The sequence below is a fragment of the Paenibacillus sp. JT22N15 genome, assembly GCF_059383755.1.
This window is the reverse complement of record NZ_JBXENV010000015.1, coordinates 57,672-115,342: the sequence shown is the minus strand read 5'-3', so window position 1 is coordinate 115,342 and position 57,671 is coordinate 57,672. Positions and strand designations below refer to the sequence as shown.

Sequence of the window (57,671 nt, the reverse complement as noted above, 5' to 3'; positions counted from 1 at the left end):
CAAACCAGCTTCCTGCTATGGGCGGTCACTGGCGCCGGCAAAACAGAAATGACCTTTCCTCTTGTGGAGTCGATTCTACTCCGCGGGGGCAAAGCATTAATAGCTACGCCGCGAAGGGATGTTGTGCTGGAGCTGAGTCCGCGCATTAGGAGGGCATTTCCGGAACACAATGTGGTCACGCTGTATGGCGGTAGCGAGCAGCGGTGGGAGCAAGGAGATATTACGCTTGCGACGACGCATCAGCTGCTGAGATTTAACCAAGCATTCGACTTAGTAATTTTAGACGAACTGGATGCTTTTCCATACCACAATGATCCCCAGCTTCATTATGCTGCGGATAAAAGCTGCTCCCCAACAGGAAGAAGAGTGTTACTTTCCGCAACACCTCCGACCGAGCTGCAGCAGCTTGCACGGCGGGGCAGGCTTGCTCATGCGAGAGTACCTGTACGATTTCATCGTCACCCGCTCCCCGTTCCGAGGCTGCTTCGAACACCTAGCGTGGGGCAAATGCTGGTAAAGCTCCAGCTAACGAGGCGGCTTAAAGAAGCGATGCTGTATTCCTTGAAACGCGGTGCCCAGCTATTTGTTTTTGTACAGCGTATTTCGCAGGTCGAACGTATGGCTCAGCTGCTGCAGACGGTGCTTAAGCAGCTCGAAGTAGCGGGCACCTCTTCGCAGGATACGGAGCGAACTGACAAGGTGCAGCGTTTCCGAGCCGGCGAAATTCGTATTCTGGTGACGACTACGATTTTGGAGCGTGGGGTAACCATTCCAAGAAGCGATGTTTTTATTTTGGATGCAGATGGACAGCTGTTTGATGAAGCTTCGCTTGTGCAGATGGCGGGGAGAGCAGGAAGATCCAGTGACGACCCGCATGGCAATGTTATTTTTTGCGCCAAAGAACGCACCCGCTCCCAGATGATGGCTGTCCATCATATTAAAAAGATGAATCGTATTGCGCGAGCTAAAGGTTATCTCAGTTAGGCAATTGAGTATGAAGGGAAAGTTATGAAAAGGAGGCGTACGTTGAGATGAACAGTATCACAATATACCGTTTAGGGCAGAAGCTTGTCAATTATATGGGGAATACTTTGGGTTTGCTCGGCCCATCCGCTCAGCTTTGTCCATTATGCGGCAAAATCGCAAAGATGCTGCAGCGTGGGGGATTTTCAAAAGATCTAGCGAAAAGGAGCATAATGTCAACATCCTTTGCAAAGCTGCTCTGTAGGAATTGTTTGCAGACATTTCCTTGGATACGAAGCCTAAGTTGCAGAATATGTGGACGGGCTGTGGAGTGCCCTGACTGCATAAGGCGCAGTAATGCTGCCTTTGTTCTCAACAGGAGTGCGGTACAATATAGCGAGCAGATGCGGGAGCTTTTAGCTAAGTATAAATATCGGGGAAATGAAACGCTGGAGCCTTTTTTAGGAGAAATGCTGCTATTCCCTCTCACCGAGATGACTCGTGAGCTGACAGGAAGGCTTGGTATCCGGGCGGGAAGTCCATGGTCTCATATTTGGCACGCCATTACTTACGTGCCTGTTAGCGTTGAGAGGGCTGAGGAACGCGGTTTTAACCAGGCGGAAAGGCTGGCAGCATGGGTTTCCCAAAGCTGTGGAATCCCGCTAGTGAACTTATTGGCACGCCAAAAGCATTCAGCCAAGCAAAGCTTTAAAACGCGCTCGGAGAGAATGCGAGATATGCAAAATATTTTTGATGTTGAACGGGGAGGGCTGGAAGGCTTGGTTCAATCCTTGTCCAAGTCTGTCTCACAAGACGCACCGATGAGGTTGTTGCTTGTAGATGATATCTATACGACAGGAAGCACCATTCAAGCTTGCTCGGAGGCCATTCTTAGAAGGGTATCCTGCCCTTTAGAAATATACGCTCTAACTTGGGCGCGTTCCTGAAGCCTATTAGAAACGTATTCTAAGCCAATCTAATCCAATGTAAACAGCGTGTACCTTTGTTTTTCAATACACGCTGTAAAGCCCTTTTTGCTGTACAAATTACCTTATTGATATCGCATTATTTCTCAGACTCAGCTTTAGGAGGCTGTGAAATACGCTCTTCTTCCGTTCCTTCTTCGGTATACAAATAATCCGTGAAATCCTTCAAATGAATTTGCACATGATCTAAAAAACAATCCTGATCTGCCTGGATTTCATTTTCTAAAGCTTTCAGCTTGATTAGCAGTTGTTTGCTGATTGGAGGTTTAAACAATTCTTCTCCTTCATCGTAGCGTGACCACCATTTTTCGAATGTCTGAATCGTAAATGACTGATTAATAAAATGGCCGCAATGGTTGCACCATAACATCAATGCTTTATCACATTCAGCTTCTTCCGGTGTGAATGAAGACTTGTATCCGCAGTGGGGACATTTGTTCATGAATCCTACCATTTTATCACCTTATTTCCTTAGTTCTGCTTTGAAAAAGTTGAAGTAATCTTTCTGAGCACTGATTGGTTCGTACTGGATGCCATTATCAGCGGGATGGGGCTGAGTGTGAATAGCTTTAAGCTCTTGAATATCTTTGGGTATTCCGCTTGGGAAAGCGGCGCATGATGTTGTTGAACGATCATCTCTATTAAAATGTTTGCAAAACACGCAAGGAATCGTTATATCCATAAGGGCCTCCTACCAGCCGGAACATTTATATCCGCCATATTGTTCATACCATTCCCATATTCTCGGATCTACAGGAACTCCGGTCATTTTTGCTGAAAACGTTTCTGCTATTAATTCAATGGGAAACCATTGTGTAGCATAGTTGCTTAAATTATTCGCGATATAGGAGGCCTCTCTATTGGATAAAATCGTCTGAGCGCCATAATTATCGGGGTCCAGCATAGCTATACGGTAAAAGTCCGCTTCCCCTACATTTTGAAAGTGCAGCCAGTGGCCCATTTCGTGCATAATGGTTCTTAGCCGAAAGGGCGAAGACTTTTGGCCTGCTTCATATTCTGCCTGTGTAATGGTAGCTGCATTAGTAAAGTCATAGGTATTACTAATGACAACTTCGCCAGTGGAAGAATTAAAATAGCCATTGGCACCTCTGCCGCTTTTAATATTTACGGTAAGCGGAAATCTTTTGATCATGGAAGCAAATTCTCCACATTGATTTAACAGCATGGCCAGAGCTTCTGTTACGTAATTGGCCGCATCAAGCTTGCGAGCAAAGTTGGTTTCAATGCCAAGATTCCGTGCCCACTCCTCGGCAGCAGCGACCGATGTAAAGGGCTGCCAGGTGACGGGAAGCTGTATCTCTCCTCCTAGAGGCTCAGGGTGCTCCGGTGTTTCTGGATGGGGGTCAGGATAGCCGCCTAAATCTGTTGTGCCAGTTAGCACCAGGTTTACATGCTCGTCAGTAAGAAGGTGAAACATAATATCCAACGTATTTGACTTGCCTAGTGCTGTATGATATTCAAAAGCGAAAGCAGTGCCTGCCGCAACGGGGTATGCTACTTGAAGATAGAGGCCTTCTTCATAGCTTTTACAGTAAATACGTTGGGCTATCGTTTTCCCGCCTAGTGTAAGATTCCAGTAATCCTTCGGGTCAGCATTTGATGCGCGAATAGAAATCGCATAAAATTCAAGGTCGTTGGAAAAATGGAAGGTATCCTTAATCACTCTAGCGCCATTTTGCTTTGACGGAATGTTTATGGTTCTACCAATGAAGTTTGATGAAGGCTTGGTTGGATGAAAGGGTGGATCCAGCCTTCCGCCGACTATATATTGAGCGAACATGGTAATTCCCCCTCTGTAATAGTGATGATACGTTTGATAAAGCCCAGCCAAAGCCGAAAGTTGCAACAACCCTTGACCTGTGGTAACATAATGATTATAGTTAACAAAGCTATGTGTGTTGTGGGTAAATATTAAAGTTTTTTAAGCCATCCTTATGGTGATTTATGCTATAATGACCTAGAATAGCTTTCTGAAAAAGTTAGGCATACTCCTGGCATATCTTCTTAAGTTTGTTCATCGCACGAGAAGCATGGGACTTGTTCAAATCTAATAGATTAGAAATTTCAGTCGGCTTCATGTCCATACCCTCTTCGGTAAATAGCATATATTCAATAATTTTGCGTTCTTGTGCAGTGAAGAGAACCTTGTTATTGAAATAATCATTTTTCACATCTGATAAGTCATAACCCACTTCTTCTGTTTTATATGAAAAGCTATCAACCGAAGTATTGTTTTCTTCATGCGCACCATCACAGAAGTTAACTAAAGTGCTATGTTTGACGATCATTCTATTATTTTTGCGATAGTAGTCAAATACCGTTCTTTGAACAACTGTGTGAGCAAAAGTGAATAGATTTTTGTTTATTTTGCCTGTATGGATTGCATTCAATATACGCACGATAGATTCGCTTTTAACATCAGCTCTGTCTTCGTAGCGTACATTTTTTAGAATATGGTTAAAAATAGGTGTGAGAGCGTTAATATCGAAGTTTTGTATGCTTATCATGTTCATTAATAGTTCCTCCAGCTATTCGTATTTGTGTATTCGAGCGCAGCAAAGCTAGGGATGACAGTTCTGGTGTGTGCAGCACCATAACTGATCCTTGAAATTTAGATATTTTTATTTTGGATAAATCCTTCTATAGGTATAAAGATATACGCAGCAGAATGAGGGCTGTGTTTTTTGCGTTTTCCTCCCTTTTTCTCCTTACTATTAGTTGTCGGAGATAGTTATATAATAGTTGCGTCTGATTTTTATTTATTTTTCCAAATAAGTAGATTTGCAACTTATAAATATGAATAAATATTATCTTTAATTTCCCCTCTTTTTTTCTTAAATATAGGATGTGCTATGTGAAGAGTACTTTTAATATCTAAACCTAAATTGTTAGGTAATTTAAATACCTTATTATTTAAAAAAAAGAGAAAAGGTAAGTCTTAGTATCTAGGTAAAGTGAAATATTGATGCTAAGGTCATGCTTTTACTATTTTATATATCGGAAGACCTGTTTGAAAATTGTATATGATGCCGAAAAAATATATTTAAATAAAAATGGATTTTATCAGACTTATAAGGAAATTGAAATAACTCAATTTGGAAACAAATGTTCTTATTTTAATTTTAACATAGGAACGTTTGTTCGGTCAATAGAGTGATTGTACTTCTATTTTGTTCGGATGGGAGCTATTTTCCCTATATTGAAAGAAGGGGGGATTGTAATGAAATGCATATGTGGTCGATTTATTACGCAGCAGGCACGAGTATTGGCACGAGTGTATCAGACTCCGCCGGAGAAATGCATTCATTGTTTATCGGAGGTGCTGTATATCCCTTATGAGGAGCTGTTAAATCAATATATGGGAATATACGATTGCAGATCTTGTGCTCAAGACAAGAAGAAGGAAGAGCTGCGCAGAAAGCTGCTAGGTTTAGGGTGAGTGTAATGGGAATGAAGAGGTGTTCTTATGAACTTGTACGTCAAATGCATAAAATGCGAATTTCGCTACGTGACTGATAAGGCGAGGGAAAGCTTTGTAGCTGAGGGATTGCAAGGAGATGCGCTTCTATGTCTGCACTGTATCGGGGAGTTAACCGGTAAACTGATGAATGCTATGGGAAATCTCGTGAGATCGGAGGATATGCAGAATCAGCATGCGAGAACACAGGTTATGCCTAGAACGATGACGGGGTGTCGGCCATGCATGAAGCGTAGGGGCGGATAAATGCGTTTGCAGAGAGGAGGGAAACAATGGCTGATTTTAATTATACGCTAGGAGTGGTTGTGAGTGATGTGGACCGAATCGTAAATGCGGTTAAGCGTATTGAAAAGGCGATGCATCATGCTTCTCCTGCCAGTATTGATGTTCTTCGCAGAAATAAAGAACAGCTTGAACGCTTGTTAGCATTTATTATGGGGCAAACGGTCGATTCGCAGCTCAGCTTACATGGTCTCATACAGGCGCATCGACAGTGTTTGCAAAGCTGTATAGATGCCGCTTATAACGATAAAAAAGACTATATAGGGAGGACTAGAATTGTATGACGATGACTTTTGGAGACATCTATCATGTACTGAAAGAAATGCAGCAGGGTGTAAGTGATATGGATGTAGATTTGGAGCGAGTATTTCAGGATGAAGGCAAAGGAATCATTTCAGATGAGCTTGCCGCCATGCGACAAAGCTACTTGAACCTTTACAATGCAGACGTTCGCTTACCTATAAATCTGAATAGTGTTCGCAAACAAGTAGATGTTTGTATGAAAAATATGGATGTATTTTAGCAGCCTGCAATGGAGGAGGTAGTATGATGGCAACGAACAGCATTATTAATATGAATGAGTTGGACGGCGAAGTAGTTGCAGAGTTTACTCAGCAGTTGATGGGATCAGGTATTTTTATCTATAATGCTCATCATCCAAACGCCAGCCTTATTGTCGAGAATTTGGGTTTTGGTGATGTGTATGTAAGTGACAGAGAAGTTGTCAGTGTTGGAGCCGATTCGCTTCGTTTGCTTTTTAAAGAACAGCTTGCGATTAGAGCGAACAAGTTATTTTTTATGTCCAACAGCCAGCCTGTTGTTTCTATTATTGAAGTAATGTAACACTAATATAAAAAAATAATCATATTTAGTCAATTTGTACGCATGACGGTTATAAAGAAGCCTGCAACAGCTTATATTGTTTCACGAAGCATCACGAAACAGGATGTGACACCCCAATAGCATGATCTATTGAGGGAGAAAATAGAAGGAGGTTTTTTTAAATGGGAATTACGAAAAACAAGAAGATGTTGATTAAAGGTGCCGGCAAGTTTATGGCGAAAATTCCGAATTGCGATGATCTCGTTACAATCGGTACACTTAATAATATGAAGCTGGACATCCAGCTTGATATGCAGGATATTGAAGGTGGAGATTCGAGTGTAGCGCTCGATACCCTGCTTCGGAAGAAAACGATTGATATTACAGCCGAGTCTGCTAAATTCGATCTAAACCTTGTTCGCCTCGTTCTTGGTTCCAAGCTGCGCGAAGGTGTGACAGGTTCAGCATATAGCATGGTAACAGAAACAATTACGGTTCCATCGTCTGCGCCATATACAGCGCAGCTGTCTCAAGTCGCAGTAGCATCCCCTGCTCCTAAAGCCTACGAAACCGTTGTAAACGGCCGTGATCTATCGATTGACGTTACGGTATCGGGCAAAGATGTTGATTTCGATATGGCGCTTGCTGGCAAAGTTGTTGTCATTGTATATGCAACTGCACTGCCAGGCACGACACATGATGCAGATGGCTTCATCTGGGTTCTGGAAGAAAAACATACCGTGAAGCAAAATGGCAGCAGCTTTGAGGCTGATCTGGTATTCGGTTCCTCCCTCAATGTGGATCCGCAAATTTCGGTTCGTACTTTGGCAGGCAATAAGCTGCTGAAGAAAACAACGAATGCCTCCCCTGGCGAATACGAGTATAAAGTATCTGGCGGCAAGCTGTCGTTTAACTCGGCATTGAAAGATGTAGATATTTATGTCAACTACAAACGCAATGAAGTTGTCGATATTTTGGATATTACTACGAAGGACATGCCGTTGACGGTTCATGTTGTACATGATGGCCAATTTGAGCAAAAGGATGGTTCGATTCAAGGTTTCCAAACCGAATTGTTCCAATGCCGCGTAAAATCCAACTTTACCCTTGATGCACAGCGTCAACAAGCTTCCACTCATAGTGTAACACTGACCGTTATCGATCCTGAACGTACGGACGGCAAGCTGGGAAGTATTAAACGTTACGAAGTAGGCTCTGTACAAGGTATTGACTGCTAATAAATAGAAGGCCCTCCTCGGAGGGTCTTTTTTTACAATCAGATTGTTAAACTCGCATTTCATTTACTTAGAATGATGGATGAGGTGACTGCAAGGACCTCTCCCTCCTTGCAGGTCATCTACCTTTTATCAAACGTGGGAGAAATTAAAGGGGGCGTTTTGAATGAGTGAACGTGAAACAGTAATTCCAAGAGCAAATGAAGAGGCAGAAGCAGTGGCGAAGGCCACTGAGCAAGCACAAGAGGTTGAAGCGGAAGCAAAAGAAGAAGTGGCGAAAAAGCCAATTACGCAAGAGGAAGCAGATATTCGCGAGAAAGTCTTTTTTGAGGAGGACGAGAAGGTTCGGCTGCGTGATGGCAAAACCTATTCAATTCCACCACTCGGACTTAAAGATGCACGCAAGCTGATGAAAAAGCTGAATACGATTGAATCAGGTGTGATCATTGCAAATCTGATTCCGGATGGCGATGATGACGAGGATCGTTATGATGAGCTTTTGAATGTTCTGCTAATGGCTTTTAAGCCTTACTACAGTTCAATGACTGTGGAGCATTTGGAAGAATACGTTGATCTAGATAATGCGAAAAAGATTATCGACTGTATGATTGGTCTGAATGGGTTAAAAAAGTCCATGTAACTACTGAAGTAGAGGAAGAAGAGTACGACAATAAGCCGCCAGTGAATTGGGCGAATATCTTCTTCAAGCTTGCACACTATTGCCAGTTGGATAAATACGATGTGTGGAAGCTGACCCTACCACAGCTGGGTTACTACCTTGAGCAATGCAATGAACACATACAGTTCACCATCAAAGTATCGACGATGTCCCTTGGCGGACTGTTCGGCGGGGGAGGTTCCTCTGATAGCGACGAGCAGGGGGAAGTAGTCAAAAAAGATGGCACTTATGTAGAGGGTTATAAAGTTGCTGACGCAGAAGATATGAATTTTCTTGCCCAGCTGCTATAAGCACGATTAGTCTCCTGTCTGCTCCTTCATGGAGGGGCGGGAGTTTTATTTTATAAAGGTGGTGAAAGCCAGTGGAAAATAGCCAATTAAATATAGTTTCAGAGTTGAACAAGTCTATCAATCATATGATGCGGTTTGGGCAGGAGCTGGAATCGCTAGATTCAAGATTTGGTCGGGTGGAAAGACGAATTGAGTCGCTGCTGACATCTGCTAAATCGTTGAATAGTCAGGTCAATCAACAATCAGGCAGCAGCTTGCGCGAGCAGTTGGACAATGAAATGACTGCCCTAGTGTCGAATCATGTATCCGCCATAAAACAGAGTGGAAACACTCCTGTCAGCTTGAGCCAGGATAAAGTTCGTCAGGCGTTCAACAAAGTGGAAAAAGAGCTGAATAGTGAGCTTCAGAAGCTTATGCGCAATATTCAGATCGAAATGGATCCTGGCTATGCCATGGGGCAACGGATGTCATTTAGTAGTAATGACTTTGATGAAGTGAGTAAAGAGCTAGCCAAATTGATGAAGCGGCAGCTTGCTGCTTTAGCAGCCACGATTGATAAAAACAAAGAAAATTTGATTTCAGCACCAGCATTAGATGGTTTGGAGATGGAAATCAGTCAAGAGACCTTGCGTGTAGTTGTAGGGAAAATTAAACAGCAAATTCTTGGTATGATTAGCAACCCTGTGTTAGCTGGAACAAGCGCGCGTATTACCATATCTGCTGCTGATATGAATAAGGTTATCGTGAAGGCTGCCGAGAGATTAAAGCGGGCTTTCAATACAGTAGAAATAGAGGATCAATCTCTGGATACAGATGAAATAAAAGAACAGCTATCAAAGATCCCGCAGGAGATTGAGCTGGGATTAGAGGAATATGTCGATGAAATTATTCTTGGCATAAATGAGGTATTTAAAGAGGGGAAAGATCTATTTGCTGGCCAGCTAGGCAAGCGGCTGCAATCCATTTTAAACAGAGAGATTAGCTCGACTTTTAGCCAAATTAATCAATATGAAGCAGCCGGCAATGGAGGAAACACAAGGTTTGCACTCAGAGCCTATTTGGATCGAGTGACCCAAGCACTTGACCGCAAGCTGCTGCAAATAGTAGGAGAAGGCATTGAGGGTATTATTGGATATACAGAGGAAGCGAAGATAGAGCCATCTTTGCAGCTAAAGCGTTATCTGACCGCGCAAATGAACAGGCTGAATATGAGCCTTGTTCGAAAGATTCGCGAGCAGTTCGATGATCAGGTTAATTCTATTATTCGAGAGATAGAGACATCTTCAGGTAAAAATCAGCCGCTTAATATGAACCCAACAGGGAATGCAAATCCTTCAACTAGTCAGCCTGCTGCTACTCCTGCAGCAACGACAACAACAGCTGCTCCTGTGGCGGTAGCTTCACCAGCTCCGAGTAGTCCTGTGAGGAATGCTACAGACTTCTTAACATTAGCGAATCTAAAAGACCCGATGAAAATATTCAACCAGTCTATAGAAACCTATAAAACCTTACAAGTAGATCAAATGAAACTAAGGCAGAGCTTCATGCTTAAAGATAATTTTCGGGTAGATGATAACGGAAATCCATCTAGTTCGGCAAACCAGGCATTAATAAATAATGTAATGAAAGAGATGAATAATTTTATTAATGCTGCCGCAGTTAGGTACGGTATTAGTCGTGAAAACGTGAGCCAAACGGTTGGTGCTGCTGCTAGTTATTATTCTGATCCAGCAGAAATCAAGAAAATGAGCCAAATAGCTTGGGACATGCAAAGTATTGCAGGTGGAACTGGAAAGACTAATGTGGCGGGAATGGAATCACTTCTCCAGCAATTCGGCTTGGAGGTTGCAGATGCACAGAAGCAAATTGCTGAGCCGGCTGTAGTGATTTCAAACAAAACTAATATTCCTATTGACCAATTGCTGGATATCACCAAGCGTTCGAGGATTAACAAAGATAATTCGGATATTAGCCCTGCACTGGCTTTATTAATGACAGGTGCAGCATTGGAACCCAACCTGGTTAAAGGGCTTAACACTGGTTATAATTCTAATTTACTTGCGAGTAACAATAAGAATAATGTATACACCACGATTTTCAATGAGCTGCAATCAGATAAGGCGAAGTTCAAGCTGGAAGAGCTAGGAGTTAGAACGAGTGTTAAGGATGTAAAGTCGGGAGAGATAATAAACAAAACGAGCGAGGAAATTTTTGAAGAACTCGTTGAAGCATTGCGTAATCAGGGGGATACTGTGAGGAATGAAACCCTGGATACTATTCTTGGTAAGACAGGCAGCTCCTCAGATGCTGATATGATGCGTGAGGTTATGAATCGTTTGCTTGAACTTGATGAAACAACGCAGCAATTTATCAGTGATCCAGATAGTAAAGCATATAACCAAATGCTGCAGCAATCTTTAGATAATCCATTAGTAAATGCAAATCGAGCGATGGAAAGTATATCTATAGCTTTTGGTACGGTGATTGATGGAATGGCACCGAGTATAAAAAAGTTATCAACGGTTATTACGAATTTAGCCAATAATGTTTCTAAAAATGCAGAACTGTTTCATAAGTTTGGCGATGTACTTTCTAGTGTTTTGTTGGGAATGCTGTTGATTAAAGGATTAAAATGGGGCGCTAGTAAATCTGGCATAGGCGAGGAAATGAACGTTCAGAAACGAAAAGGAAGTATGGCCTACATGCTGAAAGATTTGAATGCCAGTGGGCTTATAAGTGACGATTTGAAAAAAACGAGTCTTAAAAATATAGGGTTAATGCAAAAAAGCCCAGAATTAGATGCTTACATTCGAAGTGTTCGAGATATGACAGTTAGCCAAAAACAGCACTTTAAAAATTATCTTACGGAAATGAAAATAGATGTAAAAGATATTCCAACACTCTTTACGGCGATGGATGAAGCGAAAAATTGGAAGGCCAACACTCCACTAACGGATGATGAAAAGTTCGAGCGTCAGAGACAGATTAATAATCGCATTAAAAATAGCCCGGAGCTATCCGGCCAATTTAATTCAAACTTCCTAAATCAATTGAACGCTAGTACCAGCGATCAGAATCGCTATAATAGTACGAGAATTTGGTCACCTGATTTTGAAAGAGCCACTAACCGAATGACATCTATGTCACCAACACAATATAAATCGTTTGAGAGCCATCTTAGCGAGAGAAGTCGAAATGGATTGCCCCAAATTAACAATTATAGTGAATTGACTCAAGTGTTGGGTGAGTTTGATCAGCAGCAGCGTCAAGTAGAAGCTACTGCAAGACAGTCGAGCACCGCTTTTGGCAGTTTATCTCATGCATTGCGCGGCTTAAATCTTGAAATGACGAAATCACAGCGCATGGGTAATGGGCTTAAAAACTTTCTGAAAGATATTCCAAGTTTGGCTAAGGGTGCAGGTAAATCTATTGCAGGTTTAGCTGCGAATATTGCGGGTATGGGGTTAGAAATGCTTGCCGCCGTCGTGTTTGGAGAAGGCTTGAAGGCAGTAGCCTGGGAGGCTACTGCAACCACTCGGGAGAAACAACAGGCTATTATTGATACTCGCAATGGTAACGAACAGGCATTAATTAATACTATTTATGCTACTGAGGAAGGCAATGATAGTATGAAAGCTAGGGGAGTCGCTGCTGCACTTAGAATAGAGGATTTTTTAAACACGATTGATAAAATGTTTGGGGCAACTCCTTCTCACAGTGGATTTAAGGGTGACGATGGTGTTGATAGCAATATGAAGAGTATAACTGATTACTATAAAAATAAAGGAGCGCAATTTAGCGGCATTGAAGGTTTTTTTGACTATCTAAAACAAGAAGGTAGAACAGTTGAAGATGCGGTTGCAGAGTGGAATGTAAACACAGGGAGAAAGGATGAAACCGATAAAATTCGTCAAGCTGCATCTAATTTAGATTACAAGAATAACCTAGTAAGTCAGACAGAAGAAGAGAGTTTGCAAAGAAAAAATAAGGAGATTTACGAAGCTGAACTAATAAATGGTACTGCTGATATAGCGACCATCAGTGAAGAAAGTGTAGCAAGAAGAATAGAAGAAGGTCTACAGGAAAAGAAAAATCTTAATGCAATTGAAACAATAGATGAGTTACCGGAACTCAAAACAACAAAATTTGATAGCTATCTATATAAGAAGGGAGCCCAAGCTAGAAGACTTGAAAATGTATATAAAAAAGAATTGGATATTCTTGATGAAAGTATTGAATCAGCTCAAAAAATATTAGACAGCACGAATGAAAATTCATTTGAGTATCAAGAGGCTCTGAAAAATAAAAATAATTTAGAAGAAATTAAAGTGGCTATAGAGGCGAAATTTGAACCGATTATAAAAACTGAACTGAAAAATCAGGAGCAAGAAATCGTTCGTGAGAAGATGGGCAAAGTAAACCGAAATGTCCAGGAAATTGGTCTGAAAGCTCAGGCAAAAGAGTTAGAAGCTGCTTTTCAAATGGATACCGAATCACAAAGCTATTTGAATAAAATGAAGGAAATCACTTCAAATAAAATAGCCTCTTTAAAAGTAGAATTGGCTAAGCTAAAAGCAATTACAGCAACGGGTGACCAGTCTGAGGAACTGGCCTCCAGTATTTTGCAAATGCAAAACTCGATTAGCGGTGAGCAAGTCAAACTTAAAGAATATGCGCTCGCCTCTATCGGCATTGGCAGAGAAAATATTAACGACAACAGCTCGCAGAGAGAAAATGACTTGCTTGCGCTTAAAGTTAAGCTAGGAAATCCAGCGGATGATTCTGCCCTATTGCGCAATAAGCGCATTGCTAATGCAAAAACTGAGATTTCAGAAATCTCGAATGTAATTACGGATCTCAAGGGCAGGCTGCCAAGTGCTAGTGTAGGAGAAGCAGTTGAAATCAATGCTGAGATTCGCGATTTGCAAAAACAATCTTTGCAAGCGCAGCTCGGAATATTGGATGAAATGAAATCCTCGGCGGGCACGTTCAACATGCCAAATGGTGTTCAAGCCATGTCACGATATGACTATCTCACCAGAGGTAATACGCATAATTCCACGACAATCGGAACGGGAGATGTCACGGTTAACATTACACTTCCGAATATAACAAACGGTACGACGGCAAGTCAGCTTCAGGCAATTGGGCAATCATTAGGCCAAGGTTTGTCTGTAGGACGCGTTGGTAATTTGCGCAATCAGATGGCGATGAATCCTGGCAACTACCGATTGCTATAAATCACGGCAGCTACCGTTAGAACAAGCGCTCCCCGCCTTATAATGAGGTGGGGAGATTTATTTAAGGAGGCAGAGAAATGACACAACAGAATAACCTCTTATCAGAGGATTCCATATATAAGAAAAAGCTGTTTTACGATAATGGCATTCGTTTTACAGAGGTTAAAGCCAAGCTTATTACGGAGTATAAGCCGCCAACGCCTGTTCTGAAAACACAGGTGAATCAGACGCTTGCATCTTCATCCGGGCTTGTTCAAAATGGCACCTCCCATTATAGTGCATCGCTGACCCTCTTATTTTATTCCAAAAAAGAATATGCGGATTGGATTCAATATGTAGGTACGCAGCATAAGTATTACGATGAAAAAGGTACTATTTATGTAGGCATTGTAACTGGAGAACCGGATGTCAAAACAGCCGAGATGGAAAGCAAGTACATTGTAACTGTAGCGCTTTCTCTCATACGCAAGCAGGAGTTCGAATACCGTTACCAGACCCAATTCATTGATACGGACCGCCACTGGGCCAAGGATTATATTGATGAAATGCAGCAGATGGGACTGATCTCCACGAATTGGGAAAGCGATGGCGAAGCCGTTGCTTATTTCCGGCCTAACGACCCTGCCACTAGAGCAGAGGCGGTTTCCCTGCTCATGCGAACTTACAGCTACGTAGATAAATTGCTGAGGGGGTACTAGGGATGAAACGATGGATAGATGTAGATCCGCTTGATTGGTTTTACAGGGATACGCTAGTGGCTACCCGGCTGAAGACAGATGCTACAGGGGAAGTCGATGTGTTGGCAGGGATGACCTATAACAAGTTTGTGGATGGCTATGAAAGAATGATCAAACGTTTCGTGACCGTGGATGGACAGCAGGAGTTTCTTGTACCCGATTATAAATACCATGTTGATAATCCTTTATTTGTGCTGGTAGGTGGCGTCGAAGTTATGCCTGAGAAGGTGGAAACAGGCAAGGTTACGATGACCAATCCAATGACTGCAGGAATAGAAGTGTTATGTGTCGCTTATGGTAGACCAGAGATGAAAAGAATAGGTTGCTTGGATACACCGTACACAGGATGTTCGGATTTTAGGCTGCCTTCTGCGGAGCTGAAGCATAAGTCGACCTATTTTTTTAGCATGAACTATAAGCCTGAAACCTGTACGGTGATGGGCATTAAGCTGAAGCGCAAAATCATTACGATACAAGCTGGCGAGGATGCGGATCTAAAAATAAGAAATGCCGTTAATTTTAAACGGGATGTATTTGTTATTCACAAGGGCAAAGTTTATTTGCCTTATATGTATAACGGTTTCCCGGCTGTTGTTGGCTATAATGCCAAAATAAACGGGGCTAATCGGCGGACTGTTGAGACGGTTATGGTAGATTCAAGCTGTATAGCATTGAATGACCGTTTTTTTCCTGGCGTACGGATCCGTAGAGGAGATTTCTTCGCGCTTATGGGGCGCCTTTATGAGAATCTTCATAATCGCTACACAGATCGGACTTTTTCATACAATACTTCCCTTGATCGTGTCATTGTGGATCGGGCGGACATTGAAGCGAACTGGTACAAAAATGATGTTTTGACGCTGCTGAATGAGCGTTTTCATGATGGCTGCTTTGTTTTCCCCTTGTATGCGGATGATAAGTTTGAACCCGAAGCATGCATAACCAGGGCCGAGGCAGTGACCTACTTGAATCGTTTCATTGAGTGGATAACAGAGAAATATAGATAAAGGCAGGTGATAAATTTGACTAAAGTATCTAATATGCAATATCCTACGGATCAACTGATGCGCGATATGATGGAGAAGGTTAATGCGCTTGGCAACGAACCAAGGGTCATTGTCGAGCTTGATAAAATGACCTATGTGCCAGGGCTGCGCAGGAAATATGATGCTGTGCAATATGTCGTCGAGAGTGCTGTATCCGAGCTTATATCTATTGATTCTGCAAAGCAATTAACCAGTTACGTAGATGGTCAGCCAATCGACATTCCAACCGAGCTAAGAAATACAAATATGTCGATGCCCATTTTGCAAAGCTCCACGATGAGAGGCCGTACAACGGATAATAATACGATTCAAGGGATGGTCATTACTTCGAGACATAGATCAGCCAATCCTAAAAGACGCGATCATCAAGGTGTCGATTTTGACTTAGCGATGAATGACAATGTTTATGCAGTTTGGGGAGGGAAGGTAACTAAATCAAGTATAAATGGAGGTTATGGGAAAGTAGTATACGTTGATCATGGTAATGGCTGGCAAACAAGATATGCTCATTTAAACAAGCTTGTCGCAAGTGTAGGGCAAAGAGTAGGGGCAGGCGAACTGATTGGACTAGGAGGAAACACAGGAACCTCTAGGTCAAATGGCGGAGATGGTACGCATCTACATTTTGAAATCAGGCTTAACAACAATGATTTAAACCCGGAGCCTTTCTTACGTGGAACGCAAACCATTCAGATTCCCTCAAAGGCAGAATCTGTTCCGGTAGGAGACTTTTCAGCAACGGATACTCCTCTGCTACAGGAGGCCGGAGCGGCCATTCAGGAATATCATATGAATGCGACAGCTTACATTGCAAAATGCTACAAATGCTCCGGAATTACGAAGAGCGGCACCGATGTGCGGGTATGGAAGGATTGGAAAATTATCGCCGTCGATCCTTCCGTTATTCCTCTAAAAAGTATGGTGGAACTCGTTGTAGATGGCGTGAGCTGGGGCGAATATTTAGCAGATGATACAGGTGGTGCCATTAAAGGCAATCGTATAGATATATTAATGGAGACCGAGCAGCAAGCGTTAAATTTTGGTCGGAAACAGGTTGTAGTCCGGGTCAAAGGTTATGGGGATGGCAAGCCGAGAACCGCCAATCAGGAATTGAGCAAGGAAATGGTCACCTATCAGGTTAATAAAACAACGTCGAAGCAAACGTATTATAAAGATTTCACTTCCAAGAGAACGAATCTTGACGTGAAAAAATACACCGATTTAACTGGTGCGGAGCAGTTTATGGCGATTGATGACGGTACGCAGTTCAATGTGCTTGGTTTTAAAGGGACAAGCCGGGCTGGAGCTGTCAAAACGATTGTTTTTGAACATGATTGGGTAAAAGCAGGGAATTTGGCTTGGGCATACATGGCCGATTTGGAGCTGGAGGATATTGTTACCGTAAAGGTCGATGATTATTTAATCACTCAAATAAAGGGCATCAGCGCCAAAAACGGCATTGCTTATCCGGCATCCATTCCGATTCCTAAAGGCCATCATAAAGTAGAGATTTCTTTCGCTAATCCGTCGAAAGCTTCGGTTGGTAAGTTCGGCCTGCTCTGGATTAGAGCAAAGGAGTTCGACGTGGAAACCATTGAGCGCAAGCAAATGTGGGATTTCGAAGATGGCATGAATAGCGCCAACAACTGGACGCCTAATGGAACGGTCAAGCAGACCGATAAAGGCGATCATCAAGCAATCTCCACAGCGGGCGGAGAAGCGGGCATTGAACGATTGGGCAAGGTGAAGAAATTTCCGTTTACGATTAACTTTAATGTGAAAGTCGAGCCGGGAACAACGGGACGTTTATATTTGGGCAACGGCACGAAAGCGTTTCTAATCCGCCTAAATGACAGCAGCGTGTCAGCTCAAGGTGGAGGAAGCTACAATGTTGATAATAAAAGCGATTTTGTTGAATATACCGTTGTCTGCCATGATGAAACAGATGTCGATGTTTATGTGAAGATCGATGATGTATGGAAAAACACAGGTGTACGCGGCACAGCGATGAGCTACACGGCGAATCGAATTTTGTTCGCTGTAGGTGCTGGCACGATGTTCCTGGATCAGGTGAATTATTCAGCTAATGACTATGCTATCGAACAATTTGCGACTCATATTGCCGATGCCTATAAGGAAAAGTGGTACGAAGTAGGCGAATTTGTGTTTGAAGAAATGTTCACTGTGGATGCAGATGTTATGCAATGGGAAGTTAATTCGCATATGGATATGTCATCTCGAACAGCCAAGGTGACGCTCAATAATGCTTCCGGTATTTATTCGCCAACGTGGGAGAGGAAGCCGGAATTTCCTGATTCCTACCGATTGAATGAGTCTCCTATGACTTATTATGAAGAGGGCGAAATTAGACATGTCATTAGTGAAGGAACGCCGATCCGTATCTACGCCGGCTATGGAGATGAAGTTGTGCGTGTATTTACGGGCATGATTAAAGGGGAAATTCAAGAGAACTCGGAAAATAAGACGATTTCATTCAGCTGCGTAGACCGGTTTGATATGCTAGAGGAATTCGTATTCTATAAGCCCATGCAGTATCCTCCGGAGGAGGCTTTTGCTGCGGAAAGTGGCGCTTTTTCATGGATTAAATCAAGCATTGTGGAGGATATCGTCGTTGCCTCGGGCATGACTGGCTGGAAAACACATCCTGAAGACCTTCGTCACGCGGATTATGAGATTGAGGATACGGTGTATATTGATGTGAATAAAGGCAAACACACATTCATGAAGTTCAATCAGGAAACAGGGGAGCTGGAGGCTGTCTCCCAGGAATCCATTATGACAGTTGGCGGCTGGCAAAATCCTTTTGTCGCTTCCGTCTCTTTCCCAATTGGTACAAGGGCAACAGATGCTCTCCAATCCCTTATTCAAGATATTCCTTATCGTGTGTACTGTGATCGTTACGGCACTTTCAAGATGGAACGAATGGATTTTCTCGATTCTCCCGATTGGATGGTCGTTTCAGGAATGAAGTGGGAGTTTATTGATGGAGATAATTTGCTAGGTGTCACTTCTTCAACTGATTATTCCCGTGTTCGCAACCATTTAATGATATCTGGCTCTACAGGAATGGTGGAGCATTTCTTTGATAAGTCGCTGCTTGTAGCTACTAAAGGGAATATTCGTACGGCAGGCTCGCAGCTCGAGTGGATTGAAGAAGTAGACGGAGCTACGATGCGGGGATTAAAAGAAGAGGTAGCGAATAAAATATTTTTTGATCTCAAGCGCCAGGCTCGGACGAAAAATGTAGTAGTGAAAGGGAATCCGTTAATTGAGATTTTGGATGCTGTATATGTATATGATGCAAAAACATTTACCGCCAATTATTATTTGGTCAAAGGTAATCGTCTGGTAGGCAACAACCAAGGTATTATTAATAATTTGGAGCTGACCTGGCAGACGCTCTCAAATGTCGGTTCTTAACACAAGGTAAAGGGAACAGTTACGTCACAGACGTTAATTGTTCCCTTTTTTTCTTATAATGCAAGCGAGAGTGAGGTGTTATTTTGAATAATTTTATTAATGCGAATGAGATATTTCCGATTCTCGATCTTATCCGTAGAGAAATAAAGAAAACGGGCTTATACAAGGGTGGAGACGACCTAAGTATCGTTGACCATGCTGCCGAAGAACCCCTTGTTTTAAGTGTAGATGTGCTTAGGGAGATGGCTGGTTATCCCGCTTTAGTGACTTCCGTCGTTTACACCTATGATAATGGGACGGTTGAGATTTTGACGCTGGAGCGAAATGAGCAGCTAATTGTGGTAGCTTTCCAAATTGAAATTGCAACGGCTGCTGTTTTAAACGAGGAATTAGAGTCGGAAACGAATATCGCAACTTTTAGTACGGTTAGAGGCACTATTACTAGAGAGAACGGTATATTCAAGAATCTGAAGCTTGATTATATAAAGGCGGTGTAATAGATGTCCAGCGGTGCTAATTTTGCTAGTTATGTCGTTGGGGGGCGGCTAGATCCTCCCTTTATGCCAACTAAAACCAACCCTTATATTGAGGGAATTATGTTGGAATCACAGTCTGCTGGAAAAGTAGAAAACAAGCTGCAGCTTACAGAGGATTGTGAATTGCTTTCAGTAGCAGTTGGGGTATCCCATTACGAAGCCAAAGATTATTGGAATCTCTATGTTGGAGAGAAGCTCGTTTGTAGAAATATTTATACAAAGGACATTCCGGAAGGCATGTATTTAACGGCAATTATCCCTTGTCCAAGCGGGACTCAGCTGCACTTTGAATTTTTTAATGAGGGCGGAAAGCCCAAGTATGTGTGGGTCAATTATCAGACTCTCAAATAGAAAGAAGGTGAACATATGGCCGATACAGCCTACCAGCCGACACCTTGGCTGGATACGATGCTCAATGAAGAGCATCTGCTGGAAGGACTTGTAGGCATTTGTGAAAATAACGGCTGGACGAAGATTCGGGAATTTACGAAGGTCGCTTATTCCAATAAGCTCACCAAACCTACGATTAGGCGACTCTATTTGCCTCTGGCGAACCCGGTAGTCGATTTGCCGAAGCTTTTAAATAATGACTATTTCATTTATTTGGACGGCAGGATTATGCCGATCTCCTATTATACCGAAAGCGAGAATGCAAACGGAACGACACGGATTACTTTTGAGCCGGGGGTTGCAGGTCAATGTGCCATTTACTACAGCTCTGTTCAGGCTGATGATACGTATGATTTTTATGTAGCTAAACACCATATTTTGATGAATGCATCAGGCAATATTTTTGGTATGGCGATGCTTGCGAAGGTAACAGAGCAGATTGGAAATACGGAGTGCCGCGTCCCTTTCGCTATTTACGAGCCGTTGGCCGATTTTGGAACGGAGCTTACACCGCAGAGCACTGGAATATTCTCATGGGCTATTCAAAAAGCGGAGGAGGATCGTTTGTATGAGACGCATACCCTCTATTTTTACCAGCTTGATAAATTTATAGGTACGGGAAAAATGCTTGTGGGATGGGATGATCCAACGGAACTAAAACGTCTTGCATTGGATGCCGAAATTCAGACCTCAATGTGGGGCCTCAACAGTCAGACCAAAGCGTTACAGTTTAAAATCACACATAAATTTCCACAGCTTTATCAATCGCCGATTACTGTTGCTCGAACGCGTATACCGCAGCTGGAGCATACAGAGAAATTTGCTTTTGCCGATGTGAAATATACAAATTGGTGGGAAGACAGCAAGGTTTTCTTAAAGGGTTTTATAGATGGCAAATCACTTATGTTTATTATTCATGCGGACACGGCTCCAATATGGGATAGCAACGCAGTGCCTTCTATACCTTTGTATATGGGTGATTTTGATATGGGTGACTCAGTGGACGAGGTTGTAAATAGGGAAATCAAGTTTGATTTTTCAGGTGCAACAACGCGGAGCTCTACCATTATTTCGAACAAGCCAATGGTGAATTACCGCTCTAAAGTGAAGGTATGGCTTATGGGAGATGCGGATGGAGGAAGATCCGACGAGTTTGTGCGCCTTACGATAGCGGGGCAAGTAATAGGTCACTTTACGACTACAGCAACAGTAGAGCCAACCAATAATCGTGAAGACGCAGAGTATATGGGCGAATTTGATATCACGAATATTCAAGGGAAAAGCGCAGTTACAATTGAAGCGGTTAGCGGCGATGGTGTAAGCGTGTATTATCCTGTTGCGGCTCGTATGTGGCTTGAATTTACGCTTCAAACGGAAACATCTGACGATATGGCTCCTGCTGCTTTATTCGCTGGAACTGCTTATTACAAGGAAGGAGCAGCTCTGGAAGCGTCATTAAAGAGATCGGCAGAGCTAGACTATGACGATGTGGAGCTTAAGCAAGAAATTCTCCAGCCCATGATGAAAGACTACCCCAGTTATCCGAGCAACGGTATTGATTCGGTTATGGTCAAACGAACAAAATATGGAGCAAGATATCAGGCGCATTATCTTTCCTGGAATATTCCATCGAACGTGATGCCGCCGACTCGGGAAGAGAAGGATGGGAAGAAGCATCCTCGTGCCTGGAATAACTATGAAACGGATGTTTACAAATATCAATTTAATCCGTCTAGGTACAGTGATAAAGCCCATTCATCCCGAGCTTTATTAATCCATCCCGAGGATGGCACATATGGTACGCTGCGCAACGTTATTCTCGTCTCTCCCTTAACTATAATGAATGGTGACGAGCTGAAGGCTGTCAAAAACCACTGTGATGCGGAAAACAAGTACGAGGTATACGCTTACTATTTAGTCGAAGGTATTTCACCATTGACGAAAAGGCCAGCTACCGGATTTAGACCGGCAGGCCTTGGCATTTTAAAAGGTGGCTATACGTTGCCCGAGATTCCACCGCCACCACCTGCGCCGCCTGCCTTTACTGCCACCATTAATCCGGGAATATCCGTTATTGAAGAAGGAGATTCGCTTAAAATTTCTTCGTTATACAGCAGGCATTCACCAATTGCGTACTATCAATGGACGGTTTCCAGTGATGTGCATAAAGGAGATTATACCGTTAATGATGCTGAGTACACCTTCCATCATGCCGGACAGTATTCTGTAACCTTTAAGATTTGGAATGAACGGGAGCAGCATGCTGCTGTCACGGCAACGGTTCTGGTCAAAGCGAAGCCGGTTCCGCCACCACCGCCGCCACCGCCTCCTTCAGGCACCATGCAGTGTGGTCATATGAATGATAGTGGCGGAGGGGTTTTGACAGAGAAGTATCATGAATTGGGAGCAAGAGCGGGTAATGTGAGAATTGATTATTCAATGGAGGTTGTGCCTGATCGGATCGATGTTTATTACCGGGATCAGCTAGTAGCTTCTTCTAATAATTATGTTTCCGGCAGCGGCTCATTGCATTTTGCTTACAGCCCTGTGGCTGGAATTACGCAGATCAAGGTAGTCATGAAATCACAATCAGAGGGCACCTCCTGGAGTTATACCGTTCACTGCCCTGTTTAGAAGGGAAATCAATGATTGAACAATTAAAGAATTGAGCAAAGGAGTGTTAAATAAATGGCATTTATCGATACAACGCCTGCTTCCTTCACCTATAAGGTAACGGAAGAGAACCTGCAGTGGAGACTGGGTGAATTGCTTGCCACAGCAGGCTGGAAAGTCGCTGCTAATTTTAAAAAGATTATCTATGATGCAATCTGGACAAGGCCATCTGGACCATCCAATGAGAAAACAATGGTGCGAAATACAGTTGCAGAGCACTACATTTATGAAAATGCAGAAGGCAAAATGTTTGGCGTAGCTATTGTGGGAAGTTGGGAACTGTCTGTAGGAGCCATGAGGGAACTGAAAATGGATCCGAAGGTTGCGATTAAGGATAAGTTTCATGAATGGGCAAGTAATGAATTTAGAAATTATCGAGCACCGCATACTCTTTATATGTACATGTTAGAGAAGTTATCTGGATTAGGTCCGAATACACCTGATATTGTATTTCCTTGGGATGGCAGTGATGCAAGTGAGCAATTGCGTGCAGCAGTAGATATTGAAGCGCAAGAGAGTAAGTGGAGCTTAGAAACAAATTCCAATGGTACCTATACGATTTCAAGAGCGTTTCTAGATCGAATGCAGTCTCCTATTATGACGACTGGCTTGCGAACCAATCTTTTAGACAGCTATTATGCTTCATCTTACAGTGCACCTGCCCAGTATACGAACTGGTGGACTGACTCGGAAATTTCGATTAAAGGCCATTTGAGTCCTACAAATTTGTTCCTCATTATTCAGTCCGACAATGTGCCAGCACCAGAAGGAAACTTAGTCCCATCCATTCCGCTTTATTTTGGGAAAATTGACCCGATTGAAGAAGGTGACGAAGCTTATGCGATGTTTGTAGGTTCCGTTCCGAGAGAGAATACAATCGATAAAATTGCGAAATATGATTTCGATAATACGACAAGGATGCCGAGCATTCTTCCGTTGTTGAAAAGCTATCCGAAATACCCAGCCAATGGGTTGGATAATGTCATGATGAGCCGTTCCAAGTTGGGTGCCCGCTATCAAGCGTATTACTTGTCATGGAACGCGCCGCCAAACGCGATTCCGCCACAACGCGCCTCAGATGGCAAGGACTATCCAAGAGCATGGAATAATGCAGAAAATCCATTGTACAAATACTCATTTAATCCTTCACGTTATAGCCAGAAGGTGCATACTTCCAAAGTGTATTTAATCCATCCTGAGGAAGGTGTCCGGGGTTCACTTAAAGATACCATTGCTTTGTCTGCGTTGTCGTTTAATGCGAATAAGCTTCGTGTGCGTAAGGCGCTTTGCCCAAATGAGTATGATGTTTTCCGCTACTTCATGGTAGAAGGAATTTCACCTTTCACGAAAAAGCCCGGCACGCAATATCGTCCGGCAGGTATAGGTTTGTATGTCAACTCAGTAGATGAAGAAGGAAATGAGATTACGTAATAAAGGCTTCGGCTGCCCTAACCAAGCAGCCGGCCTATTTAAACGAGAGGTGGTCACATTATGTGGTTTGATAAAGACTCTAATATTCAACAGCTGCCATTAGACATGGAAAAGCTGTTTAACAACAATGGCTGGAATACGTTCATCAAGTACCGTTCTGTCTACAAAAATACGAAATTTGCCGATGTCCGTTTGTTCCGTTCGCGAGGCAGCGACGGGCAAGTCAGAAATTTCGGTATGGTTTACGGCTATGGTACTAAAAACACCGCGACGCTGGGTGAAGCAGATTTTATTTCTCAAAACTCTATTCTAGGGCAATTAGTACGTATTCCGGACACTGACAGGGGTTTTCAATTTAAAGTATATCCTATCGTTAAGGATACGGTCATTATCTATAGAAACGGTGTTGAGGTACCTAAAACAGACTATACGCTCGATGATTTTAAAGGACAAGTCCTTATGGGGGAGGCACCGGTAGAGGGAGATAAGTATACAGTATCTTACGAGCCTGCCCAGATTGCTCCTAGACCGCCTAAACGCATGTATTTCTTTACTTTTGATGATGTGCGCGGGGAAAAAATTGTACAAGCTATGAGTGATGCTGTATACATTGGAGATCCGGAATCGATTCTTCCAGACGGCGATGGCTCGCGCAAATCGTTTCCTATTCCTACAACGGCGACACTTAAAGCGGGTACTGTGACTTTTTATAAAAATAAAGTTGAGGTATCGCCTGACTTATATACAGTCAATTATGCTAGCAATACGATTACAATGACAGGTGCTGCTCCAGAGTCTGGCGCAGAGATGAACGTTTCTTACATTAAGGTATTGAACGGAAATGGCACAGATACGCTCGACTACGGCGATATTCCGGTAAAAAGCTTCGATCCAGATAAAGGGGATCAGCTGCTTAATGCAGCATATACCGCTATTTATTATCTGTATCCGTCACTCCCAACCGCAATGTCCTTTACACCGATGGATGATTTTTCACGCGGCTGGCAGCGGGACTCGACCATTTATTATTGGGGCAATATTACCAAAGACCGCATTGTTATGTTTCTCCGCCCAGACCCGACACCAGGGCCGGAAAATACGTATTATGCACCGCTCTATATTGGTCGCTTGACGACTTTGGGCAAAGCGCCGCGGAAGAACCATGTTATTATGTCTGGCTGCCGCGCAGCCGATGAAGTGAAATGGAAAGCGAATATGAAGCTCGGTGCACTATTCGTTGACTATGGAAACAATACTTCAAATGGCAATAGCTCTGTACAATTGCAGCAGTCGATTGGCGGCACCTATTACCAGCATCATTATCTTGCTTTTATCTCCCATGACAAGCAGGTGGACGAGGGCGAAGCGAGATTCAATCCATCTGTATACAGCGGAAAATACCATATTTCTCCAATGTATATTGTGCATCCAAATGACGGTTTTGTCGGTAAATTGGATGAATGCTACGCTGTACACCCGAAAAATATTTCCCAGCTTGATGAGCTGGAGGTTGTGGAAACGGCTGAAAATGAAGATTTGGGCAAAGGCGACGGCACGAGAGCGGTATTCCATCTGTCACATCGTCCGTCGCTGAAAAATGACGGTACGCCCTTCAACATTAAAATTAAAGTGGATTGCGTCGAAATGGAATATGGTACGGATTATACGATTGAAATGGAGACGAAAGCCATTACTTTTGCTGCGGGCTATATTCCAGGAGATGGAGAAGAGGTTATTGCGACCTATGATTATAAACAGCTATATCGGTATACGCTGGCTGATACTCCTGTAAGTCCGCTTACACTGGCCAATATGTCGCCATTTGCTCCAATCGGTCTTGGCATTTTGAAAGAAACGTTAATCAAGAATCAGGGGTAATAGCTTAATTTAATAAGCAAGGGAGGTAGGCGGTGAAATGCTGAACGGTAAAAAATCTTACCTGCTCAGTTTCACCGCCCTTTTTTCAAAAAAGGGCTATGAACTGACGTTCGGTTTGGACTACTTGGTCGATGTGCATAACCAATATCATCTGACTGCTCCAGTGAGCAGCACGTATCAGGCATTAATTGAAGACAAGATGAAGGAGGCGGGAAAAACACCGAATGTGGCAACCGGGGCATTCGGAAAAAGCTATAAAGCCAGCTATGTGTCTGAACCGGAAGGGAAAGAGATGGAAACCGTTCTGGCCAGCATAGTCAACTACCTAAACCGGGTTCATGAGTATTTAAGCGCTGATTATAGTGTCATAAGATCACCGCTGGTTCAAATGGATGAAGCGGAGGCTTCTAATCATACGGACGTATTAGAAGCAGCCTTGAGTGAAGGGAATGAAGCCACTTTTCGAACCATCCCTGAAGTGGGTGAAGTAGTAGGGAGCATGTCCGCCACCCAAACGGATGCCGATCTATTGGCCGAACAGTTCAAATTAGGGGAACAACGATCACCATGGGCTGAAAATCAATCTGACGTTCAATCACGTTATGTATTCGATGTTGTGAATGCAAGTAGGGCAACTAGGCTCTCTGATGTTGAGCAGGTTATTCCCGAATCGACGCAGCCTGTTCAGGCCGTTTCCTTTTATGAAAATGAGAGACAACATATAGTAGACCAGCCAACTGGATTTAGTCCTGCTATTAATCAATCTAAGGATTTTGATATTGAAATGGAAGCTTTTCATGCGGTTCAAAAAAATAATCACTTTTTATACGGAACGACCGGACAGTCCTTCTCCCATACAATAAGGCAAAACGAAGAGGCGGATGGGGAGATTGAAGCTTTCTCCAACACTACAAATGTTACAGACGGCACACATGAAGCTTATACAGCCCGCTATTATAACGCCGGTTCCGCAAGCAAAGATGAGGTTGTACAAGTCGAGCTGGAGAGTGCCTACTCAGGAAATAAGGAAGAAGGAACTGCGGAGATGCTCGCAGAGGCGGTCGACGGCAGCCGCAGGGAAGCAGACGTTGCATGGTCTACGTATAGTAGTGTAGATAATGTGAATGCAGATGCCCAAATCAATTTACTCGCAGCTTCTTCCAGCCATTCTGGAGTTGAAGGAGAAATAGCTGCGGACACCCTCTCAGACCATATAAAGCAAATTTTATCCAGTGATCCGCATGTAAGCAAAGTAGCCAGACTTATGGAAATTATGTATGGATCGGCTGCGTTTGAGATGATTGAATCGGGGATGGAACAAATAGGAACTCGTGCTTTGTCTGAAAAGCTTTCAGAGGCTGATGCTCAGGCTGCTGCAGATGCGATCATCGACTCACTGGAACAGATGTTTACTGAAGCTCGGGCAGATGGATTCATGCATGTTACGGAGACCGCTGGGGGAAGCGGCAATCTGCTTTCTTTTACAAGCGAAACCGAACTTGCGGAGGCCAGCGGCAATAAAGCGGGTATTGCGGAAATTCCGGAACATGCTTATACTCGCTCACCCTATAGCGGCCTAATGGATGAAATGACTCTAATCAATCAGTCGGGTTGGGGCCAGGAAGCATTGCTGCATCATATTGGACAAGCCATGACTGATGCTAACAGCAAGCTTGCGGAAAGACCTGATTTTGATTATGCCAATAAAGCAGGGCAGGCAGAAGGCGTACAGGATATAACTCAGACAGCCGCCAATGGGCTTGGACTTGAGGATACGAATCTGCAGCTGTCAGAAACGGCCCAGTATGTGGATAGGATGAAGGATTATGTGATGCAGGAGACGGAGCAAGCGCAGTACAAAGATTATCTCACTTATCAGAGTGAAAATGACCGTACGGAGGCGAGCTATGTCACGGAGTTTGAAGGAACGGCTCAACCTATGGAAACGTCGATGTTTAAAGATAAGGATACACAATTGCTGATATCGGATCCCGCAATGGGCGAGTCTGCTTCCGACTATAACTCCATTCTTCACCAGCCGGACAAAGCCGCAATTGCAGCTTCTAACGAAGATGCCTTCTATGAAAATGTGGAAGGGGCTGATTTGTTCGCGTCTGACTATTTCAATATTCTTCATCAGGATGAGAGAGCTGAATCTATAAATAGCAATGAGGTCATCATGGAGTTGGATGGAGTAGGGAGAGGGGAAACCGTGCTTGATGCGATCAGGCATGAAGAAGGCTCCACTCATTTTGGTGATGTCATTATGCCGGCTATTTTGGATGAAACGGCTGCTGGCCAAAGTGAAACCGTGCTTAATGCTGTTACACAGCTAAGCCATTCGGCAGAAAATAAGCTTTCTATAAATGGTGGTAATGAGGAAGAAATCATTTCAGCTGATAATGTACTGTCGATTAATGGTGGTGATGTAGCGGAAGCGAATGAAGCAATTCGCAAACGGCGGCTCACGGAAACGAATATTCAGGAGCATGAACAATCAAGCCGCAAGCATGCACCGCTGGAAGTGGATATTGAAAGCTCCGAGCATGCTGAACGGAAACGCATTATACATCAAACAGAGCCGATATCCCCATCGGCAGGAGAACGTCGCAAAGCTATCTTGGAGACTGATATTGCTCAGCCAATCGGCGGGAAACGTCATAAAACGATTGAAGTTTCAATTGATGAAGCTGAACAAGGACGGATGACTACGCATCCTGAACAGAAGAAACCAAGAATTTGGCTCATTATTGGAAAGATAGCATCGTGGAGCATATGGAACTGGAAGAAAACAAGGTAGGTGATAAAATTGGGTATTTATAGAAAAACGAGTGGGCTCCTGTTTGATGATGGATTTGAATACGAGAATCTTCATGCTCGCTATACACTCTCTCCTCTTCATGCGGGAGATTTGGACCATTCGCTTCAACAGTTTGTTTTAAATCATTCGGAAGAAGACAATGTGCTGCTATTTGATATTCCAGAATCAGAACACAGTCTGCTCTTCGAGGTAACAGCAGATTATGTCCCAACAGAGCATAAGGACGAGGGGGGAATTTTTGTCTGGAAGGATGGCGAGTCCCGTATTGAATTTTTGGAAAGTCTGGATACAGCTGTACGGGAGTACAGCAAATGGCGAGCGCTCAGAACAGGGAACCGATGGACGTTTTATGCAGATCGCGGTAGTGGGTGGGAGCTTTTTGATACCGATATTTTGGCCGCGAATAAACTTGGAGTTGCACTAAAGAGCAGAGACAGCAACGGTTTTGTTCCCCTGAAATTGGATCGACTAGTGCTTTGCAAAAGCGATAAAATAACAGTCGGTAATTTAGCTGAAGGCTGCACGGTATATTTATGTGATGAATTCGGCAACTCCATTGCATCGTCAACGGTGGAAAGAACCTGGACAGGTGTGGATATCCAGGTTCCCACAGCTCCTTATTATGGAATGATCAAGGTTTATGACAGCAATGGGATTCTTCTTTCGAGCTTAAATGCCTTTAATATTTATGGAGGGGATACCTTCCTATTTGGTACCGAACTGCAAGTACATTGGCAAGGCAAGGAGCTTAACGTAACAAAAGATACGTATTTGGGAACGATGTATGACAATATGACGGTCGTTCAAATGGAGCTAGTCAATCCCTCGTCTAATAAGACAGCTAAAAATGTTAAATTGGGTATTCTCCAGTACCTCGATAAGTTTGGCTACGAGTGGGTCGATTTGTGTCATGACAATGTGGACCAGCCAGCAATGGATTTTTCCCCGACGCTTGAGCTGCCGGAAGTTTCTCCCTTAGACCGTATAAAGTTTTGGATGAAGGTTGAACGGAAAAATGAACATTTTGATATCAAACCGTTGAATTTTATTTTGGATATTAATCATGTGTAGGGAGGTGGAACGATGGCCGGAACTAAAATGACATTGAAGCGTTATGGCAAGAAGGAGACTTTTTACTGGGACAGCCTCGAGCTTATTGTGGATCAAGCTTATTTGGACAGCGGCAAAGGTTTATTTATTGTGCTTGACCCATACACCTACATTCCAGATATTGGGCAAATTGAAGTTCATTTTAATGGGCAGCAATTGCTATCGGGTGGCGGCTATGAGGAAGTGGATAAACGGACAATCCGTTTGGATTTGGGCAGTTATCCTCTGGATTATGGGGATTCCGCTTTAGCCGGCCAACCGGTCGCCTTGAAACTAGGTGACGAAATTCATATTCGAATTTGGAAGCTTGAGTATTTTGAGAAAGGCACGACTATTGGCTGGGAGCAGGATGCAGAGCTTCTTAGGAAGCTTGAGCAGGAGATCATTAAGGCTAGAAAATATAAGGAGCAGGATGCGCCGCATCTGGATCTTGATGCTCGCCTGGATTCCATTGAGCGCCGGGCTGAAAGCAAGACGATGGTTTTTGTGCTTAATAAGGTCAAAAATGGTGTCGCTAAAATGGATATTCGCTTTCCATATGAAGGGATTATTACGGAGGTGTATGCTTCCTGCTCTACAACAGGCAGCGAAGCTACCTTAATGGATATAGAGAAGTGCTCGCAGGAACAATTGGATACAAGCCCTAGCTGGACGAGTATTCTGCACTCAGGTTTGACCATTGATGAAGGTGCACACTCCAGCAAGGCGAGTACAAGCCCTTACGATTTGCAAATCGCTGACGTTCATGCAAATGATCATTTTCGAATCCACATCATTCAAGCAGGAGCGGGCATTGAAGGCTTAACCGTCGAACTGGTCATTCAGACAGTTTAAATATTACGCTTTGCTGTGAGAATAAAGCGGGATCTCCTTATAATGAAGGCGGAAAGAGAAAGGAGAGATGAGTAAATATGGCAGGTACGAGAGGGATTGCTAGATTCCGTGGAGAGCAGTTTAACAACAAAATTATGCGGAATCAGCATTTTGATGAGGCGAACAAAATCAGTGAAAACTATATTGATATTGATTTTTCAGCTCATCGGGATGTATTGGAAGACACGAAATTGGATGTGTTTGTTCAAGTTAACGATAAGGTGGTAGCGGGTTTTAACCAGTTGACGGTAACGAACCTTATAGGCTCCCGGCCGGTAGCCACTTCAGTTGCAGTTGAAGGAGTGGTTTTAGAAGAAAAAGTACAAGTTCGTCTTGCCGGTACGGATTCTCCTATTGGAGATGAGGATTCAGACGTTGTATATGGCCGTCTGGAAGAAAATTCAGGGGAGTTTGTTCTCAAATTTTATAGCATAGTGAACGACGCTGAAGAACCATATACGTTCCCCGCAGCTTCGGAAAATGTCGATTTTCGCTATGTAGTACGGACAAACCTTTCGGTTATTCCGGTAGATGCCATTATTAAAGGCGGAGCCGGTTTTGTTGAAGGGGCGACCGATGCTAAAGCGTATATGAATCTTATTCAGCTGATGAAGGATTTGTACGGTGGGGCAGGTTCGCTGGATAATGATGGCGCAGCTAACTTAGCTACGCCGATTGTCCAGCAAATCGCTAGTGAATCGACTGCTCGCGCCAATGCTGATACAGCTATTCTAAGCGATTTTGTATCCACTGCAGCTGGCAAAGGAGCTCAACTGGTAGGGGTAATTACTGACCCAAACTACGCTGGACTTCATGTGCAGGCTGTACTTAGCAACTTGGCAGGACGGCTCGCAGCAGCTGAACAAAGCCTCGGTAAAGTAGAGGAGGAGTCCACCCGCGAAATTTATGAAGCGGTTGGTGGAGAAACTTTATATACACTAGCCAAAGGCAGCGCACGTAAAGATACTCTATTCGTCTATATTAATGGACAATTGCAGTCACCGGGTATTCATTATGTGAACATTGAGAATGGCCAGGGTGATTATACAGGCATTAATTTTGCACCTGATACGCTGCAAATTGTTGAGGGTGTACCGGATGTGCTGGATGTTAGTTATAAAAAAGTACTCTAAAAGGACTATTCGTATAAAAGCCTAATTCATATTCTATTCGTATTCTTTAAACCCGATGCTGCTACAGCATTGGGTGTTTTTTTACCAAAATTCCGGTTAAACAAAGGATCATGCTGCTTATATTGAGGATAGTAACAAAACAAGGAGGGATTTGTAATGGCAAGCCCGGTAGTACAGTGGTTTGATTTAACGAATACACAGCAGAAGACAGACTGGCAAATTGGTGTAGTCGATGCAGGTGACAAGTCGGATATAACGACATTTCTCATTTGGAATAATAAAGGTGGATCAGGGATCCTATCCGATATGACCAATTGTACCATAACAACCAAAGACGTACTTGGCAGCAACACAGGTGAGGTTGTCACTAATAAGTGGATTGAAGCCCGAGTGGATTCTTTAAACGAGAGTGATTTTATGTCCATTGGCGGAACAACCACGAAAATTATTCAGGCTGGAGGAGCTGCAGGAGCTGGACGTATTAAAGGTACAGCAAATGATGGTTCCGTTAGTGCTGTTACTAATTTTTCGAAAGTATCTCTTCGGGCAAATGTTCCTGCAACAGCGACGGCGGGGAATTTTTCATTCCTGACTCGAGTAGCTTATCAGTACACATAATTAGAAGCAGGAGCCCCACTTCTCAGTGGGGCTTCTTATCAACCAATACAATGGGGGAAAGAATGATGATAGGAAATAAGAGATTAGTCTCACCTGTGGGGCAACCGTTTATTTGGGTTGCTGAATATGCCGACGGTACTTGTACAACGGAATTCGATTTTGAAACCAAAGAAGAAAATAGTTTTTATAGTATTAAAAAAGATCAGCTTCTTCACTTTGGTCTTATTGGTAATGGAGCTTCCATGTATTTCGAGAGTTATAGCGGTATTTTTAAAATAATAGGTCAGACGATTGAGATTAATTATGTCACTGAAGAAACCACCTATCATCTTAACGGAAGATCAATGATGTATACCGACATTATTACATTTAAAGATGCAGAATTTTTATTTAATCCGACACAAGCAGGTTCTGGCCGTTCTTCCATAACTCAGTTTAACTTTGGTTATAAAGCAAGCTTCAATGATCGAGGGAAAGATTTTCATTTCCAAGCTATTTGTCAGATACCTTTAAATCAGCCTGCTCGGCTGGATTTGAAAGTCGTTTCTAGCGAGAATCTAAACGGGAATTTGGAAATAAAAAGGAATGGGGAAATAGTAAGTTTAATTGAGGCGCCTCTTATTAATGGTGTCGGGGGAAACATAGTCTGGGAGCTTAGATAAGGAGGAGACTTTATGAGAGAGGTTTTAGAAAAGAGGGGTCCTTATACTAAACACTATGACCAAGGTGACGGTACATTTAAAGTAGACTATTATTTACACCCTGTTCATTACAAGGATGTGAATGAAAACTGGCATGATATTGATACAAGGATTGTACCCTTGCAAAATTGGGAATTTAGAAAAGGCGTAACAAGAAATTTCTTTAAGGTGTTCTTTGATGATGCGAGCTCTTCAAACAAGCATTTAATGGGAGTGAGTTATCCAGGAGCAGTTTACGAGAGATGGACAAATTTTAAGCTTAAAGGAGCATCACCGACAACTACCCGAACAGTTGAGTCCAAACATGTATTTGTCGATTGCTTTAACAATATTGATGTTGAGTATATGGTCAGCAGCACAGGTATAAAAGAAAATATTATTTTAAATCAAAGAACAGAACATAGGCAATTCACTTATACCATAAAGAGCGAAAATGTGAATGTTATAGAATGTGGAGATGGATTTGCTGTAATAGATGCTGTCACGACAGCGCAATTGTGCCTAATTGAAAAGCCTTATATGGAGGATTCAGACGGACAAATTAGTTACGGAGTCAAATATGTATTGGACCATGATGGAATATTTCGAACACTGTCTGTAGTGGTTGAAGATGAGGAGTTTCTGGAGAGAGCCACCTATCCCGTTCTAATTGACCCTACATTAATTTCTACTAACGAAACTCCGCTACTTAAATACGATATGGGCTACACCGTAAGCACAGCTACTTCTTTTATAGCTCAGGCAAGCAGCACGGTACTAACATTAAGAAATTCTACAAACAGCCCCAACAATGCTCTGGCTAGAGCTATATTTAGGCTTGATATACCGGAAGATATGGTTCCCGTTGATGTTAAACTTTCGGTCTATGTGGTGTCAAACTCCATTCAGAACTTTTCGGGACAGATTAATTTATACAGGGTAACATCTGATTGGAATACAAGCGTAAACACTCAGCCGTTACTGGAAAGCTTGGGCAGACAGCGAGCTGCTAGTAGTGGGGCGGCTGGAGTTTGGTACAACATTGATATAACAAGAGCCTATAGAGGTATTTCGGAACCATTCGGGGTTGCGTGGGAATTGGTTACTGATTCTGGATTCAATGGAGGTGCACATACGGCTACCTTCGCCAGTAGCCGTAATACCAATCTTGCTATCAGGCCAAAAGTAACCATGGTGTACATTCAGAAGCCATTGCTAGTGTTTCATAATGGGAGCATCAATATGGATGGTTACTATAACGGAAATGGGGAAGAGATTTTTAAATTATTAGATATTGGTATTTTGATAGCGGGTCAAACTTCAGAGCCTCAGCGCATCTATCTGAAAAATTTATCGGGTTTTAAAGTTACTAATTTAAAAGCTTATATTAAATCTTCGGAATTTCCCGAAAAACTTATAATTGAAATTAGTAAATATAATAGTCCGTTCATTGCAGAAGAGACACTAATATTTAATGGCACATTTAATGATGGGGATGAAGTACCTTTGTTTATGAGAGTTGTTACAGTGGAGGATACAATGTCTGGTGGAGATTTTTACATTTATGCTAAGGCTGATCCTGTATAAAACTATTCATTATTTATTCGAATGTTTAAGAAATTGATAATTAAGGAAGGTGAAGGGTTATGTCAATTCCACTCACTGGAGGGACTTTATGTTCAAATATTAGCACGATGAAAATAGGTGATTTTATTCGCTGTGGTTACACTGCGGCGTCTGGAGCAGCTGGATATTTTCATAGCTTTGGTGACCAGGGAGAGGGGGGGGGCTTACCCGAGCAGGGGACAAGCATACCTTCCGGCTTCTTTTATTTTATTAAAGTAAGAGAGGGTCTCCTCATCGCGGATCGACTTGTACAAACGAATGTAGCCTGGTCCGTTTTAAATATGGCAGGCTATACCCAGGGTACAAGCTTTAACGATACGCTTATTCCAAAAATGACATCTAATATAGCTCCGTCAGGTAAAGTCACGGCTAGCACAGTTTACAATACCACCACCTACGATTCGTGGTTTGCTTTTGATAAAACAGATAATAGTTATGGATGGCTTACAGCTAATGGTACAAAGACAGGATGGCTCGCCTATGAATTTCCAGCGGATGTGTTGATTAACAAATACAGTATTAAGGCATCTATTACTGCACCTACAGCGGCACCTCGACAATGGGTTTTAGAAGCTTTTAATGGGGAGGCGTGGGTTCCGCTCCACATTGGGGAATATTCTGGATGGACAGCAAATGAGGAAAAAGTATTTTTTCTAAACAATCAGATTAGCTATAGCAAATATCGATTAAATATTACGCAAAATGATGGGCATGCTTCATACACCGGAATTAATGAGCTAACTTTATCAGCTGAAGCGGTGTACAGTAAGGTTCGATCCATTACTGGAGGTATAGCCTATTTATCTGAATCAGGAAATCCATCTAACATTGACTATAGATTAGGAGCTTATCCGGAAAATAATGAATGGGATACTTACATGACATTCGGTCGTTATACCGTACCTGAAACGAATGATGGTAATGATGTTTGGCACTTTAACTATGGAACGGATGGTCCTTGTACCTGGGCATTAGATACGGTCTTTTCGGGTTTTCCCGCTGCTGCAGGTTTTGAAACAAGCGCATCAGGAAGAACAGTGCGGGGTAGAAATGGAGACTTAAAGGGCTACTGGAGTACTGCAGCAACGTATACAACGCCTATAAAAATAGGCTTCAGGCCCGTTATTGAATATTCCTTCTAGTCCAAATACTCAATACAATGAGGGCAGGTGTGAAAATGCTTTATCAGTTAAATCTTAGCGGGGGCTCTGGAGGCCTATCAGGACAGACTGTTTATACAGTCCCGAACGGTATTACAGTAACAAGCAGTAGAGTTGTATATACAAATAGCAATTATTATTACATGAGGTATCTGTTTGATGGCATAACGAATTCAAGCGCGGCTACCTCCTATTGGTTGACAAATGGTGGGCCAGCTACGCTCGATTTTGATTTTAATGCCATTCTAGGAGCAATTAATAGCATAGACCGCTTTATCATTTATCCAAGATGTCGGGATGATTCCATTTCCGATTATCGCATCCTAGTATCAAATAATAAAACGACTTGGACCGAAGTCGTGAGCAGAGTATCGAATACTTATGCCAACTGTCCTTACGGAACCATAAGGGAACATGGTATTAAGGGTCATTTCAGATATGTTAGGATTGAACTGTATCAATCAGGTAACTGGGGAGTGCTCCTCAATGAGATCAAAGTAGTGGTCGATGTGGACGAAGGCTATAATGATTTCTCATTAGGTACACAGAAATTAAGTGTAGAGCCAGGTTGGAAGAGAAATGATGACTCTGAGGTTTCCTACCCTAATGGATATATTCCATATAATGGTAATGAAATCTCTTCTATGTATGGTGGTTCTTCCAGAATAATTAGAAAGAGCGAATCAGTATCCAGTGGAACTTTCGATACGATTGCCTTTCAATTTTATGGCTCTAAGCTTCGGCTGCTCGCTTGTACGAACCCAGATCGGCAGCAGAAGATGCGTATTGAGATAGATGGGATTCATTTAGATCATTTTACTTCCAGATATCCAAATGCAAATATAGGACAAATATTAGTATATGAGAAACACTTACCTACAAAAGCCATTCATGATGTTCAGATAACAATAGATCAATCAGCAGAAGATGGTGATTTTTACCTTGATGCCATTGATATAGATGAGGATGGCTATATTTTAGGTGAATTAAATGCCGTGTTGCCTATACCGGATAAGGGTTGGAAACGAATTGATGACAACCATTCTGCTATTCAATATTCTCCCATGAGCGGCTGGACCTCATCTGTATTGGCAGACCATTATGGTGGAAGTGCAACGGGCTCGGTTACAATCGTTGCAGGAAATAAGTTTGCTTTTGACTTTATAGGCACGAAATTCAGATTGATTACCTCTAAAGCGATCACGTATAGTGATAAAATAAAAGTAACGATAGATGGAACAATCGTAGAGTACTTCAGTGCACTTGATAGCTATTATTATCATAAAGTTATTTCTTATGAAAAAACGGGTCTTTTTTTCGGGAGGCACCGTGTTCAAGTTGAAATTATCAATAAACCAGCGAGCTCAGCAGGCTATGACATTAGATTGGATGCCATCGACATCGATGCTGAGGGGCGTATTTTACACCCACAAGAAGTTTTAGATGCAGGCGAGCTTGAAATTGGAAAACGCATACGCTGTAATTATAAAGCTCTACCTGATGAATTTGGTTATTTTAGTGGTTTAGGGGAAGAGAACAAGGAGTTTCTCCCTCAGATCCCTATTGCTAGTCCCGACGGAGATTTTTATTTGATTGCTGTAGATGATGATAATTCAGGCAATATGATGCTGCTGGCTGACCGTAATATTCAAGGCGGCGTTTTATGGACAACATTAAATAATGCAGGACTTTCGACCGGTCTTGTATTGGATAAACAGAAAATACCGACCATTCCTATACTGACATCCAATACGTCAACTGATGGTAGTGTTATCGTTTCAGTAAGTTCAAGAAGTAGTGCAAATTCCGATGCTTGGAAGGTATTTAACGGGTATAAGTCGACAGGAGATACTCAGCGTTGGGTATCTATTAATCCTTCGCCGGCTTGGTTGAATGTATCATTCTCGGAAGCCAAAATTATTAAACATTATGCTCTGCGTTCTAATACCTATAATGCTGCAGCTCCAAAGGATTGGACTATACAGGCGAGCAATGACGGTCTGAATTGGACCACATTAGATAGAAAGTTGAATCAGTCGGGGCTTCTGACTAGATTATTGTTTTCTTTTGATAATGATACGCCCTATTTTCATTATAGGCTTCACGTCACAGCGACAAATGGATATACGGGGTATTTTGTTAGTTTAGATGAAATGCAGCTATATGAGGAAGAACGTTCGTTTTCCAATGCAACAATTAAACTTCCAACAGGCGGCGTTTCGGCAAATGATAAGTCAAATGATTGGGACAAATATGTTGCGGGCAACTCCTTGGAGGAAAGGATCGAGGCGGGAGATAATAGAGTCTGGAATTGGTCCGGTGTTTGGTCTCACACGGCAAATACGATATCTACTATAGCGAGCCGCACGGTTAGGGGAAATACAGTCAATGGTTTCAGTAGTGTAGCTGTAACCTCATCAACCCTTACTAGCACAGGGTTTAGGCCAATGTTTTCTTTGTTAAGCAAATCAACTAACTTAATGGATCTAACTTCGAGCATCTACGTTAGGACAATAAATGATGTAGAAGCTAGTATGCACGTCTATAAAGATCATTTTGAAATTCCGGGCTCCTCCATGACTGATGTTACGTTGCCGGTAACAGCAACGGACTGGAAGGGGTATAACATAGAGTCTTCTGGTAATTATAATACCAATTATCAAGAATGGAGAGCCTTTGATAACTCAATGACGGCCACATACTCGTGGGCAGCTCCTTCTGGTCATCAAAATGCATGGCTGATTTTCACATTCAACGCTCCTTTAGCGATTGCGGGTTATGGAGTCGGTGCTAGACCAACTGATCAAGCGCAGACTCCAAGAGATTGGATATTTTACGGCAGTAATGACAAAGCCAATTGGACGCTTCTAGATGCTAAAGGCAGTGAGCCAAATTGGGCCAGTGGTGAACTACGTAAATATATGCTGTCCGAGGATCGCAGAGGACAGGAATACAGCTTTTTCAAGTGGGAAATAAGTAACTCTTCCAGTATAACTCAGCTTAGCATACAGGAATTTGAGCTTTATTCAGCCGACCAAATGGAAGGTATTGACCAGAGAAGAAGCTTTATTAACATTCCATTTAGAGAAGATTTAACGTCTTTCGTTACGGTCAAACCCCATGGAAGAATGGCGTCAACCGTAAAGGTTGTACCAGTATATATTGACCAACTTTCTTCCTCGATACAAGTTAAAAATACTAATCCCCTCATAAGCAGCATAGCAATACCATCAAGAGGGAAAATGCGTGGCACAGTTTCGGTCATCCCGCCTACAAAGACAGAGCTAGTATTAACTTCTGTTCAGGATGCATTTGTAAGGTCTTCTGTTCCGCGTTTAAATTATGGCGAAGAGCAAGAAATGATGGTTGGCCGAACAGCTGATGGTGAAGATTTCCGATCATTAGTACAGTTTAATATAGCAGCCATTCCAAGTGGTCAAAGAATTACAAAGGCATATTTAAAGTTATATACTGAAAGCACCAGTTTAATGGGTAACACGTTGGGTATATATGAGATACAAGAAGACTGGACAGAGCTAGGTGTTACATGGGCAAGTACACCAAAACATGAGCCCAAAATAACAGAAGTCCTTGTTGAAGTATCAAAAAAATATACTGAAATTAATTTTTTGGAACATGTTCAAAAATGGTACGCAGATAGGTTTGGTTATCATGGCATTTTACTCAAAGCTGAAAAATTAATAGATGATTCCTATGCTCGATTTGGTACGCGTGAAAGAGGCAACCAGTATGCACCTGTATTAGTGGTCGAATATTATGATCCTAAGGTGAAAAGTGCTGGATATGCAGAAGTTCGTACGGACATACTTGTACAACAAAATAAATACAGGGAAATTAAGAGCACTATTTCTGTTAAAAGTACATGGGATAAAACGGATCTGTATAGTTCAGTGAAAATATTGAATCCCGATATGATGGAGTCTTCTATTACTGTACGCAGAGAGAATATGCATTCTTACTGTACGGTTAGTAGAAAGGAAAGCAATGGGATTCCTTCACAAATAATAATCAGAAGCAGGCGTGAGAGCACACTTAATTCTTGGCTGGCTGTATCAAGAGATTTTCAAGTTGGCCATATCGTCGTGAGCCAAAACGACTCAAGCACCTTACCTTCAAGTATTATTATATACAGAGAAGCTGAGTCTGAATTGTTGACCTCTATCGGAGTAAGTAATCCGGAGCTGAGAGGCGAGGTCACTGTAACGTTTGCCGACACTATCCCTGCAACTATAGTTGTGGCAGCTCAGCAAAGTACTGATTTAGACTCGGATTTAACGATCAGGCTTACTGAAACAAAGGATCTATTATCAGATATTCAGGTGTGGGCGGGATCTATAGTAGAAGGAAATATTACTATTAAGTCAGGATTTCTTGCCTCCAATATTATTATTCCGAATTCTAGCTATAAGGACATGAGGGCATCCATAAAAATATCCGAGAAATTTGCTAGCGATCTACCGACCTACCTGGAAGTTATTAGCCGATCTGACGTTACTAGTTTTATCACCGTCGAGTTGGATGAAGATGGATCATACGCTTTTATTATGTAAAAAAGACATATAACCCTCTACCGGAGTGAGCTTCTGCATACCGGGAGAGGGTTATTTTTTGTCTCTATTTACTTATATTGAATAAGCAAAGGAAGGGTGAAGATATGATGAATGAAGGTATATTGACGATTGTAGTTGGGGCCATAGTCTCTGTTATTACAGGCGTTATGGGTTATCTCGGCGGTCGTAGCAAAGATAGAATTTCAGATCGTGAGCTGCTATCCAAGGACGAACAAGCTTTTCGCGCAGAATTGCGGGCAGAGCTGCTGGATCATAAAGAAGAAATCCAGAAGCTTAGCCAAGAGATTGTTATTCTACGCAAAGAAAACATGGAGCTGGTCACTGAGAATCGGCTGCTGAATGCAAAAGTAGAGCAGCTAGTGAATCAGCTTTCGGCCGGTAGAGAAGAGAGAATAAATGCTGGATTTTAAAAAGGAGGAGTCAGCTTGTCTTTCACAATGAAATACTTGATTGAACAACGCCTGCTTCCTGTAAAGACGAAACGTCGCTCTGGTATTGCTATGAATCGTGTAGGTTTCGCGGTTGCGCATGATACTGGAAATGATGGAAGTACAGCTGCTGGCAATGTTGGATACTATATAAACTCAGCCAATGAGATGAGCGCATCAGCCCATACTTTTATCGATGACAAACAAATTATTGAATGTATTCCTGCCACAATAGGTTTAAAGGAAAAAGCCTGGCATGTGCTTTATAACACAACAGTGGACAATGCCATTTATGGGGCGGATGCCAACGATGTGGCAATTGGCGTTGAGTTATGTTACTCCCATCTGAAAGGGTCTATAAATAATACAGAGTCCTACAAAAGATATGTATGGTATTTGGCTTATATATGCAATAAATTCAATCTGAATCCGCTAAAGGACATTATAGGGCATAATACTCTAGATCCTAAGCGGAAAGTGGACCCGACGAACGCCTTATCACAAATGGGAAAAAACTTTAACCAGTTGATTGCAGATGTGGCAAATGAGTATAAAGCCTGTACGGGAGTAACAACTGCGTATCCAGTGAAAGAAGCGACGGGTTTGATTTTATGTAAAGGAAGCACCGGGGAAGAGGTCCGAAAGCTTCAAGTGAAACTGAACAAGCTAGGCTGCGAACTGACCGTGGATGGGGATTTCGGAGCAGAGACAGATTTGGCTGTAAGAGCCTTGCAAAAATCATTTGATGTTGCCCAGGATGGCCGAGTTGGACCATTGACAATGGCTAGAATAGACGCAGAGCTAGCTTCGATAGCTGAAAAAATAGTAAAGGAGGACGACCGATTGCTGCTAGTACAATGGCAAGTCGATATGCTGGTAGATGCTTTAACGAAGCTTCAAAAGGCGGGTACATTTGAAAGTATGGAGTGGATTGAAAAGGCTAAAAACAAGACGCTTACTCTATCAGAGCTTACTTTCTTAAATACGATTATTCTTTCGAAAGGTTTGAATGCAAAATGACAATAACAACTTTACCTTCAACTGTGGATGCTGTAGTAGCAACAGTCGGAATTTGGCTGTTAGTAGCCGGTTTGACAGAAGCGATTACCGAAATTTTCAAGCAAGTATTGCCTACTTTTATAAAGGAAAAAACAACCTATGGCCTTTCCATTATCATTGGCATCGGTCTTGCCTTTGCCTTTCAGCTTAACCCTTTTGGCTTGAATGGAACAGCCGAGTATGTATCGACTATGGCTGCGGGAGTTCTGGCTTCCCGTGGAGCAAATTATTTAAATAGCTTATTAAAGAAGCTAGGCATGCCGACATCAGCTGAAAATAAATAAAAAACGAGGGAGTATCCATATTGGATATCTCCCTTTTTCTAATAAATAATAGGGGAAAGAGTTAATGCAAACTAAGCTCTAACAGCTAAGATGCGACCGAATATAGTCTTGAAGCTGGTCAAGCCAGCTATCCAGACTCTTTTTGGATAAAGCGCTGCTAAATCGGCCTAGCTCATCGTTGTTATATTGCACAATAACAGAAGGAGTAGATTTGATGGAGGTATGCAGTTGAGGATTATACGCTATTTTAGTCACAATAATATGGGGTCTTTCTTGTGCAATCTGCGCTAAAGTGGTGCTTAACTGTCGACAATAAACACAATCTTCATTCGTATACAGCAGCAGGTTTAGTTCAGCAAACTTCTCTTCATTCATGTATCATTCTTCTCCAAACGTCCACATATCTTCAGCTATGCCGATAACAGATTCAATTTGCGACATTTGCTGTTGAAATTCACTCCGCCGGGCGTGGGCTGTGATTAGAACAGCTTGATGGCGAGTAATGATTTCTTCCGCCTCGGCAGCGATGTCTTCCATCACTAGAATTCCGTGCTGAAGACGGAATTGCAGATTAGTGAGGGCATCCTGCGTATTCGTCACTTCGGCTTCTGCCCAGGCCAACTGCTCAACTAGCTCATTGTATGATCGAGAGTCAGGCGTCAATGCTTGATCAAGTAAATTTTGAAAATAAGAAGCGTTATTCATTTCGTATACCCACTTTCATTTTTTATAAAGACTGAAAATTCTGATAATTAATGGGCCAGTTATAAACTAACCCAATTATTCACTTGAATTATGAATGGCTTTTTGCCTAATGTAATACAACACTCTTATCGAATAGAGGCTGCAATCGAACCCTTGCTCGTTCAAGAGGGCGAGAACTTTTTCTACACTCGGAATAGATGTGTTCTCTTTTATTTTTTGCGAAATTGCATGGATTTCCCGATCATATTTAGAGGTGACCTTCGATTGGCCGGCCGGAGCGTTATTTTCTTGCTGCTGAATTTTGGAGCGAATACGTGTCAGCGTCCGATTGATGGTCATGGGATAAACGCCTAGTTTATCAGCAATTTGCGAATAGCTTGCCTCCTTCATAATTAATATCATGACCGTTTTCTCAAACTCCGTGAATATGGGATCGTTTAATAGCTGCTGTACATAGACGCGATCGGTTACTTTTTGCTCAAGGTTGAGCTCGGATGTTTCCGCAATATCGAAATTAGCGATACCATCATAATGCTCCAGATCGTCACTGAACGTAGCAATCTCTCTATATCGCTCTACGGATATTTCTAAAAGCTTGGCCATCGTTTCTTCATTAGGCCTATGTCCTAACGTATGCTCAATTTCCCCCATTTTTTTTAGGAGCTCGACCGCACCACGACTTAAACGAACGGACTGAGAATCGCTATATAATAAGTGATTGATTTCCCATAAAATAGGACGTACGACAAATGTGGTGAATTTAATTCCCCTATTGAAATCAAAATCCTGCAGCGCTGTGAGGAAGCCGATGCAAGCATGCTGATATAGCTCATCGTCTGTCACCCGGAATTTCATTCTAATTTCTTCAATACTTCCTTTAAAATGCTTGATAATCGAAAAAATAAAATCGCGATTCTCTTTCAAAAATTCGCCAAGCAGCTCATTGTCCTGTTTGCATTTTTTTATGAGCTCCATATTATGCATATCTTTGAGTCCGGATTTTCGAAGCTTTTGATAGCAATGACTCGTCAATGGATTCACCTCTAACTTTCTATTTAATTTCCTAATTTGTAAGGCTCGATACTTTAAGTAGTCGTTGTATCGGAATGAGGAGTTGCGGACATAAAAATAGACCCTATAACTAGGGCCTAGTAAAAAACTTATTCATGTCGTTCAATCGATTCAAGCGTTTTGTTTACTTTTTTAAGGTACATTGTGCTGTAGTTGCCTTTGGCCACATTGCCTTCCCCTTGATTGTAAGCTACAATCCCTAGTTCTCTTCCAAATCGTTTTTGGGTATAGGCGAGGTATTTGGAGCCCACTTCAATATTGACTGGGGGCTCGCGCAAATCTCCAACGACTTTCATATATTTCTGGGTAGCGGGCAAAATCTGAAGCAGTCCCGTATCGTTAGCCGTGCCAACTGCCTTGGCATCGTATTGGCTTTCTACTTGAATCATTGCTAAAATGGTATAAGGATCAACTTTGTAAGCTTGACTGTTTTTCATAATTAGAGAAGCCCATTCTTTAGCACTGGCTTTTGCTACCTTATTTTTGAGCATATGAGCGATTAGATACTTGTAGTTTGGTCTGCTTTTTTAACAGGCGAAGGTACAGAATCTTTTGCATGTTTAGTTGCAACTGGAGGAACGTTTAGACTCTCCTCTTCCTGATCGATAGTCGTTGCAGGTGTTGAGGAATTTTTGTCATGTGGCAGGTACGAGGTCCAGAGTATAGTGATTGTTAAAACGCATGAAATTAGTCTGGGCATGGTATTGCCCTCATTTGTTCTTGAACCCGTTCGCCTTCATTTTGGGCGATTTTTATGAGATCCTCGTATGGTGGCAGATTAATTATTACTTCTTCAAGCCACTCCTCAATCATGTTCACCCTATACCTCTTTAATCCTGCTTCTGTAATGGAAGCCAAAAACAATCTCTTCCCATCATGTTGAAAATAAACTTCTTTGATTGACGTAATGGGCTGCTCGATCAGTAAAATTCCAGTTCGCACTCGATCATCCATTTTAGAAGTCATCCAATTCATACATTTGGCTCCTTTCTATTTTTATATTGTGAGTAGTGTCTTTAAGTGGATCAAAAGTTGCGGATGATAGAATAAGAAATGAAAGATTATTAGATAGCGGGATATAGCTTGTAAAATGATTGTTAAAAGATAACTAGTGAATTTTCCCTTTTTTTCGGCTAGAATAGAACTAATCATATCTTCAAAAAGGTAGACTAGGGAGGTCGGAAATTAATGATGAATTTAGATAATTGTCCACGCTGCGGCAAGCTGTTCTCCAAGAACTTTCGTGACGTCTGTCCGGCTTGCATTAAGGAAATAGATAAAGAGTATGAGCTTTGCTCCGATTATTTGCGTAAAAACAAAGGCACGAATATAAATGATCTATCCAATGAAACGGGAGTATCGGTCCGCCAAATTACAAAGTTTGTTCGAGAAGGCCGGATTTCGATTGTGAATGCGCCAAATATGTCTTATCCGTGCGAGGTATGCGGTACGTTCATACGGGATAACAATATGTGTGATAGCTGTAGAGCGCGTTTAATTAGCGATACGGGGAAAATGCGCAATGAGGATGCTAGAAGGGCTGATGAATTGGAAGCGCAGAAGGCTAATCAGAACATTTATAAAGGTTTGGACCGCTATAAGGATCGTTAGAATTTATTAATATTTGTCAATCGTCGATATAACTATAAATTTCTTGGGGAATCAGCCGATAATACTTTTAAAGGTTATCGGCTTATTAGCATGTGTCCAAATAAATGAGGTGAATAAATTGAAGATAAATGAACCTGGTCGTATCCATTCCATTAACCAGTACCAGAAGAAGAATGAAATGGCTGTGAATAATGCCAATAAGAAGCAGAAGAAGGATGAGGTACAGATCTCAGCCGCCGCGAAGGAGATGCTCTCTACGAGTCAGATGAACAGCCCCGAACGTGCAAAGCATATTGAGAGCCTGAAGCAATCCATAGCATCTGGAACGTATCATATTGATTCGGGCAAGCTGGCTGAGAAGCTGCTTCCTTATTTCGGAAACAATCCAAGCGAATGAGGATAGGTGAACGGAGATGTCTCTTGAGTTAATTGCAGATACTCTGCAGCAGCAGCTAAAGCTGTATCATTCACTTCTGGAAATTGAAATTAGTAAGAAGGACATGATTATTCAGAATCATGTGCTGCAGTTAAATGTACAGACCCAGAAGCAGAAGTTGCTTGTTGCGAAAGCGGAAGAGCTTGAGCGCATGCGTACCCAGCTGACTTCCCGTTATTTTAAGGATATTGGGTTTAGAATTCGCAGCGGTATTTTGGCTGAGCTGATTCGCTCCGTAACGAATCCAGAAATTAAAGTGCAGCTACTGCAGCTTCATAGCCAGCTCAATGATGTGCTGGGGAAGCTGAAGGAAGCGAATGATTTGAATCAGCAACTAATTAAACAATCATTAGATTTTCTGGATTTCTCTATTGGCCTAATGATGGATGACCCGAACGAGGATCTCACCTACCAGCATCCGATGAATCAAGGATATGGAAATAAGTTCAATAAACTATTTGATTCCAAAGCATGATGAGGAGATGAAACGATGAGATCAACTTTTCATTCGCTAGAAACAGCGAAAAGAAGTTTATTCACGCAGCAGGCGGCTATTAACACCGTTGGTCATAATATTGCGAATGCAAATACTGAAGGCTTCTCAAGGCAAAAAGTTACGATGGTAGCTTCCAGGCCAATTGAAGCCTATGGTATGGATCGGTCATTAGCTCCGGGTCAACTAGGAACGGGCGTTGAATTCACCTCAATTACTCGAATTCGAAATGCGTTTCTCGATTCACAGTACCGTGAACAAAGTCAAGGCTTGGGTAATTTATCTATCCAAACAGATACTTTAAGTAAGCTTGAACAGTTTGTGAATGAACCCTCAGATACAGGGATAAGAACGGTATTAGAAAATTTCTGGAATGCTTGGTCTGACCTTAGCAAAGACCCTCAAAATGTAACGGGCCGCGAAATTTTGCAAGAAACAGCACGTGGCTTAACGGATACATTCAATGAACTGAGCCGCCAGCTTACTGATTTAGACGCAGATTTAACATCGAATATAGAAGTGAAGGCAAACGAAGCCAACTCTCTTCTTACTATCATATCTTCCCTAAATATGGAAATTCGCAAAATAGAGTCTATTGGTGACGATGCCAATGATTTACGAGACCAACGGGATTTGATGACAGACAAGCTATCCGCGATCATTAATATAACAGTTACTGATACGGATCAAGGATATACGATTTCCTTAGGTGGTAATGAACTTGTGGAAGCAGGCGATGTAAACCCTCTAACTTCTCTGGCTTTAGAGACAGCCTATGCGAACGGATCACTGATCGGTGGTGAGGCGTACGGGATGATCGTATCGCGCGATGTCTATGTAGCAGATTTTTCCCAACAGCTGGATACGCTTGCAAATACGCTTGCAAATGGTGAATTTCAAGTAACACTCCCGAAAGGCACGGTAAAACCAGGAGAGACAACGGGTATACTTGCTGATGAAGTTATCACGGTTAAAGGGATTAATGGACTGCATAAGCTTGGCTATACGCTTGGAAACCCTGTTGAAGTAGGGGAGAATTTTTTCACCTTCAAAACAGGCTCAACTGGAATTACAGCATCAAGTATACAGCTTAATCCTAATATTGCTGCCGACTCTAATAAAATTGCAACTTCTCTCCGTACAACCACTGATACTACAGGGGCTACTACTGTAGTCAAAGGTAATAATGGGTTAGCGCTTCTGATGTCAGAATTAAAGGGGAGCAAATTCTCCTTTGACGAGACAGCGCAGGGTGGAGGAATTACTGAGGCAACGGTTGGCGATTTTTATAGTGCAGTAGTCGGTGCTTTAGGGGTTCAAAGTCAGGAGTCCTCTCGTTTATATCAAAATACCCAGGCCCAACTGGATCAAGTTGATGCTAGCCGAGCCTCAGTTAGCGGCGTATCTCTTGATGAAGAAATGTCTGAGCTTATTAAGTATCAATATGCCTATAGTGCTTCCGCAAGATTTATGACTACTTTTGACCAAATGCTAGAGAAGCTTATTAATGGAACAGGTGTGGTTGGAAGATAATTCAAATATAGCCGAACGACAAGTAAATTAGATTTAATTGAAAGAGGAGGGCTACGAACATGTCACTACGTGTTACACAAGGTATGATGCACATGCAGCTTACTAGAAACCTGAATCGAAATATGTCCCAGATGGAGCAATTGCAGCAGCAAACGACAACAGGTCGTAAGTTAAATAAAGCTTCCGATGATCCGGTGGGCATTACTTATTCTATTCGTTACCGTTCGGAGATTTCTGCCAATGACCAATATCAGAAAAATGTGGATTCCGCTTTATCTTGGTTGGATTTTAACGACACTGTAATTGGTCAGGCTGGGGATGTTCTGCAACGTGTAAAGGAATTAGCTACACAGGGGGCAACTGGAACGAATCCCCAAGTAGCCCTTGATAACATTAAAAGCGAAATTCAACAGCTGAAAAGTCAACTTATCGACATTGCAAACAGTAAGCTGAACGGGAAGTATATTTTTAACGGTGAACAATTTGATCAAATGCCTTATGATCTTTCCGCTCCAGGTTCGGATGCCAAAGCTCTAGAAACGGATGAAGGCAAGATTCAATATGCAGTAGGTGTGAATGTGAAGCTGGATATTAATCTGACTGGTAATCAAGTATTTGGGGCCCCCGATCCAGCCGGTACTGGTGATAATGTGTTTTCTGTATTGGATCGCGTGATAACGGCGCTAGGCACAGGTAACCACAGTGGTGTTACCGCTGAGCTTGGGAATATTGAAGCGGGAATGGATCGTTTGCTAAATATGAGATCTGAAGTAGGAGCGCGGGTTAATCGTGTTGAGTTAATGCAGGGGAGACTATCAGACCTTGCTATCAATTTAACCGATATGCAGTCCAAAACAGAAGATGCCGATTTTGAGAAGCTGCTTATTGATACACAAATTAATGAGAATATATACCAAGCATCGCTCTCCGTAGGTGCCAAAGTAATAAGCAAATCTTTAGTTGACTTCTTGAGATAGAGATGAAGTTACCTCAACTGAACATACAATCGACATTAGGGAAAATCGGTATACAGTCTGAATTAGGTAAGTATGATATTAAGCAGAGCAGTGCTACATTAGACATTTCAACTGTTCATACGACAATGGATATTAAATCATCCCAGCCTGTTGTAGTTATTGATCAATCTAAAATGTGGGATGCACTGACAGGTGGGAAGCCCGAGGCTTTCTGGAATCGTATTTATAATCAATTCGGTCGATTTGTACAAGAGGGGATATCACAAACGATCCAGGACTATGATCGAATCGGCGATATATTATATGACGGAGACCCAGTCGGGGATATTGCTGGCGAGAGCTTTTCCAGACAATCATATCAACTGCAGATTTTTGGTCCTGCATCAGCTGGTAATATTAGCTTTGAAGCAGTAATTCAGAAGCCGGAAATTAATATTACTCCGGGGCATGTGGAGATGAATGTTCAAACCAGTAAGCCGCAAATTGAGTATCAAAGAGGGGGCGTCAACATTTATATGGAACGGTATCCTTCTGTACAAATAACGCCTCCTCAAATTGATTTGACTTTATAAACCTGCCATAATGAAAACAAGAAGCTATAGAATCGTAATGCGATGCTATAGCTTCTTGCTTTAGTGTAACGATTAAAGGAGTGTGACTGCATTGTTAATACAAACGACACGGTTTGGTGAGATAGAATGTAAGGATGAAGAGTTGTTGACTTTTACGAATGGAATACCGGGCTTTAAAGAATATCTAAAATATTTCTTAATTGTGATTGAAGATAGCCCTTTTATGTATTTGCAATCTTTAGAAGATGAGTCACTTGCTTTTATAGTTGTTTCTCCATTTGATTTTTTTCCTGATTATGAGTTTGAGCTGCCTAAACTTATAGAGCAGGAAATGAACGTAAAGCAAACGACAGACATAAAAATATTGAATATCATAAGTGTTAATGGAGATCTAGCGACAGCTACATTAAACCTTGCTGCTCCACTAATTATAAATTTAGCTAATAGAACAGGAGTGCAGTATATTATCTCCGATGAGAAGTACTCCATTCGGCAGCCTCTTTTTGCTGATTCTTTAATAGTGGAAGGGAGTCGATAATATGCTTGTTTTGAGCAGAAAAAAAGGACAATCCCTGTTTATTGGTGATGATATAGAAATTAGTATTTTAGAAGTTAACAATGATACTGTAAAGATTGGCATAACAGCACCTAAAGAAATATCTATTTTGCGCAAGGAACTATATGTTTCTGTAGAGGATATGAACCGGGCAGCAGAGAAATCTCTGATCAGCAACACGGAGCTGAAAAAACAATTTGGTGAAATCAAAAAAAACAAGCTATAAACTCTGACTGAATTTGGCCGATATATATATTATGGCTGATAAAGGGCGGCCGACCTGGTTCAGCATACCACAAGGATGTGGATCATTCATTTCAAGGAGGAAATAACAATGCGTATTAATCACAACATTACTGCTTTGAACACTCACCGTAACATGGGTCTGAATACTGCTGCTGCTGGTAAAGGCATGGAGAAATTATCTTCTGGTCTTCGTATTAACCGTGCGGCCGACGATGCTGCTGGCTTGGCAGTATCCGAGAAAATGCGCGGTCAAATCCGCGGTCTTGAGCAAGCACAACGCAACGTTCAAGATGGTATCTCGTTCGTACAAACAGCTGAGGGCGCAATGAATGAAGTGAGCTCCATGCTTACTCGTATGAAGGAGCTGAACGTACAGAAAGCAAACGAAACTTACCAAGCATCTGATAAAGCTAACATTGACCTTGAGCTTGATGAGTTGGGCGGTCAAATCGATAAAATTATGACGGACACGAAATTCAACAGCATTTCTCTGACTGCTGCTGATGTGAAGATTCAATCTGATGATAATGCTCAACAAATCACTATCAAAAAAGTAGATACAACTGGCTTCTCCGGTTTGACTAAGGCAAGTATACTTTCTGACATTGAAACTGGTATTACAAACGTTGCAACACAACGTGCAACACTCGGTGCTACACAAAATCGTCTGGAGTACACATCCAACAACTTGGGTACTACAGTAGAGAACCTGACTGCGTCCGAATCCCGTATTCGCGATACAGATATGGCGAAAGAAATGGTCGATCTTACGAAGAACAACATTCTTCTGCAAGCTTCGCAAGCGATGCTTGCTCAAGCAAACTCGCAGCCGCAAGGCGTTCTTTCCCTGCTTCGTTAATTTTAAGAATAACCGACAGCCTATTGAGAAAATCAACAGGCTGTTTTTTTATATTTGCTCTAATAAAGTTTATTGTATTTTCTGATATTAGTAATAGAGATATTGAGTCGGTATGGGAGGTTTGTTAATGAGCATTTCCTCAGTCAATCAGTCAACAGGTTATAAGCCTGACAAAAACGTAAATAGCGAATCCTTGTCAGGTAGGGAACCTTTATGTATTTACAATCTGTAGAAGAAAAGTCACTTGCTTTTATAGTCGTACCTTCGTTCGATTTTTCCCTGACTATGAGTTTGAGCTGCCTGAACTGATAGAGCAGGAAATGGACGTATAGCAAACGACAGATATTAAAATATTGAATATTAAGTGTTAATGGAGATTTAGCGACAGCTACATTAAACCTTGCAGCTCCACTAATTATAAATTTAGCTAATAGAACAGGAATGCGGTTTAGTATTTCCGATGAGAAGTACTCCATTCGGCAGCCTCTATTTGTCTGTAGAGGATATGAACCGGGCAGCAGTGAAATCTCTGATCAGCAACATGGAGCTAAAAAAACAATTTGGTGAAATGAAAAAAAATAATAACAAGCTATAAACTCTGACTGAATTTGGCCGATATATATATTATGGCTGATAAAGGGCGGCCGACCTGGCTCAGCATACCACAAGGATGTGGATCATTCATTTCATTTCAGGGAGGAAATAACAATGCGTATTAATCACAACATTACTGCTTTGAACACTCACCGTAACATGGGTCTGAATACTGCTGCTGCAGGTAAAGGTATGGAGAAATTGTCTTCCGGTCTTCGCATTAACCGTGCGGCTGACGATGCTGCTGGCTTGGCAGTATCCGAGAAAATGCGCGGCCAAATCCGCGGTCTTGAGCAAGCTCAACGCAACGTTCAAGATGGTATCTCCTTTGTACAAACAGCTGAGGGCGCAATGAATGAAGTTAGCTCCATGCTTACTCGTATGAAAGAGCTGAACGTTCAGAAAATTAACGAAACTTACCAAGCATCTGATAAAGCTAACATCGACCTTGAGCTTGATGAGCTGGGTGTTCAAATCGATAAAATTATGACGGACACGAAATTCAACAACATTTCTTTGACTGCTGCTGATGTGAAGATTCAATCTGATGATAATGCTCAACAAATCACTATCAAAAAAGTAGATACAACTGGCTTCTCCGGTTTGACTAAGGCAAGTGGACTTCCTCTCATTGAAACTGCTATTACAAACGTTGCAACACAACGTGCAACACTCGGTGCTACACAAAACCGTCTGGAGTACACATCCAACAACTTGGGTACTACAGTAGAGAACCTGACTGCGTCCGAATCCCGTATTCGCGATACAGATATGGCGAAAGAAATGGTCGATCTTACGAAGAACAACATTCTTCTTCAAGCTTCGCAAGCGATGCTTGCTCAAGCGAATTCGCAGCCGCAAGGCGTTCTTTCCCTGCTTCGTTAATTTTCGGAATAACCAACAGCCTGTTGAGAAAATCAACAGGCTGTTTTTTTATATTTGCTCTAATAAAGTTTATTGTTTTTTCCGATATTAGTAATAGAGATATTGAGTCGGTATGGGAGGTTTGTTAATGAACATTTCCTCAGTCAATCAGTCAACAGGTTATAAGCCTGACAAAAACGTAAATAACGAATCCTTGTCAGGTAGGGAGAGTGTAGTTTCTCAGATTAAGACAGTTGATGCCTTACAGCAAGCAGAGCTGCAAGGCGAGAAGGTTACTATTGGAGACATGCAGGTGGTGAGGACCATTGATCGTGTTCTCAAAGCGATTCAGGGCCCTGATACGACATTTGAGATGTCGGTACATGAACAAACCAAAGCAATTGTTATTAAAGTGTTAAACAAGGAGACAGGGGAGTTGATCCGGGAGATTCCACCCGAGAAAACGCTCGATCTGGTAGCGAAATTTATGGAAATAAACGGCATTCTAATTGATAAAAGAGTTTAAGAGGAGGAAGAGAAGATGAGAATATCAGGATTGGCATCAGGCATGCAAGTTGACGATATGGTCAAGGAAATGATGAAAGCCAAACGGACGTCGTATAATACGATGGTTCAGAAACGGTTATCAATAGAATATCAACGGGAAGCTTATAGGGAAATGAGCAGCAAGATTGTTGATTTTCGCAATAATAAGATACAATCATATAATATGTCAAACGCGATAACGGCTAAGACAACCGAGGTTACAGGCAATGCATCTGCTCTAACAGTAAATGCGACTAATTCATCTGCTGCAGGATCATTAAATGTAAGTGTCAACCAAGTGGCATCTGCTGCCGGAACTGTCTTTACCTATAATCCAGATGCAGATACAAATACGGTTAACAGCACTGCAGGCATGAAGCTTACGGATCTTGGATTTACCGCGGCTGGTAGTGATGTTATTGTTAAAGTCAATGATGTTGAAATTAAGTTAGATGCAGCAACAGCTACTCTCAAAGAATTAGCTTTGGCAATTAATGATAACAAGAACGCGAAAGCAACATCTTATTATAATGAAACGACGGGTCAGTTATCTATTATGAATAGCCAGACAGGTTCAACTGCGGTGAAATTAGAAGGGTTCAACACAATGACTGGTTTTGATCAGAAGGCTATTGTGGGTAAGGATGCAGTGATTTCGCTCAACGGAGTAGAATATACACAAAGCAGCAATCGATTTGTAATTAACGGCTTTGATTTTACGATTAAGTCGGAATCTGGTACGAATGGTGTAACAACGTTAACTTCTGTATCGGATACGAACAAGATTATGGATTCAATTAAATCATTTGTTAACGACTATAATAATTTGATAGGGTCGATTAATTCTAAGTTATCTGAGGATAAATACAGAACCTACCTTCCATTAACTGACGAGCAGAAAGAAGGTATGGAAGAAAGCCAGATTAAGTTATGGGAAGACAAAGCGAAAAGCGGATTAATTCGTAATGACAGTATTTTGACCAAGTTGGTATCAGATCTTCGTATTGCTGCAACATCACTTGTGGGGGGCTTTGATACTGGTCAAGTTGATGGCGGTGGTAAAGCAATATTTCAATCAATTGGTATTTCGACGGGATCTTATACGGAGAAAGGTAAACTGGTTCTGAACGAGGAGACGCTTCGAACAGCATTGGAGAAGGATCCTGATAAAGTCATCGAAATGTTTACGAAGCGTGGGACAAATGTATCGCCTAGTAGTACGGAATCCGGAGTCTTTGCAAAAATGTCAGCTTCTGCAGGAGATTCTTTGCAAAGTCTGTCATCCAAGGCGGGTACATCCCTTACCAGTACGGAGCTGAAAGGATCATTTTTAGAAAGCTCCATAATAAGTGGTCAGCTTCGTCTGATGAAAGAACGTGAAAGCAGCATGCTTACTCGTTTAAACAAAACTGAAACCCAATTGTATAAGCAATTTACCGCTATGGAGACGGCAATCAATAAATTTAATTCCCAGGCCTCCAGCTTGTCTAGCTTCTCAGGTTAAAAGGAGTGAACTGCAGTGATAAATTCACCATATCAAATATACAAACAGTCATCTGTTCAAACCGCTGCGCCTGAGCAACTCATTATTATGCTGTATGATGGAGCCATTCGGTTCATTAAGGGCGGGATTGAGGGTATTCGTACTCGGAACTATGAGCAAGCTAATTTGAGTTTGCAGAAATGCCAGTCTATTATTAATGAGCTTATTGCAGCGCTTAATTTTGATATTGCTTTATCAAAAGAATTGTACCGGATTTATGAATATATGCTGCATTTGACGATTCAAGCTAATATTAAGAAGGATACAGTCCCAGCTGAAGAGGCATTGAATTACTTGGAGGAGCTTCGTGTAACATGGAAAGAAGCGATTAAAGGAACGACTTCAACCATTCACCTCCAACAGAGTGCTGAATAATATGACAATCCAGAAATTATATGATATGACACAAGCCATGGCAGCGGAACTAATGGAAAACACAGAAGAAGATTTTTACACTTTAGTTGATCTTCGAGAAGAGGTTTTAAAGAATCTCCAAGCAAGTTCTGAGATATCGGAATCGGAAAAGCAACTGCTCTCCAAAATATTAGAGTTTGATCAGGTTATTGTGGAGAGAATGAATACTATCAGAAGTGAAGCCTCCGTAGCACTTGGTAAAATTCAATCGTTCCGTCTACAAAAAAATGCATACGATATGGGATATTCCACTGAAAGCTATTTTTTTGATCAGAAAAAATAATGCTGGCTGATAGAAGTCGCTTGGGATTTATATCCAAGCGACTTCTATCATTTTTTATAGGATTAATGCCGATATAACAGGAAGAAATGTAAATGGACCAAGAGTGATTACGAGGAGGATACATATGACCGAAGACTATGCGCTGATTCCTAAGTATATGGAACATTTTCAATGTATTGGGGCAGAATGCGAGGACACCTGTTGTGCTTTATGGCATATTTCAATTGATAAACGTAGTTATAATAAATATATGAATGTGAAGGATCGCGCGTGGCGCGAGCGCTTTAAAGGGAACGTTACTAAAATAGAGACGAATGCCCATGATGCCCATTATGCATCTATGAAATTGGATGGACAAACAGGCGGCTGCACCATGCTTGATAATGGCTTATGCTCGATTCAAGCTAATTTGGGAGAGGATTATCTCAGTCCGACTTGTGCTACCTATCCTAGAAAGATTAATGAGGTTAGTGGTGTGCAAGAGATATCAGCTACTCCTTCTTGCCCCGAGATTGCCAGAATCATGTTGCTTGAGCCAAATGGAATCGAATTTATTCAAGGTAAGTCACTTAGAAAGCCTAATATTTACGTGAATCGTAAAGTAAGCGCTAATACTGGGGAATTTTCTTCATTTTTATGGGATATTCGTATAGCAGCAATTGAAATTTTGCAAAACCGGGAATTTGAATTACCACATCGCCTGTTGCTTCTTGGTTGGCTTTGCGATCAAATTTATGAAGCTACAAAAAACGGTGATTTTTCAGTAGTAACCGACGAAATAGCCAAGTTTAAATATCAAATGGAAACGAATTCCGAACTTAGGGATTATAAAGTTTTTCCTTCAAATACTGAATTTCAGCTGACATTCCTTAATAAACTGATTGTGAATCGTGCTGAGCAAAAGATTTGGAATGTAAGATACAGGGAATGCCTGGACGATTATATTAATGGCCTTGAAAATGAACATGAGGATCCAGAAAATATTATGAAACACTATACACAAGCGTATATGGAGTATTATTTGCCTTATATAAAAGATCATGAATATATTTTGGAAAACTATTTGGTTAATACCGTATATCATACGCTGTTTCCTGTCTCGGGAAAGTTGAATATATTCGAACAATTTACGATGCTTGCTGTTAATTTCTCATTAATAAAGATGCATCTGATAGGCATAGCAAAATATCATGAGGGTTTGACAGATGAAATAGTAGTTAAATTAATTCAGTCCTTCTCGAAAAATTATGAGCACAATAATCAGTTCGTTAAGGATGTATGTGCAGAGTTGAAAAAGGAAAACTATGACACGATTGGTCATTTGTCGCTACTGATTAAAAATGAGTAACTATGTAAAATGAAAGATTGTAACTTCTTGATAACAGTTAATAGAATATTAAACCAAGAAAAATCTCCTGTGTTACAGGAGATTTTTCTTATTTTTGACCTGTAAAAACAAAAAAACTGAACGGTTCTGTGCTATGAGAAATGACTATAATGCCATGATTACAAAAGAAACCAATAGAAACTACTCCCATCTTAACATCGGCGTTTACGGAGAATTAGGATTCTTGAGTGGTTGGGCTTTTATTCTGTTACTATTTTTTAATTAAATATTGAGAATAGAACTAATATTATAGGAAAAAATTCCGATATAATATTTAGATGCTAAACTTCATTGGCATAAAAAGTTCAAAGAAAGCTTTTTTTCTAGAATGGAGCTAACGTAGTATGGGGTTTTGTAGGAAAAACTACTATTGAAAAGGATGATGTTTGGTATGAAAAAGAAAGTTTCCTTGGTTTTGGTGTTGATATTGTCATTAAGTTTATTTGGTATTTTCTCTGTCTCAGCTGAA

The 57,671-nt window shown here is 41.9% G+C and carries 56 protein-coding genes (2 of these 56 cut by a window edge); 47 read left to right on the top strand and 9 right to left on the bottom strand.

Translation table 11 applies throughout. From position 1 onward, the window contains the following. Nucleotides 1-984 carry the 3' end of an ATP-dependent helicase ComFA gene (locus AC50X8_RS25810; protein ID WP_494882354.1) on the top strand. 1,113 nt of this gene lie to the left of the window's left edge, so 984 of the gene's 2,097 nt are visible here — the last part of the coding sequence; its start codon lies off the left edge, out of view; the stop codon is at nt 982-984. A 47-nt stretch (nt 985-1,031) separates the two neighbouring features. Continuing rightward, nucleotides 1,032-1,910, top strand: a complete 879-nt coding sequence (locus AC50X8_RS25805; protein ID WP_494882351.1) for a ComF family protein — start codon at nt 1,032-1,034, stop codon at nt 1,908-1,910. 118 nt (nt 1,911-2,028) lie between these two features. On the opposite strand, the gene AC50X8_RS25800 is transcribed toward AC50X8_RS25805, so the two are convergent. From AC50X8_RS25800 to AC50X8_RS25785, 4 genes are all read right to left on the bottom strand, one after another. Further along, on the bottom strand, nt 2,029-2,403 hold the full coding sequence (locus AC50X8_RS25800) for a hypothetical protein (RefSeq protein ID WP_494882345.1): 375 nt from the start codon (nt 2,401-2,403) through the stop codon (nt 2,029-2,031). 9 nt (nt 2,404-2,412) lie between these two features. Continuing rightward, nucleotides 2,413-2,631 carry a hypothetical protein gene (locus tag AC50X8_RS25795; protein WP_494832599.1) on the bottom strand — a complete coding sequence of 73 codons (219 nt, stop codon included), beginning with the start codon at nt 2,629-2,631 and terminating at the stop codon, nt 2,413-2,415. Between the two features lie 9 nt (nt 2,632-2,640). After that, complete coding sequence (locus AC50X8_RS25790; RefSeq protein WP_494860892.1) at nt 2,641-3,750, bottom strand: DUF8551 domain-containing protein; 1,110 nt, start codon at nt 3,748-3,750, stop codon at nt 2,641-2,643. 199 nt (nt 3,751-3,949) lie between these two features. Continuing rightward, complete coding sequence (locus tag AC50X8_RS25785) at nt 3,950-4,483, bottom strand: sigma-70 RNA polymerase sigma factor region 4 domain-containing protein (protein ID WP_494882343.1); 534 nt, start codon at nt 4,481-4,483, stop codon at nt 3,950-3,952. Between the two features lie 707 nt (nt 4,484-5,190). Here AC50X8_RS25785 and AC50X8_RS25780 point away from each other — a divergent pair. The 28 genes from AC50X8_RS25780 to AC50X8_RS25645 all read left to right on the top strand — a co-directional run bounded on the left by AC50X8_RS25780 (nt 5,191) and on the right by AC50X8_RS25645 (nt 42,512). Further along, complete coding sequence (locus AC50X8_RS25780) at nt 5,191-5,409, top strand: hypothetical protein (RefSeq protein WP_494882341.1); 219 nt, start codon at nt 5,191-5,193, stop codon at nt 5,407-5,409. A gap of 311 nt (nt 5,410-5,720) precedes the next feature. Further along, nucleotides 5,721-6,014, top strand: a complete 294-nt coding sequence (locus tag AC50X8_RS25775) for a hypothetical protein (RefSeq protein ID WP_494860884.1) — start codon at nt 5,721-5,723, stop codon at nt 6,012-6,014. Then, entirely contained in the window at nt 6,011-6,253 is a 243-nt protein-coding gene (locus AC50X8_RS25770; RefSeq protein ID WP_494860882.1) for a hypothetical protein, read from the top strand. The genes AC50X8_RS25775 and AC50X8_RS25770 overlap by 4 nt, the downstream gene beginning before the upstream one ends. Nucleotides 6,254-6,279: 26 nt before the next feature. Beyond that, the gene (locus AC50X8_RS25765; RefSeq protein ID WP_494882339.1) at nt 6,280-6,573 is read left to right on the top strand and encodes a hypothetical protein; all 294 of its coding nucleotides are present in this window, start codon (nt 6,280-6,282) and stop codon (nt 6,571-6,573) included. Between the two features lie 161 nt (nt 6,574-6,734). Further along, nucleotides 6,735-7,790, top strand: coding sequence for a YomU family phage tail tube protein (locus tag AC50X8_RS25760; RefSeq protein ID WP_494832617.1), 1,056 nt, complete (start codon nt 6,735-6,737; stop codon nt 7,788-7,790). Between the two features lie 163 nt (nt 7,791-7,953). Next, the gene (locus tag AC50X8_RS25755) at nt 7,954-8,427 is read left to right on the top strand and encodes a DNA polymerase III subunit gamma/tau (RefSeq protein WP_494882337.1); all 474 of its coding nucleotides are present in this window, start codon (nt 7,954-7,956) and stop codon (nt 8,425-8,427) included. 41 nt (nt 8,428-8,468) lie between these two features. After that, complete coding sequence (locus tag AC50X8_RS25750) at nt 8,469-8,756, top strand: hypothetical protein (protein ID WP_494882335.1); 288 nt, start codon at nt 8,469-8,471, stop codon at nt 8,754-8,756. Nucleotides 8,757-8,827: 71 nt separating this feature from the next. Beyond that, entirely contained in the window at nt 8,828-13,996 is a 5,169-nt protein-coding gene (locus tag AC50X8_RS25745; RefSeq protein WP_494882333.1) for a hypothetical protein, read from the top strand. A 77-nt stretch (nt 13,997-14,073) separates the two neighbouring features. Further along, nucleotides 14,074-14,694, top strand: a complete 621-nt coding sequence (locus AC50X8_RS25740) for an S-layer homology domain-containing protein (RefSeq protein ID WP_494882331.1) — start codon at nt 14,074-14,076, stop codon at nt 14,692-14,694. Between the two features lie 2 nt (nt 14,695-14,696). Continuing rightward, the gene (locus AC50X8_RS25735; protein WP_494882329.1) at nt 14,697-15,740 is read left to right on the top strand and encodes a hypothetical protein; all 1,044 of its coding nucleotides are present in this window, start codon (nt 14,697-14,699) and stop codon (nt 15,738-15,740) included. Nucleotides 15,741-15,755: 15 nt separating this feature from the next. Continuing rightward, complete coding sequence (locus AC50X8_RS25730) at nt 15,756-19,220, top strand: peptidoglycan DD-metalloendopeptidase family protein (protein ID WP_494882327.1); 3,465 nt, start codon at nt 15,756-15,758, stop codon at nt 19,218-19,220. Nucleotides 19,221-19,303: 83 nt separating this feature from the next. Continuing rightward, nucleotides 19,304-19,717: a hypothetical protein gene (locus AC50X8_RS25725; protein WP_494860867.1), complete on the top strand. Its 414-nt coding sequence runs from the start codon at nt 19,304-19,306 to the stop codon at nt 19,715-19,717. A gap of 3 nt (nt 19,718-19,720) precedes the next feature. Further along, nucleotides 19,721-20,107, top strand: a complete 387-nt coding sequence (locus tag AC50X8_RS25720; RefSeq protein WP_494860865.1) for a DUF8551 domain-containing protein — start codon at nt 19,721-19,723, stop codon at nt 20,105-20,107. Between the two features lie 15 nt (nt 20,108-20,122). After that, nucleotides 20,123-22,780, top strand: coding sequence for a PKD domain-containing protein (locus AC50X8_RS25715; protein WP_494882325.1), 2,658 nt, complete (start codon nt 20,123-20,125; stop codon nt 22,778-22,780). A gap of 54 nt (nt 22,781-22,834) precedes the next feature. Continuing rightward, the gene (locus tag AC50X8_RS25710) at nt 22,835-24,250 is read left to right on the top strand and encodes a hypothetical protein (protein ID WP_494882323.1); all 1,416 of its coding nucleotides are present in this window, start codon (nt 22,835-22,837) and stop codon (nt 24,248-24,250) included. Nucleotides 24,251-24,310: 60 nt separating this feature from the next. After that, the gene (locus AC50X8_RS25705; protein ID WP_494860859.1) at nt 24,311-26,128 is read left to right on the top strand and encodes a hypothetical protein; all 1,818 of its coding nucleotides are present in this window, start codon (nt 24,311-24,313) and stop codon (nt 26,126-26,128) included. A 37-nt stretch (nt 26,129-26,165) separates the two neighbouring features. Further along, complete coding sequence (locus AC50X8_RS25700; RefSeq protein WP_494882321.1) at nt 26,166-28,928, top strand: hypothetical protein; 2,763 nt, start codon at nt 26,166-26,168, stop codon at nt 28,926-28,928. A gap of 9 nt (nt 28,929-28,937) precedes the next feature. Beyond that, a complete protein-coding gene (locus tag AC50X8_RS25695) occupies nt 28,938-30,020 on the top strand; it encodes a cell adhesion protein (protein ID WP_494882319.1) in 1,083 nt (360 codons plus the stop codon). A 12-nt stretch (nt 30,021-30,032) separates the two neighbouring features. Further along, on the top strand, nt 30,033-30,893 hold the full coding sequence (locus AC50X8_RS25690) for a hypothetical protein (protein ID WP_494860854.1): 861 nt from the start codon (nt 30,033-30,035) through the stop codon (nt 30,891-30,893). 77 nt (nt 30,894-30,970) lie between these two features. Next, a complete protein-coding gene (locus tag AC50X8_RS25685) occupies nt 30,971-32,065 on the top strand; it encodes a hypothetical protein (protein ID WP_494860852.1) in 1,095 nt (364 codons plus the stop codon). A 156-nt stretch (nt 32,066-32,221) separates the two neighbouring features. Further along, nucleotides 32,222-32,683: a hypothetical protein gene (locus AC50X8_RS25680; RefSeq protein WP_494860850.1), complete on the top strand. Its 462-nt coding sequence runs from the start codon at nt 32,222-32,224 to the stop codon at nt 32,681-32,683. Between the two features lie 50 nt (nt 32,684-32,733). Continuing rightward, nucleotides 32,734-33,345 (top strand): hypothetical protein, encoded by a 612-nt coding sequence (locus AC50X8_RS25675; RefSeq protein WP_494882317.1) that lies wholly within the window; start codon nt 32,734-32,736, stop codon nt 33,343-33,345. 12 nt (nt 33,346-33,357) lie between these two features. After that, nucleotides 33,358-34,950, top strand: coding sequence for a hypothetical protein (locus tag AC50X8_RS25670; RefSeq protein ID WP_494882315.1), 1,593 nt, complete (start codon nt 33,358-33,360; stop codon nt 34,948-34,950). Between the two features lie 107 nt (nt 34,951-35,057). Continuing rightward, a complete protein-coding gene (locus AC50X8_RS25665; protein WP_494882310.1) occupies nt 35,058-36,131 on the top strand; it encodes a discoidin/SUN/FTP domain-containing protein in 1,074 nt (357 codons plus the stop codon). Between the two features lie 35 nt (nt 36,132-36,166). Continuing rightward, nucleotides 36,167-40,720, top strand: coding sequence for a DNRLRE domain-containing protein (locus AC50X8_RS25660; RefSeq protein WP_494882413.1), 4,554 nt, complete (start codon nt 36,167-36,169; stop codon nt 40,718-40,720). A gap of 104 nt (nt 40,721-40,824) precedes the next feature. Beyond that, nucleotides 40,825-41,151, top strand: coding sequence for a hypothetical protein (locus tag AC50X8_RS25655; protein ID WP_494860841.1), 327 nt, complete (start codon nt 40,825-40,827; stop codon nt 41,149-41,151). Nucleotides 41,152-41,166: 15 nt separating this feature from the next. Further along, the gene (locus AC50X8_RS25650) at nt 41,167-42,189 is read left to right on the top strand and encodes a peptidoglycan recognition protein family protein (protein WP_494882306.1); all 1,023 of its coding nucleotides are present in this window, start codon (nt 41,167-41,169) and stop codon (nt 42,187-42,189) included. Next, nucleotides 42,186-42,512, top strand: coding sequence for a hypothetical protein (locus tag AC50X8_RS25645; RefSeq protein WP_494882304.1), 327 nt, complete (start codon nt 42,186-42,188; stop codon nt 42,510-42,512). The genes AC50X8_RS25650 and AC50X8_RS25645 overlap by 4 nt, the downstream gene beginning before the upstream one ends. Before the next feature lie 78 nt (nt 42,513-42,590). Here the strand turns inward: AC50X8_RS25645 and AC50X8_RS25640 are convergent, their stop codons facing one another. The 5 genes from AC50X8_RS25640 to AC50X8_RS25620 form a co-directional block, all read right to left on the bottom strand. After that, the gene (locus tag AC50X8_RS25640; RefSeq protein WP_494882302.1) at nt 42,591-42,887 is read right to left on the bottom strand and encodes a thioredoxin family protein; all 297 of its coding nucleotides are present in this window, start codon (nt 42,885-42,887) and stop codon (nt 42,591-42,593) included. Between the two features lie 3 nt (nt 42,888-42,890). Further along, nucleotides 42,891-43,217 carry a hypothetical protein gene (locus tag AC50X8_RS25635; protein ID WP_494882300.1) on the bottom strand — a complete coding sequence of 109 codons (327 nt, stop codon included), beginning with the start codon at nt 43,215-43,217 and terminating at the stop codon, nt 42,891-42,893. A 75-nt stretch (nt 43,218-43,292) separates the two neighbouring features. After that, nucleotides 43,293-44,192 carry a sigma-70 family RNA polymerase sigma factor gene (locus AC50X8_RS25630; protein WP_494860834.1) on the bottom strand — a complete coding sequence of 300 codons (900 nt, stop codon included), beginning with the start codon at nt 44,190-44,192 and terminating at the stop codon, nt 43,293-43,295. A 185-nt stretch (nt 44,193-44,377) separates the two neighbouring features. Further along, a complete protein-coding gene (locus AC50X8_RS25625) occupies nt 44,378-44,725 on the bottom strand; it encodes a lytic transglycosylase domain-containing protein (RefSeq protein ID WP_494882298.1) in 348 nt (115 codons plus the stop codon). 250 nt (nt 44,726-44,975) lie between these two features. Beyond that, nucleotides 44,976-45,263, bottom strand: a complete 288-nt coding sequence (locus tag AC50X8_RS25620; RefSeq protein ID WP_494860831.1) for a hypothetical protein — start codon at nt 45,261-45,263, stop codon at nt 44,976-44,978. Between the two features lie 216 nt (nt 45,264-45,479). Here AC50X8_RS25620 and AC50X8_RS25615 point away from each other — a divergent pair, with 216 nt between their 5' ends. The 17 genes from AC50X8_RS25615 to AC50X8_RS25535 all read left to right on the top strand — a co-directional run. After that, nucleotides 45,480-45,899 (top strand): flagellar protein, encoded by a 420-nt coding sequence (locus AC50X8_RS25615; RefSeq protein ID WP_494861510.1) that lies wholly within the window; start codon nt 45,480-45,482, stop codon nt 45,897-45,899. Between the two features lie 109 nt (nt 45,900-46,008). Further along, nucleotides 46,009-46,296, top strand: a complete 288-nt coding sequence (gene flgM, locus AC50X8_RS25610; RefSeq protein WP_494882296.1) for a flagellar biosynthesis anti-sigma factor FlgM — start codon at nt 46,009-46,011, stop codon at nt 46,294-46,296. 16 nt (nt 46,297-46,312) lie between these two features. Next, entirely contained in the window at nt 46,313-46,810 is a 498-nt protein-coding gene (locus tag AC50X8_RS25605) for a flagellar protein FlgN (RefSeq protein WP_494882294.1), read from the top strand. Between the two features lie 15 nt (nt 46,811-46,825). Continuing rightward, complete coding sequence (gene flgK / locus AC50X8_RS25600; RefSeq protein WP_430160405.1) at nt 46,826-48,361, top strand: flagellar hook-associated protein FlgK; 1,536 nt, start codon at nt 46,826-46,828, stop codon at nt 48,359-48,361. Between the two features lie 59 nt (nt 48,362-48,420). Continuing rightward, nucleotides 48,421-49,338 (top strand): flagellar hook-associated protein FlgL, encoded by a 918-nt coding sequence (gene flgL / locus AC50X8_RS25595; protein WP_494882292.1) that lies wholly within the window; start codon nt 48,421-48,423, stop codon nt 49,336-49,338. Between the two features lie 2 nt (nt 49,339-49,340). Then, on the top strand, nt 49,341-49,910 hold the full coding sequence (locus AC50X8_RS25590) for a DUF6470 family protein (RefSeq protein WP_494860823.1): 570 nt from the start codon (nt 49,341-49,343) through the stop codon (nt 49,908-49,910). Nucleotides 49,911-50,001: 91 nt separating this feature from the next. Continuing rightward, on the top strand, nt 50,002-50,448 hold the full coding sequence (gene fliW / locus AC50X8_RS25585) for a flagellar assembly protein FliW (protein WP_494882290.1): 447 nt from the start codon (nt 50,002-50,004) through the stop codon (nt 50,446-50,448). A 1-nt stretch (nt 50,449) separates the two neighbouring features. Further along, complete coding sequence (gene csrA / locus AC50X8_RS25580) at nt 50,450-50,692, top strand: carbon storage regulator CsrA (RefSeq protein WP_494860816.1); 243 nt, start codon at nt 50,450-50,452, stop codon at nt 50,690-50,692. Nucleotides 50,693-50,800: 108 nt separating this feature from the next. Beyond that, nucleotides 50,801-51,571: a flagellin N-terminal helical domain-containing protein gene (locus AC50X8_RS25575; RefSeq protein WP_430160410.1), complete on the top strand. Its 771-nt coding sequence runs from the start codon at nt 50,801-50,803 to the stop codon at nt 51,569-51,571. 357 nt (nt 51,572-51,928) lie between these two features. Further along, a complete protein-coding gene (gene fliW / locus AC50X8_RS25570; RefSeq protein WP_494882411.1) occupies nt 51,929-52,138 on the top strand; it encodes a flagellar assembly protein FliW in 210 nt (69 codons plus the stop codon). 141 nt (nt 52,139-52,279) lie between these two features. After that, nucleotides 52,280-53,050 (top strand): flagellin N-terminal helical domain-containing protein, encoded by a 771-nt coding sequence (locus AC50X8_RS25565; RefSeq protein WP_430160412.1) that lies wholly within the window; start codon nt 52,280-52,282, stop codon nt 53,048-53,050. Between the two features lie 127 nt (nt 53,051-53,177). Further along, complete coding sequence (locus AC50X8_RS25560; RefSeq protein ID WP_430160413.1) at nt 53,178-53,555, top strand: flagellar protein FlaG; 378 nt, start codon at nt 53,178-53,180, stop codon at nt 53,553-53,555. A 15-nt stretch (nt 53,556-53,570) separates the two neighbouring features. Next, nucleotides 53,571-55,079 carry a flagellar filament capping protein FliD gene (gene fliD / locus AC50X8_RS25555; RefSeq protein ID WP_494882287.1) on the top strand — a complete coding sequence of 503 codons (1,509 nt, stop codon included), beginning with the start codon at nt 53,571-53,573 and terminating at the stop codon, nt 55,077-55,079. Nucleotides 55,080-55,094: 15 nt separating this feature from the next. Next, nucleotides 55,095-55,493, top strand: coding sequence for a flagellar export chaperone FliS (fliS, locus tag AC50X8_RS25550; RefSeq protein WP_494882285.1), 399 nt, complete (start codon nt 55,095-55,097; stop codon nt 55,491-55,493). Between the two features lies 1 nt (nt 55,494). Continuing rightward, nucleotides 55,495-55,815 carry a flagellar protein FliT gene (gene fliT / locus AC50X8_RS25545; RefSeq protein ID WP_494882283.1) on the top strand — a complete coding sequence of 107 codons (321 nt, stop codon included), beginning with the start codon at nt 55,495-55,497 and terminating at the stop codon, nt 55,813-55,815. Nucleotides 55,816-55,939: 124 nt separating this feature from the next. Beyond that, nucleotides 55,940-57,163 (top strand): flagellin lysine-N-methylase, encoded by a 1,224-nt coding sequence (fliB, locus tag AC50X8_RS25540; RefSeq protein ID WP_430160417.1) that lies wholly within the window; start codon nt 55,940-55,942, stop codon nt 57,161-57,163. 430 nt (nt 57,164-57,593) lie between these two features. After that, nucleotides 57,594-57,671, top strand: the 5' end (the start) of a protein-coding gene (locus AC50X8_RS25535) for a hypothetical protein (RefSeq protein WP_494882281.1). 744 nt of this gene lie beyond the right edge of the window; the window shows 78 of its 822 coding nt (coding positions 1-78); it begins with the start codon at nt 57,594-57,596; its stop codon lies beyond the right edge, outside the window.

What these genes read in the sequence shown, in the direction of transcription:
- AC50X8_RS25800 (WP_494882345.1), bottom strand. Translation starts at nt 2,403, where the DNA reads ATGGTAGGATTCATGAACAAATGTCCCCACTGCGGATACAAGTCTTCA.
- AC50X8_RS25775 (WP_494860884.1), top strand. Translation starts at nt 5,721, where the DNA reads ATGGCTGATTTTAATTATACGCTAGGAGTGGTTGTGAGTGATGTGGAC.
- AC50X8_RS25605 (WP_494882294.1), top strand. Translation starts at nt 46,313, where the DNA reads ATGTCTCTTGAGTTAATTGCAGATACTCTGCAGCAGCAGCTAAAGCTG.
- AC50X8_RS25630 (WP_494860834.1), bottom strand. Translation starts at nt 44,192, where the DNA reads ATGGAGCTCATAAAAAAATGCAAACAGGACAATGAGCTGCTTGGCGAA.
- AC50X8_RS25680 (WP_494860850.1), top strand. Translation starts at nt 32,222, where the DNA reads ATGGCAAGCCCGGTAGTACAGTGGTTTGATTTAACGAATACACAGCAG.
- AC50X8_RS25690 (WP_494860854.1), top strand. Translation starts at nt 30,033, where the DNA reads ATGGCCGGAACTAAAATGACATTGAAGCGTTATGGCAAGAAGGAGACT.
- AC50X8_RS25590 (WP_494860823.1), top strand. Translation starts at nt 49,341, where the DNA reads ATGAAGTTACCTCAACTGAACATACAATCGACATTAGGGAAAATCGGT.
- AC50X8_RS25770 (WP_494860882.1), top strand. Translation starts at nt 6,011, where the DNA reads ATGACGATGACTTTTGGAGACATCTATCATGTACTGAAAGAAATGCAG.
- AC50X8_RS25710 (WP_494882323.1), top strand. Translation starts at nt 22,835, where the DNA reads ATGGCATTTATCGATACAACGCCTGCTTCCTTCACCTATAAGGTAACG.
- flgL (WP_494882292.1), top strand. Translation starts at nt 48,421, where the DNA reads ATGTCACTACGTGTTACACAAGGTATGATGCACATGCAGCTTACTAGA.
- AC50X8_RS25780 (WP_494882341.1), top strand. Translation starts at nt 5,191, where the DNA reads ATGAAATGCATATGTGGTCGATTTATTACGCAGCAGGCACGAGTATTG.
- AC50X8_RS25790 (WP_494860892.1), bottom strand. Translation starts at nt 3,750, where the DNA reads ATGTTCGCTCAATATATAGTCGGCGGAAGGCTGGATCCACCCTTTCAT.
- AC50X8_RS25645 (WP_494882304.1), top strand. Translation starts at nt 42,186, where the DNA reads ATGACAATAACAACTTTACCTTCAACTGTGGATGCTGTAGTAGCAACA.
- AC50X8_RS25760 (WP_494832617.1), top strand. Translation starts at nt 6,735, where the DNA reads ATGGGAATTACGAAAAACAAGAAGATGTTGATTAAAGGTGCCGGCAAG.
- AC50X8_RS25635 (WP_494882300.1), bottom strand. Translation starts at nt 43,217, where the DNA reads ATGAATAACGCTTCTTATTTTCAAAATTTACTTGATCAAGCATTGACG.
- AC50X8_RS25670 (WP_494882315.1), top strand. Translation starts at nt 33,358, where the DNA reads ATGAGAGAGGTTTTAGAAAAGAGGGGTCCTTATACTAAACACTATGAC.
- AC50X8_RS25625 (WP_494882298.1), bottom strand. Translation starts at nt 44,725, where the DNA reads ATGAAAAACAGTCAAGCTTACAAAGTTGATCCTTATACCATTTTAGCA.
- csrA (WP_494860816.1), top strand. Translation starts at nt 50,450, where the DNA reads ATGCTTGTTTTGAGCAGAAAAAAAGGACAATCCCTGTTTATTGGTGAT.
- AC50X8_RS25795 (WP_494832599.1), bottom strand. Translation starts at nt 2,631, where the DNA reads ATGGATATAACGATTCCTTGCGTGTTTTGCAAACATTTTAATAGAGAT.
- AC50X8_RS25765 (WP_494882339.1), top strand. Translation starts at nt 6,280, where the DNA reads ATGGCAACGAACAGCATTATTAATATGAATGAGTTGGACGGCGAAGTA.
- AC50X8_RS25615 (WP_494861510.1), top strand. Translation starts at nt 45,480, where the DNA reads ATGAATTTAGATAATTGTCCACGCTGCGGCAAGCTGTTCTCCAAGAAC.
- AC50X8_RS25685 (WP_494860852.1), top strand. Translation starts at nt 30,971, where the DNA reads ATGGCAGGTACGAGAGGGATTGCTAGATTCCGTGGAGAGCAGTTTAAC.
- AC50X8_RS25620 (WP_494860831.1), bottom strand. Translation starts at nt 45,263, where the DNA reads ATGAATTGGATGACTTCTAAAATGGATGATCGAGTGCGAACTGGAATT.
- fliB (WP_430160417.1), top strand. Translation starts at nt 55,940, where the DNA reads ATGACCGAAGACTATGCGCTGATTCCTAAGTATATGGAACATTTTCAA.
- AC50X8_RS25735 (WP_494882329.1), top strand. Translation starts at nt 14,697, where the DNA reads ATGAAACGATGGATAGATGTAGATCCGCTTGATTGGTTTTACAGGGAT.
- AC50X8_RS25640 (WP_494882302.1), bottom strand. Translation starts at nt 42,887, where the DNA reads ATGAATGAAGAGAAGTTTGCTGAACTAAACCTGCTGCTGTATACGAAT.
- AC50X8_RS25740 (WP_494882331.1), top strand. Translation starts at nt 14,074, where the DNA reads ATGACACAACAGAATAACCTCTTATCAGAGGATTCCATATATAAGAAA.
- AC50X8_RS25700 (WP_494882321.1), top strand. Translation starts at nt 26,166, where the DNA reads ATGCTGAACGGTAAAAAATCTTACCTGCTCAGTTTCACCGCCCTTTTT.
- AC50X8_RS25785 (WP_494882343.1), bottom strand. Translation starts at nt 4,483, where the DNA reads ATGAACATGATAAGCATACAAAACTTCGATATTAACGCTCTCACACCT.
- fliD (WP_494882287.1), top strand. Translation starts at nt 53,571, where the DNA reads ATGAGAATATCAGGATTGGCATCAGGCATGCAAGTTGACGATATGGTC.
- AC50X8_RS25575 (WP_430160410.1), top strand. Translation starts at nt 50,801, where the DNA reads ATGCGTATTAATCACAACATTACTGCTTTGAACACTCACCGTAACATG.
- AC50X8_RS25715 (WP_494882325.1), top strand. Translation starts at nt 20,123, where the DNA reads ATGGCCGATACAGCCTACCAGCCGACACCTTGGCTGGATACGATGCTC.
- fliT (WP_494882283.1), top strand. Translation starts at nt 55,495, where the DNA reads ATGACAATCCAGAAATTATATGATATGACACAAGCCATGGCAGCGGAA.
- AC50X8_RS25655 (WP_494860841.1), top strand. Translation starts at nt 40,825, where the DNA reads ATGATGAATGAAGGTATATTGACGATTGTAGTTGGGGCCATAGTCTCT.
- AC50X8_RS25705 (WP_494860859.1), top strand. Translation starts at nt 24,311, where the DNA reads ATGTGGTTTGATAAAGACTCTAATATTCAACAGCTGCCATTAGACATG.
- AC50X8_RS25665 (WP_494882310.1), top strand. Translation starts at nt 35,058, where the DNA reads ATGAAAATAGGTGATTTTATTCGCTGTGGTTACACTGCGGCGTCTGGA.
- AC50X8_RS25720 (WP_494860865.1), top strand. Translation starts at nt 19,721, where the DNA reads ATGTCCAGCGGTGCTAATTTTGCTAGTTATGTCGTTGGGGGGCGGCTA.
- AC50X8_RS25660 (WP_494882413.1), top strand. Translation starts at nt 36,167, where the DNA reads ATGCTTTATCAGTTAAATCTTAGCGGGGGCTCTGGAGGCCTATCAGGA.
- AC50X8_RS25560 (WP_430160413.1), top strand. Translation starts at nt 53,178, where the DNA reads ATGAACATTTCCTCAGTCAATCAGTCAACAGGTTATAAGCCTGACAAA.
- AC50X8_RS25675 (WP_494882317.1), top strand. Translation starts at nt 32,734, where the DNA reads ATGGGGGAAAGAATGATGATAGGAAATAAGAGATTAGTCTCACCTGTG.
- AC50X8_RS25565 (WP_430160412.1), top strand. Translation starts at nt 52,280, where the DNA reads ATGCGTATTAATCACAACATTACTGCTTTGAACACTCACCGTAACATG.
- AC50X8_RS25755 (WP_494882337.1), top strand. Translation starts at nt 7,954, where the DNA reads ATGAGTGAACGTGAAACAGTAATTCCAAGAGCAAATGAAGAGGCAGAA.
- flgK (WP_430160405.1), top strand. Translation starts at nt 46,826, where the DNA reads ATGAGATCAACTTTTCATTCGCTAGAAACAGCGAAAAGAAGTTTATTC.
- AC50X8_RS25805 (WP_494882351.1), top strand. Translation starts at nt 1,032, where the DNA reads ATGAACAGTATCACAATATACCGTTTAGGGCAGAAGCTTGTCAATTAT.